Here is a 56,796-nt window from a genome sequence, read left to right as displayed (position 1 = left end):
CAGGCTTCGACAACGTTCTCGGTGACCTGGACGTTGCCTAGATGAAAATCCTGATAGCGCCCCCACAGGCCGACTGCACCGGCGCAATGCACCACGACTTCGACGTCGGCGCACAGCTCACGTGCGAGTTCGGGGTCGCTCAGGTCGCCCTGGACGAATTCGGCGCCACGGCGCACCAAATGCTCCACACCTTCGGCCCGGCGACCGTTGACCCGCACGTCCAGGCCCTGCTCCAGGGCGAAACGCGCAAAGCGCCCGCCGATGAAGCCGCTTGCGCCGGTAACCAGAATTTTCATGAGGTATTCCTTCGGATACAGCTGCAAGCTTCAAGCTTCAAGCTGCAAGTTAAATATGATGCGCAGTTTTTTCTCTTGCCGCTTGCAGCTTGACGCTTAAAGCTGCCCGAAGGGCACGAGGCATTGCTTCGACGCGCGCACCAATTGATCGGTGAGCAAGCCCAGTAACTGGCCGCCATTGCGCCAATGATGCCAGTACAGCGGCACGTCGATCGGCTTATCTGGCAAAAGCTCCAGCAAAGTGCCGCGCTCCAGTTGTTCGCGAACCTGAAGCTCGGGCACCAACCCCCAGCCGAGGCCGGCTTCGGTGAGACGAATGAAGCCTTCGGACGATGGGCACAAGTGGTGTTCGAATCCGCCATCGACACCGAGCGATGCCAGGTAGCGATGCTGCAGGAAGTCATCCGGACCAAAGACCAGTGCCGGGGTGCGGGCCAACTGGTCAGCGCGCACGCCCTGTGGAAAATGCCGGGCGATAAAAGCCGGGCTGGCCAAGGCGCGATAGCGCATCGCCCCGAGCAATACACTGCGGGCACCCGCCACCGGTCGCTCGCTGGCACACAGGCAGGCGGCTACTTCCCCGGCGCGCATGCGTTTCAGGCCGACGGTCTGGTCTTCGACGATCAGGTCCATCAGTAAATGTTGCTCTGCGCAAAAGTCGCCCACGGCCTGTGCCCACCAGGTCGCCAGACTGTCGGCGTTCAACGCGATACGCAGACGCTCCGGCAGCCCCTCTTCGTCCAGCGCCGGTACCAGGCTTTGCAAATCACGCTCAAGCAATCGCACCTGCTGCACATGGTTGAGCAGGCGCCGGCCAATCTCGGTCGGAGATGGCGGCGTCCCTCGCACCAACACCGGTTGGCCCACTCGCGCCTCGAGCAACTTAATGCGCTGGGAGATTGCGGACTGCGATAACCCCAGCACCTGCGCAGCCCGTTCGAAACCTGCCTGCTCGACCACCGCGGCCAGGGCAGAAAGCAATTTATAGTCGAACATCAGTTTTCCTAATGAGCGATCAGCACTATTGGTTTTTCTTATACAGCGTCCTGCCGGAAAATGGCCAGCAAGAACTCTTGAACAGGAAACATCGACATGGCTGGCGAAACATCATTGGCAACGCTGCTGCGCAGCATGAGCCCGCAACTCAACGCCGGCGAATACGTATTCTGTACCTTGCGCGACGGGCAATTACCCACAGGCCTGGACATCATTGGCAGCTTTCGTGAACAGGAAGGCCTGACGGTCATTCTCGAACGCTCCCACGCCGAACGTGCCGGTTTCAGTTTCGATTACGTCGCGGCCTGGATCACCTTGAACGTGCACTCGGCCCTCGAAGCCGTCGGCCTGACGGCCGCATTCGCCACGGCATTGGGCAACGCCGGCATCAGTTGCAACGTGATCGCCGGCTATTACCACGACCATTTGTTCGTCGGCCAGGCCGACGCCGAGCGCGCCCTGCAAGTGCTGCGCGACCTCGCAGCCAACGCGGAGTAACCACCATGTGGCAAAGCTATGTAAATGGCCTGTTGGTGGCCTTCGGACTGATCATGGCGATCGGCACCCAGAACGCTTTCGTCCTGGCCCAGAGTCTGCGACGTGAGCATCACCTGCCAGTAGCGGCGCTCTGCGTGGCGTGCGATGCAATTCTGGTGGCCGCCGGGGTATTCGGTCTGGCAACGGTGCTGGCGCAGAATCCGACCCTGCTGGCGATTGCCCGTTGGGGTGGCGCTGCGTTTTTGGTGTGGTACGGCAGCCAGGCATTGCGCCGGGCCTTTTCAAAGCAAAGTCTGCAACAGGGGGAAAACCAGACCGTTCGTTCGCTGCGGGCAGTGATGCTCAGCGCATTGGCCGTGACCCTGCTTAACCCGCATGTGTATCTGGACACCGTTTTACTGATCGGCTCCCTCGGCGCGCAACAAACCGAACCCGGTGCTTATGTGGTGGGAGCGGCCAGTGCTTCGTTGCTGTGGTTCTTTACCCTGGCCCTGGGTGCTGCGTGGCTGGCGCCATGGCTGGCTCGACCCAGTACCTGGCGCATTCTTGATCTGTTGGTCGCCGTGATGATGTTTGCGGTAGCGCTGCAACTGATCATGGCCAGCTAAGTTATTCCAAACAGCTCTGGAACCTCTATTCCACACAGTTGTTGCGTGGTTATGCCGCACCCCCGGTGCTATGATCCGAGACCTGCGCCGCAAAGAGTACAAAACTCACCGGCGCTTGTCTGGCCGCCCGTGATCGGCCTTGCGCCCACCGCAACTGACCTGATTAGGAGATCCACCATGGCTTTCGAATTGCCGCCACTGCCTTACGCACACGATGCACTGCAGCCGCACATTTCCAAGGAAACTCTGGAATTTCACCACGACAAGCACCACAACACCTATGTCGTGAACCTGAACAACCTGGTGCCAGGCACCGAGTTCGAAGGCAAGACCCTGGAAGAAATCGTCAAGACTTCCTCGGGCGGCATCTTCAACAACGCTGCTCAGGTCTGGAACCACACTTTCTACTGGAACTGCCTGGCGCCAAACGCTGGCGGTCAACCTACCGGCGCACTGGCTGAAGCCATCAACGCGGCTTTCGGTTCGTTCGACAAGTTCAAGGAAGAGTTCAGCAAGACCTCCATCGGCACCTTCGGTTCCGGCTGGGGCTGGCTGGTGAAAAAGGCTGACGGTTCCCTGGCCCTGGCCAGCACCATCGGCGCCGGCAACCCGCTGACCAACGGCGACACTCCGCTGCTGACCTGCGACGTCTGGGAACACGCCTACTACATCGACTACCGCAACCTGCGTCCAAAATACGTCGAAGCATTCTGGAACCTGGTTAACTGGAAATTCGTGGCTGAGCAGTTCGAAGGTAAAACCTTCACCGCTTAAGCTCGATGCCAGTCAAAAAACCCGGCTTTATGCCGGGTTTTTTTATGGAACGATAAACGGCTGCGTCATTGGTCGTCTTCACGAGCTGGCTCGCACACAGTGGATAGCCCAAAATCATGAAACGGGCCAAATTCCCACGATGAAACCTGCCTTAAACCCCTTGCTCCGACGCCATGGCCGTCTAACATCAAACAGACGGAAAATATCTCCACATCCCCCCCTCAAGTTGAAGGACTCGACTACCGACACAGTGCTAATCGGACAATTACTCGGACAACAGCATATCGGCCAAGCTGCAGGCAAAACTCCCCATGGATGATTGTCCCTTTGACTGCCATCACGGGATTGCCAATACTCATGGCAACTTGATGCTACCCGCACGGAACAAGGAATAACCCTTTGAAGCTGGAACTCAAGAACAGCTTGTCGGTGAAGTTGCTCCGGGTCGTGCTCCTGTCGGCATTGATCGTCGGCGTGGTCTTGAGCTGCGCACAGATCGTTTTCGATGCCTATAAAACACGCCAGGCCGTCGCCGGCGATGCCGAACGCATCCTCGACATGTTCCGCGACCCTTCGACCCAAGCCGTCTACAGCCTGGACCGGGAAATGGGCATGCAGGTGATCGAAGGCCTGTTTCAGGACGACGCCGTACGCCAGGCCTCCATCGGCCACCCCAACGAAGCCATGCTCGCGCAAAAATCCCGCGAGTTGCAGCAGTCCAACAGTCGCTGGCTGACCGACCTGATCCTGGGCAAGGAGCGCACGTTCACCACGCAATTGGTGGGACGAGGCCCCTACAGCGAGTATTACGGTGACTTGAGCATCACCCTCGACACAGCGACCTACGGGCAAGGTTTTATCGTCAGTTCGGTGATCATCTTTATTTCCGGCGTGTTGCGTGCCCTGGCCATGGGGCTGGTGTTGTATCTGGTCTACCACTGGCTGCTGACCAAACCGCTGTCGCGGATCATCGAGCATCTGACCGAAATCAATCCGGATCGCCCCAGCGAGCACAAGATTCCCCTGCTCAAGGGCCACGAAAAGAACGAGTTGGGCATCTGGATCAACACGGCCAACCAGTTGCTGGAATCCATCGAGCGCAACACCCATCTGCGCCACGAAGCGGAAAACAGCCTGTTACGCATGGCTCAGTACGATTTCCTCACGGGCTTGCCCAACCGCCAGCAATTGCAATCGCAACTGGACAAGATCCTCGTCGACGCCGGCAAACTGCAGCGGCGGGTCGCGGTGTTGTGTGTCGGTCTTGATGATTTCAAGGGCATCAACGAACAGTTCAGCTACCAGACCGGCGACCAGTTGCTGCTGGCCCTGGCCGATCGCCTGCGGGCACACAGCGGACGCCTGGGTGCCCTCGCCCGTCTCGGCGGCGACCAGTTCGCCCTGGTGCAGGCCGACATCGAACAACCCTACGAAGCCGCGGAACTGGCGCAAAGCATTCTCGATGACCTGGAAGCGGCCTTTGCCCTCGATCATCAGGAAATCCGCCTGCGCGCCACCATCGGCATCACGCTGTTCCCCGAAGACGGCGACAGCACCGAGAAGCTGCTGCAAAAAGCCGAGCAGACCATGACCCTGGCCAAGACTCGCTCGCGCAACCGCTATCAGTTCTACATCGCCAGCGTCGATACCGAGATGCGCCGCCGCCGCGAACTGGAAAAAGACCTGCGCGATGCCCTGGCCCGCGAGCAGTTCTTCCTCGTCTATCAACCGCAGATCAGCTACCGCGATCACCGGGTGGTCGGCGTCGAGGCATTGATTCGCTGGCAACACCCGGAGCACGGGCTGGTTCCGCCGGACCTGTTCATCCCCCTGGCCGAACAGAACGGCACCATCATTGCCATTGGCGAGTGGGTGCTGGATCAGGCCTGCAAGCAATTGCGCGACTGGCATGACCAAGGCTTCAGCGACCTGCGCATGGCGGTGAACCTGTCCACCGTGCAACTGCACCACGCCGAATTGCCGCGGGTGGTCAACAACCTGCTGCAGATGTATCGCCTGCCACCACGCAGCCTGGAGCTGGAGGTCACCGAAACCGGCCTGATGGAAGACATCAGCACCGCCGCACAGCACCTGCTCAGCCTGCGTCGCTCCGGCGCGCTGATCGCGATTGACGACTTCGGTACGGGCTACTCGTCACTGAGCTATCTGAAAAGCCTGCCGCTGGACAAGATCAAGATCGACAAGAGCTTCGTACAGGACCTGCTCGATGACGACGACGATGCGACCATCGTTCGCGCCATCATCCAGCTGGGCAAAAGCCTGGGCATGCAGGTGATCGCCGAGGGCGTGGAAACCGCCGAGCAAGAGGCCTACATCATCTCCGAAGGCTGCCACGAAGGTCAGGGTTATCACTACAGCAAACCGCTGCCGGCCAGGGAGTTGGGGGCTTATTTGAAGCAAGCCCAGCGCAGTAACGCCGCTATTTGGTAATTGCAGCCATCTGATCCCTGTAGGAGCGAGCATGCTCGCGATGAACGCAAGGACACTGCGGGGCTTCAGGTTCCCAGCGTTATCGTTGACCTCCATCGCGAGCATGCTCGCTCCTACAAGCCTGTCTGAATAAGAAATATTTCCAAGCACAACCCTTTACACATAATGCGAAAGATTTGCATTATGTCGCAGTTTTGCGCGCCGGTCGCGCCATACCACCCCCTCTCGAAGCAGGATGTTCGCCATGATTCGTATGCCTCTGGCTACCGCCAGTCTGTTGGCCATCGCTATTTCCCTCGCCGGCTGCGGCGAAGGCAAAGACAAAGAAAAAGCTGCCGCGCCTGCGCCAGCCGCCAGCACTGCTGCTGCCCCGGCTACTCCAGCCGCCGCGCCTGCCGCTGCCGGCAAGGTCGATGAAGCCGCCGCCAAAGCCGTTGTCGCGCACTACGCCGACATCGTTTTCGCGGTCTACAGCGATGCCGAATCCACTGCGAAGACCCTGCAAACCGCCGTCGACGCCTTCCTCGCCAAACCGAACGCCGACACCCTGAAAGCCGCCAAGGCTGCCTGGATCGCGGCCCGTGTTCCTTACCTGCAGAGTGAAGTATTCCGCTTCGGCAACACCATCATCGACGACTGGGAAGGTCAGGTGAACGCCTGGCCACTGGACGAAGGCCTGATCGACTACGTCGACAAATCCTACGAGCACGCGCTGGGTAACCCGGGCGCCACTGCCAACATCATCGCCAATACCCAGATCCAGGTCGGCGAAGACAAGATCGACGTGAAGGAAATCACCCCGGAAAAACTCGCCAGCCTGAACGAGCTGGGCGGTTCCGAGGCCAACGTCGCCACCGGCTACCACGCCATCGAATTCCTGCTCTGGGGCCAGGACCTGAACGGCACCGGCCCTGGCGCCGGCAACCGTCCGGCTTCGGACTACCTGGAAGGCAAAGGCGCAACCGGCGGCCACAACGACCGTCGTCGCGCTTACCTGAAGTCCGTGACCCAACTGCTGGTCAGCGACCTGGAGGAAATGGTCGGTAACTGGAAGCCGAACGTGGCCGACAACTACCGCGCCACCCTGGAAGCCGAGCCGGCTGAAAGCGGCCTGCGCAAAATGCTGTTCGGCATGGGTAGCCTGTCCCTGGGCGAACTGGCGGGCGAGCGCATGAAGGTTTCCCTGGAAGCCAACTCCCCGGAAGACGAACACGACTGCTTCAGCGACAACACCCACAATTCGCAGTTCTACGATGCCAAAGGCGTTCGTAACGTGTACCTGGGCGAATACACCCGTGTAGACGGCACCAAAATGACCGGCGCCAGCCTGTCGTCCCTGGTAGCCAAAATCGACCCGGCCGCCGACACCGCGTTGAAAGCCGACCTGGCTGCGACCGAAGCCAAGATGCAGGTCATCGTCGACCACGCCAACAAGGGTGAGCACTACGACCAACTGATCGCTGCCGGCAACACCGCTGGCAACCAGATCGTCCGTGACGCCATCGCATCCCTGGTCAAGCAGACCGGTTCGATCGAGGCCGCCGCCGGCAAGCTGGGCATCGCCGACCTGAACCCGGACAACGCTGATCACGAATTCTGATCAACGCTGGCTGAATAAAAAGGCGACCTTCGGGTCGCCTTTTTTGTACCTGTCATTCGCTCCCACAGGGGGTTGTGGTGTATTCATGAATAATGCCCCACATCAAGTAAACGATAATTCCTCTTATTCAAAACCCCCTGCCCTGTTAGACTTTGCGCCCTCGTTTTACTCGTCTTGCAGGATGTCTGATGCCCCCGCTGCCTCTTCGCTTGTCCGCACTGTTTCTGGCCCTGGGCCTGAGTGCCTGCGATGACGCCCCGCGTTTTACCCAGGCAGAACCCGGTGAAGCCCGCTCCGGGGGCAGCACGACCGTGCGCAAGACCGATCAAAATGCCTTCTCGCTGCCATCAGCCAACCTGCCACCCTCGCGACGCGTGGACTTCAGCGTCGGCAACAGTTTCTTTCGCAATCCCTGGGTGATCGCCCCGTCGACCACCACCGCCCGCGACGGCCTCGGCCCGTTGTTCAACACCAATGCCTGCCAGGGCTGCCATATCAAGGATGGCCGTGGTCATCCGCCTGCACCCGATGCACAGAATGCCGTGTCGATGCTGGTACGACTGTCGATTCCCGATGCCCCGGCCTACGCCAAAATCATCGAGCAACAAGGCGTGGTGCCGGAGCCGGTCTACGGCGGGCAATTCCAGGACATGGCGGTGCCCGGCGTCGTCCCGGAAGGCAAGGTGCGGGTCGATTACACGCCGGTGCCGGTGCGCTTCAAGGACGGAACGGAAGTCGAACTGCGCAAGCCGACCTTGAACATCACACAGCTGGGCTATGGCGCGATGCATCCCGACACCCGTTTTTCGGCCCGGGTGGCACCGCCGATGATTGGCCTGGGTCTGCTGGAAGCCATTCCGGAAGCGGCCATCCTGGCCAATGCCGAGGCCCAGGCGAAGGAAAACAACGGTATCGCCGGTCGCCCGAACCAGGTCTGGGATGATGCCCGGCAAGAAACCGTCCTCGGGCGATTTGGCTGGAAGGCCGGGCAACCGAACCTCAATCAACAAAATGTGCACGCGTTTTCCGGTGACATGGGCCTCACGACCAGCCTGCGTCCCTTTGATGACTGCACCGATGCGCAAACCGCCTGCAAGCAAGCACCGAATGGCAACGGCGCCGATGGCGAGCCGGAAGTCAGCGACAACATCCTGCGCCTGGTGCTGTTCTATACCCGCAATCTCGCCGTCCCGGCGCGCCGTGATGTCGGCGCGCCTGAAGTGCTGGCCGGCAAGAATCTGTTTTACCAGGCCGGATGCCAGTCCTGTCACACACCGAAATACACCACCACTGCCAACGCCGCCGAACCTGAACTGGCCAATCAGGAAATTCGCCCTTATACCGATCTGCTGCTGCACGACATGGGCGACGGCCTGGCCGACAACCGTTCCGAATTCCAGGCCGGTGGCCGCGACTGGCGCACGCCGCCGTTGTGGGGCATCGGCTTGACCGAAGCGGTCAGTGGCCACACCCAGTATTTGCATGACGGCCGTGCCCGCAACCTGCTCGAAGCCGTGCTCTGGCATGGCGGCGAGGCAAAAGCGGCACAGCAACAGGTTTTGACTTTCAATGCCGAGCAGCGCGCTGCGTTGCTGGCATTTTTGAATTCCCTTTAATACGCATTCCACCCGCGGGAGCCCGACATGTTCCGTCCCAAACTGTTGTTCACCAGCCTTGCTGCGCTAGCCCTGGGCGCCTGTTCGCCGCAGGACCCGCAGGCCGTCACGTCGGCTGCCATCGCCAAGTCGGTGATTCTGCCGACCTATACCCGCTGGGTTGAAGCCGACCGTCAACTGGCCGTCAGCGCCCTCGCCTATTGCGAAGGCAAGGAAACCCTGGAAACCGCCCGTGCCGACTTCCTGCATGCGCAGAAAGCCTGGGCTGAGTTGCAACCGCTGCTGATCGGGCCGCTGGCCGAGGGCAACCGTTCGTGGCAGGTGCAGTTCTGGCCGGACAAGAAGAACCTGGTTGGCCGTCAGGTCGAACAATTGGTCACCGCACAGCCACAGATCGACGCCACCGCACTGGCCAAGTCCAGCGTTGTGGTTCAAGGTCTGTCGGCCTATGAGTACATTCTGTTCGACAGCAAGCCTGACGTGGCCAATGCCGAGCAGAAAGCCAAGTACTGCCCGCTATTGATCGCCATCGGTGAGCGTCAGAAACAGCTGGCCGAAGAGATCCTGAAAACCTGGAACAACACCGACGGCATGCTCGCGCAGATGAGCAAATTCCCCAACCAGCGCTATGCCGACTCCCACGAAGCCATCGCCGATCTGCTGCGCGTGCAAGTCACCGCCCTCGACAGCCTGAAGAAAAAACTCGGCACGCCGATGGGCCGTCAGACCAAGGGCGTGCCGCAACCGTTCCAGGCCGACGCGTGGCGCAGCCAGTCGTCCCTGACGAGCATGGAAGCCAGCCTCGCTGCCGCCAAAACGGTGTGGGAAGGTGTCGACAACAAAGGTATTCGCGGCTTGCTGCCAAGCGATCAGAAGCCATTGGCCGACAAGATCGACGCCGCCTATGCCGCGTCGCTGAAACTGTTCGCCAGCAACCAGCGTTCATTGACCGAAATGCTCAATGACGACGCCGGTCGCCAGCAACTCAACGATATCTACGACAGCCTCAACGTCGTCCACCGCCTGCACGAAGGCGAACTGGCCAAGGCGCTGGGCATCCAACTGGGCTTCAACGCCAACGACGGTGACTGATGAGGGCAAGTGCCATGCTGCGACGCCAGGCTCTGACTTTAGGTAGTTTGCTGCTGGGAGCAGTAACACTGGGCGGCTGGACGCTGTTCAAGCGCAAGGATCAGAGCCCTCTGTTGCTCTCGGCACGGGACGATACCGACGGCAGGCACTATGCCGTCGGATATCGGCTGGATGGTACCCGGGTGTTTGCCACCCGGGTCGGGCAGCGCTGCCATGACATCATCAACCACCCGACGCTGCCGATCGCCCTGTTCGTCGCTCGGCGTCCGGGGACCGAGAGCTACCTGATCGACTTGCGTGACGGGACGCTGCTGCAAACCGTGACGTCGCAGCCGAACCGGCACTTCTATGGTCACGCGGTGATCCACCACAGTGGCGACTGGCTGTATGCCACTGAGAATGACACCACGGATCCGGGTCGCGGCTTGCTCGGCGTGTACAAGTTCGAAGGCGAACGCCTGGTGCACAGCGGCGAGATCCCGACCCATGGCCTGGGCCCGCATCAGGTATCGTGGATGCCCGATGGCGAAACCCTGGTAGTGGCCAATGGCGGGATTCGCACCGAGGCTGAAAGCCGCGTCGACATGAACCTCAACGCCATGGAGCCAAGCCTGGTGCTGATGCAACGCGACGGCACGCTACTGAGCAAGGAAACCCTCGCCCAGCAGATGAACAGCGTGCGCCACCTGGGCATTGCCAGCGATGGCACCATCGTTGCCGGCCAGCAATTCATGGGGGCAGCCCATGAGCAGTCGGAGCTGCTGGCGATCAAGCGTCCCGGCCAACCGTTCGTGGCGTTCCCGGTGCCCGAGCACCAACTGCAGGCCATGGGGCATTACACCGCCAGCGTCGCGGTGCACAGTGACTTGCGCCTGGTGGCGTTGACTGCGCCGCGGGGCAACCGCTTCTTCATCTGGGACCTGGACAGCGGCGAAGTGCGCCTGGACGCGCCACTTCCCGATTGCGCCGGAGTGGGTGCGGTGGCCGATGGTTTTGTCGTGACCTCGGGCCAGGGGCGGTGCCGCTACTACGATTGCCGCCAGACAAATTTGGTTGCAAAACCGCTGGAGCTGCCGGCTGGGCTCTGGGACAACCATCTGCACTTGATGGCGTAGTCACACCCTGTAGGAGCGAGCATGCTCGCGATGGACGTCAACGCTGATGCGGGCTGTCTGAATGCCCGCGCTGTCCTGACGTTCTTCGCGAGCATGCTCGCTCCTACAGGTTTTGCGTTCTGCGCAGGCTGCGATCTTTTCAGGGTTTTCACGTTCCAATTCCTCACAAGCTGTAAAAACTGCCAGTTGGATTCCCCTTCCCACTCGCGGTAATGTGCCCCACTGTCTCGCCTGATTTCTCCAAGGAACTGGAAATATGCTGCGTCGCCGCATGCTGATCATGTTGGGTGTTGTTCTGCTGATCGTGCTGGTGCTGGCCGGGTACAAAGCCTTCTCCATCTACACGATGATCCAGGGCTTTTCCGCGCCGAAACCGCCCATCAGCGTCGCCGTGGCCACTGCGACCGAGCGCCCATGGCAAGCCCGCTTGCCCACCGTCGGGACGCTCAAGGCGCTGCAAGGTGTGGACCTGAGCCTGGAGACGGACGGCACCGTCGTCGATGTGCAGTTCGAATCGGGGCAGAAGGTCAAGGCCGGCCAACCCATCGTCCGCCTCGACAGCGCCGTGGAAAGCGCCTTGCTCGAAACCGCCCTGGCCGACCTCGGCCTGGCCCAGGTGGATTACACCCGCGGCAGTCAACTGGTGGGCAGCCAGGCCATTTCCAAGGGCGAATTCGACCGCCTCTCGGCGGTCCTGAAAAAGAGCAAGGCCACGGTCAACCAGCTCAAGGCTGCGCTCGGCAAAAAGAGCATCCTCGCGCCCTTCAGCGGCACCATCGGCATACGCCAGGTGGACGTCGGCGACTACGTGGCCACCGGCACCATGATTGCCACCCTGCAAGACCTCAGCAGCCTCTACGTCGATTTTTTCGTGCCCGAGCAGTCGGTGCCGAAGATTGCCGTCGGCCAGCCGGTGAAGATCATTGTCGCGGCGTTTCCGACCGAGGAGTTCCCCGGCACCATCAGTGCGATCAACCCGAAAGTCGAAAACAGCACGCGCAACGTGCAGGTCCGCGCCACCCTGGCCAACCCTGACGGCAAACTCCTGCCGGGCATGTTCGCCAGCCTGCAAGTCATTTTGCCCGACCCGCAACCGCGTATCCTCGTGCCTGAAAGCGCGATCACCTACACGCTGTACGGCAACTCGGTCTATGTCGCCGCCCCAAAGAAAGCCGAAGACGGCAGCGTGGAAAAAGACGACAAGGGCCAGCCTGTGCTGATCGCCGAACGGCGCTTCGTTGAAACCGGCGAGCGTCGCGATGGCATGGTGATGATCACCAAAGGCGTGCAAAACGGCGAGACGGTCGTGACCGCCGGCCAGATCAAACTGGACAACGGTGCGCACATCGCCATCAGCGACGACAAAACGCTGACCGAGAAGAACAGCCAGCCTCGTGCTGACTGATCAAGGAACCTCCAATGGCTTTTACTGATCCGTTCATCCGCCGCCCGGTGCTCGCCACCGTGGTCAGCCTGCTGATCGTGCTTCTGGGCTTCCAGGCCTGGAGCAAGTTGCCGCTGCGCCAGTACCCGCAAATGGAAAACGCCCTGATCACGGTGACCACCGCGTACCCCGGGGCCAACGCGGAAACCATCCAGGGCTACATCACCCAACCGATGCAACAGAGCCTGGCCAGCGCCGAAGGCATCGACTACATGACCTCGGTCAGTCGCCAGAACTTCTCGGTGATCTCGATCTATGCGCGCATCGGTGCCAATAGCGACCGTTTGTTCACCGAACTGTTGGCCAAGGCCAACGAGGTCAAGAACCAGCTGCCCCAGGACGCCGAAGACCCGGTCCTGAGCAAGGAAGCCGCCGACGCCTCGGCGCTGATGTACATCAGTTTTTTCAGCAAGGAATTGAGCAACCCGCAGATCACCGACTACCTGTCACGGGTCATCCAGCCGAAACTGGCGACCTTGCCAGGCATGGCCGAAGCCGAGATTCTCGGCAACCAGGTATTCGCGATGCGTCTGTGGCTGGACCCGGTGAAGCTCGCCGGTTTCGGCCTGAGTGCCAGCGACGTGACCAACGCCGTGCGCCAATACAACTTTCTCTCCGCCGCCGGTGAAGTGAAAGGCGAGTACGTGGTCACCAGCATCAACGCCAGCACCGAACTCAAATCCGCCGAGGCCTTCGCGGCGATCCCGCTCAAGGTCGACGGTGACAGCCGCGTGCTGCTGCGCGATGTCGCCCGGGTCGAGATGGGCGCGGAAAACTACGACACCATCAGCTCCTTCGGCGGAACACCCTCGGTGTACATCGGCATCAAGGCCACGCCCGGCGCCAACCCGCTCGACGTGATCAAGGAAGTGCGCAAGATCATGCCGGACCTTGAGGCCCAGCTTCCGCCGAACCTCAAGGGGGAAATCGCCTATGACGCCACGCTGTTCATCCAGGCGTCGATCGATGAAGTGGTGAAAACCCTGTTCGAAGCGGTGCTGATCGTGATTGTGGTGGTGTTCCTGTTTCTGGGAGCGCTGCGCTCTGTGGTGATCCCGGTGGTCACCATCCCACTGTCGATGATCGGTGTGATGTTCTTCATGCAGATGATGGGGTACTCGATCAACCTGCTGACGCTGCTGGCGATGGTATTGGCCATCGGCCTGGTGGTGGACGACGCCATCGTGGTGGTGGAAAACATCCACCGGCACATCGAGGAAGGCAAGACGCCGCTGGATGCTGCCCTCGAAGGCGCCCGGGAAATCGCCATGCCGGTCGTGTCGATGACCATCACACTGGCCGCGGTGTACGCGCCGATCGGTTTCCTGACAGGGCTTACCGGGGCGCTGTTCAAGGAGTTCGCCTTGACCCTGGCCGGTGCCGTGGTGATTTCCGGCATCGTTGCCCTGACGCTGTCACCGATGATGTGCGCTTTCCTGCTGCGTCATGACGAAAACCCGAGCGGACTGGCACATCGCCTCGACCTGATCTTCGAAAACCTCAAGCGCCGCTACCAACACCTGCTGCACGGCACACTCAATACCCGGCCGGTGGTGCTGGTGTTTGCCGTCATCGTGCTGTGCCTGATCCCGGTGCTGCTCAAATTCACCAAGTCGGAACTGGCGCCGGATGAGGACCAGGGCATCATTTTCATGATGGCCAACGCCCCGCAACCGACCAACCTCGACTACCTGAACACCTACACCGACGAGTTCATCTCGATCTTCAAGGCGTTTCCCGAGTACTACTCCTCGTTCCAGATCAACGGCTTCAACGGCGTGCAATCGGGCATTGGCGGTTTCCTGCTCAAACCCTGGAACGAGCGCAGCCGGACCCAGATGCAGATCCTGCCCGAGGTTCAGGCCAAGCTTGAGGGTATTCCGGGGCTGCAGATTTTCGGCTTCAACCTGCCTTCCTTGCCAGGTACTGGCGAAGGACTGCCGTTTCAGTTCGTCATCAACACCGCCAACGACTACGAATTGCTGCTGCAAGTGGTGGACCGGGTGAAAAAACGCGCTCTGGAGTCCGGCAAGTTCGCGTTCGTCGACGTCGATCTGGCGTTCGACAAACCCGAAGTCGTGGTGGATATCGATCGCGCCAAGGCCGCGCAAATGGGCGTGTCGATGCAAGATCTGGGCGGAACACTGGCGACTTTGCTGGGTGAAGCGGAAATCAACCGTTTCACCATCGAAGGTCGCAGTTACAAAGTCATCGCCCAGGTTGAACGCCCCTACCGGGATAACCCTGACTGGCTGAACAATTATTATGTCAGGAACACCCAGGGTGAACTGCTGGCCCTGTCGACCCTGATCACCGTAAAGGACCGGGCGCGACCAAGGCAATTGAACCAGTTCCAGCAACTCAACTCGGCCATTCTTTCCGGCGTACCACTGGTCAGCATGGGCGAAGCCATCGACACCGTTCGCCAGATCGCCCGGGAGGAAGCCCCGGTAGGGTTTGCCATCGACTACGCCGGCGCATCGCGACAATACGTGCAGGAAGGCAGCGCATTGTGGGTCACCTTTGCCCTGGCATTGGCCATCATTTTCCTGGTGCTGGCGGCCCAGTTCGAAAGCTTCCGCGACCCGCTGGTGATTCTGGTGACGGTGCCACTGTCGATCTGCGGCGCGCTGATCCCGCTATTCCTCGGCTGGTCGAGCATGAACATCTACACCCAGGTCGGGCTGGTGACACTGATCGGCCTGATCAGCAAGCACGGGATCCTGATCGTCGAGTTCGCCAACCAGCTGCGCAAGGACAAAGGCCTGACACCCCGCGAGGCCGTTGAGGAAGCTGCGTCCATCCGCCTGCGTCCTGTGCTGATGACGACCGCCGCGATGGTATTCGGCATGGTGCCATTGATCATCGCCACGGGCGCGGGAGCGGTCAGCCGGTTCGATATCGGTACGGTGATCGCGACCGGGATGTCGATTGGTACGCTGTTTACGTTGTTTGTGTTGCCGTGTGTCTACACCTTGCTGGCAAAACCCGATAAATCCCACGAACACCCATAACCCCTGTGGGAGCGAGCCTTTGTGGCGAGGGGATTTATCCCCGTTCGACTGCGCAGCAGTCGTAAAACCGGTGCACTCGGTGTAACTGATACACCGCTGTTGCAGGTTTTGGGTTGGCTTTGCCACCCAACGGGGATAAATCCCCTCGCCACAAAGGCTCCCACAATGGATCTCGAACGATTCGAACTCAACAAAAAAGGCCTCGCATCAGCGAGGCCTTTTATTTGGGCTTCAATCTTTTCAACTTTGCGGCCTCAATCCTTGAGAGAGTCCGAAGATGAACAGCAATAAATCATGATCGGGCTGAGTGGCCACGGATGATTTGGCAACCCGTGGCAGTGGGCAATGCTCACCACTCCCTAAACCAAGAACCTGCGTGCGCGGCTGCTCCCAGGCAGCCACCGCAAGTGAAGCAACTGCCAAGGCTCCTACCAAAAACAAACCTCGCGCAACTTCGAGTTTCATTGCTATAAACCTTTGATAGCGCTGCCAAACGCCGTCTTATAAAAGTAGACGAGTTTTTCCCAATCCGTCGGGGTGAATGACGAGTGGCGACGCAACTGCTTCATGTCATGGAGTGCCGCCTGCCGAGCGCTCAAACGCTGCCGGCATTTTTCCAGATCGATCAGGGCGACCTCGACCTTTGCAGCCTCGCCATCCCCGGTTACGCGTACAAATACATGCTTGATATAGAGGCAACTGTGCTGCCAACGGCCCTTGTGCATGCGGGCCAGGTTCTCGGCCAATGCTTTTAATACTCTGTCGTGAACTGCTTCGCCGTGACGCTCACGCGCGCCAGCGGCGTACCAGTGTTCGAGTTCCAGGAAGCCGTCCAGTGATTTGGTGACCAGCAATGCGCGCCACTTGTGCACCGGATCGCGCTGCGCACCGCAAAAAACGATTTCCGGGACACTGACACCCAGCAGACCAACACCGATCAGTGCATCACGCTCGCGCAATACCGTCGGCCGACCGAACGGGTGCAACAGGCTACGGTAAGTATGTCCGGTCTGGCGCTTGGCGTAGAGCAGTTGGCCATCACTGCCCATGACACGCTCCACGCCACTTTCTCCCCCGCGACGAACATTGGGCGCTTCCACCCATTCGCCCCGCTGATTCCAGAAAAAGTCGAAGCGATCCTGGGAAACAACGTCCGATCCTGCTGCACACTGCACTGCCATCCTGTTACCTCTTGCGTAATACGTAAACTCGCCACATGGCATAGAGCGGTAAAAAGTCCAGACGTTCCTGAATTCGGAAACCCGCTTCCTCAAATTCCTGTTCTACCGTAGCAGCCGGTAACACAAATCGATTTTGGTAACCGACTTGCCCACGCGTTTTTTCAAGGCGTTTGCGCTTCCAGGCCTTGAAATTGCCATCCACCCACAGTGAGAGGATCACACTGTCACGGGTGACGCGCTCGAATTCACGCAAAATGACCCGTCGATGCTCGGCTTCACCGATGTGGTGGAGCAACCGCATGCAGAAAATGCTGTCGACGGCGTTATCAGGCAAGGCGATGTCGAATGCAGAAGTCTGCAAGGGTTGTACCCGTTTCACCACATCGGCCGGTTGCGCGTGCGTGGCGATCTTCAGCATCGACTCGGAGTTGTCGGCGCCGATGATCACCCGGTTGGGTTTTTCCGCCAGCAACGGCCAGAAACGTCCCGCGCCGCATGGCAGATCGAGCACCAGGCCCGGCTCACCGACCAGCGTCAGCGCCTTGCGCGCCAGTTGCTCGTCACGCCAATGGGACAATTTACGACTGACGCCATCCTGATGTTTGAGCAGGTACTGTTGCGCGTGTTGATCGTCGTATTTCTCGGAAAAATCAAGTTTGATCGGGCCGGCCATCATCAAGGTCTCCTGTACTTCTGATGACGACCACCTTAGGCAGCGTCTTGTCAGTGTCAGGTCATGCATTTGTGAAAAATTTGTCATGTAAAACCCTCAATCGTTTCGAGGTTTTACACAGCAGTACTACCCACCAGCATAGCCCTTGTTTCGCCGATCAATCCGCTTTGGACGTATACAGCTCCACTTGAAAACGACAGCCATTGGGCTCCATGTTGGTCAGGCTGACACTCCACCCCTGGTTCTCACAGATCCGTTGTACCAACGACAGCCCCAAGCCCAGGCCCTCCCCGCGTTTCTCGTTGCCTCGCACGAAGGGCTCGAACATCGCTTCACGCTTCTCTTCGGGAATACCCACACCACTGTCCTCGACCACGAAACCACTGGCCGACAGCGTCAGGCGAATGAAGCCTTGCTCGGTGTAGTGCAACGCATTACGCAGCAGGTTACCCATGACCGCATGCAGCAATGTGGCGTTGAAACGCGTGTCCTGTGGCTTGCCTGGCTCGAAAATCAGCACCAGCCCTTTGGCCTGGATCGGAGCGCGCCACAGACTGATCAACCCGTCAGCCACTTCACCCAGCGTTTGCTGTGGTGACATGCTGGCGTCTTCGCGCTGGGCACGAGCGAGCATCAGAAAGGTTTGCACCAGTTCGCGCATTTCTGAACTGGCGCGGGCGATCCGCTCGACCTGAGCGCGACCGCGCCGATCAATTGCAGGGTTTTCCAGCAGCAACTCACAGGAACTGGCCAGCACCATCAACGGTGTGCGCAACTCATGGCTCACGTCACTGGTAAACATGCGCTCCCGGGTCAATGCCTGGCGCAGGCGCCCGAGGGTTGCGTCGAAGGCGACCGCCAGCTCGCCCACCTCATCGGCGGCGTAATCCGGTGCCAGCGGTGGCGCCAAACCCAGCAACTGATCACGATGACGCACCTGACGGGCCAGCCGTACAACCGGCGCCATGACCTTTCGGGCCAGAACCCATCCGAGGAATACCGCCAGCGCCAGACTGAGCACAAAGCCCACCAGCACTACGGCGAACAGGACCCGCTCGCGCTCTTCGAAGTCGCTTTGGTCCTGAAGCAGCACATAGCGCCGTCCGTCTACGACTTCGACCATGGCGTGGTATGACAGCTGCTCACGGAACACCTCGTGAAACCCCGGATCCAGGTGCCGCAGATCCTTGGGCAGCTCGAAATCGCCCGGTCCACCGCTGAAGTAGAACAACTGGTCCGGCTCAGGGCGATGACTCCAGTCAGAGACGCTATCCATCAGCAACAGACGTTGAAGGTCTCCGCCCAGGCCCGCTGAAATCAGTTTTTCCTCCACCAGGTGCACAGTCGCCACGATGCCCATTGCAAAGGCGCCCGCCACCAGTGCGCTCATCAGTGCAAAGGCAATGATGATCCGTTGAGAAAGGCTCTGTTTAAACTCCATCACGCCCCTCGGCCAAGCGGTAACCCACACCGTGTACGGTGTGCAGCAACGGTTTGGCGAACGGCTTGTCGATCACCTGGCGTAACTGATGGACATGGCTGCGCAGACTATCGCTGTCCGGGCAATCATCGCCCCACAACGCCTCTTCGAGAATTTCGCGGCGCAATACGTGAGGACTTTTCTGCATCAGCACCGCCAGCAACTTCAGGCCGACCGGGTTGAGTTTGAGCATCCGGCCTTCGCGGGTGACCTCCAGCGTGTCCAGGTCATAACTGAGATCGCCGACTTGCAAGGTACGGCGCCCGCCACCCTGGGTGCGGCGCATGACCGCTTCGACTCGCGCAGCCAGCTCTGACAGGGCAAAAGGTTTGATCAGGTAATCGTCGGCACCGGACTTAAAGCCTTGCAGCCGGTCATCCAGCTGATCGCGGGCAGTGAGCATGATCACCGGCGTGTCACGGCGGGCATCTTCGCGCAGGCGTTTGCACAGGGTGTAACCGTCGATGCCGGGCAACATGATGTCGAGCACGATCAGATCGTAATGCTCGGTAGCCGCCAGGTGCAAACCCGACAAGCCGTCCTGCGCACAATCCACGGTGTAGCCTTTGAGCCCCAGGTAGTCGGCCAGATTGGCCAGGATATCGCGGTTGTCTTCAACCAATAAAATTCGCATGGGCATCTTCTCCGTACACAGAAACGGCCGTCTTGGCCCGCGCAGCTTAAGGCCAAGTGTGGCTCACGGCTAGGCATTGTGTGCAGTTGCCTATCCAGTGAAAAAACGGTTCAGTACTTCACGATTTTTTCACTATCGGTTCACAGGCTGGCGACAGGCGCGAGCTCAAACTCCGCGCGGTTGCGCTCTTCAGTCACTTCACCGCCCCAGGAACTGCCAATGGTTTCGACCTCCGTCCTCCCCGCCTCCCGCCCACTCAATCCTTGGCTGTGCCTGGGTGTGCCCGCCGTTACGGCAATCATGTTGGTCCTGCTCGAACTGACTTCGCTGGACATGGACCTGGCCAAGCTGTTCTACGACCCGGCCGCAGGGGGCTTTATCGGGCGGCACAGTTACTTCCTCGAAACCATCCTGCATGACCGTGCCAAGCAAGTGGTCATTGCCTTCTCGGTGTTGGCCATCCTCGGTTTTATCGGCTCGTTCTTCATGGCCCGGCTCAAGCCATTCAAACGGGAGTTGGGTTGCCTCGTGCTATCGCTGGGCCTGGCGACGTCCTTTGTCACCCCCATGAAAGCGGTGACGGCGGTACAGTGCCCGTGGAGCCTCGAACAGTTCGGCGGACACGAAACCTACAGTGAATTGCTCAGCCCGCGCCCGCAAACCGATAAACCGGGCCGCTGCTGGCCCGGCGGTCATGCGGCGACCGGTTTCACCCTGTTTGCGCTGTTTTTCGTCTTGCGCGACCGTCGCCCACGACTGGCCCGCGCGGCGTTCGTCTTCGCCTTCGCTCTGGGTTCGGTGTTTTCCATCGGCAGGATGATGCAGGGCGCGCACTTTTTTTCACACAACGTGTGGACGGCGGTGTTCTGCTGGTTAATTTGCCTGGGGGCGTATTACTGGATTTTGTATCGGCCCGCATCGAAATCCGAGCAGGCAACTGAGGCAGAACCTGTCAGTGCCTGAAATGTGATCCATGTGGGAGCAAGCCTGCTCGCGAAGGTGGAGTGTCATCCAACGCCGTTGTTGAATGTAAAACCGCTTTCGCGAGCAGGCTCGCTCCCACACCGGTCCGATGTGAACATCAGAAATCCGGGCAATAAAAAACCCCGCCTGCTTTCGCAGACGGGGTTTTTCGCATCGGGGTAAGGCTGGCTTACATCATGCCGCCCATGCCGCCCATACCGCCCATGTCTGGCATGCCGCCGCCAGCTGGAGCGTCTTTCTTCGGTGCATCAGCTACAGCGGCTTCGGTGGTCAGGATCAGACCGCCGATCGAGGCTGCGGCTTGCAGAGCCGAACGGGTAACCTTGGTTGGGTCCAGGATTCCCATTTCGATCATGTCGCCGTATTCGCCAGTCGCAGCGTTGAAGCCGAAGCTGCCTTTGCCGTTCTTGACCTTGTCGACCACTACGCTTGGCTCGTCGCCGGAGTTGGCAACGATCTGACGCAGTGGCGCTTCAACAGCGCGACGCAGAACAGCGATACCCACGTTCTGATCGGCGTTGTCGCCTTTCAGTTCGGTCAGTGCTTCCAGAGCACGGATCAGGGCCACGCCACCGCCAGGCACCACGCCTTCTTCAACGGCTGCACGGGTAGCGTGCAGGGCGTCTTCAACGCGGGCTTTCTTCTCTTTCATTTCAACTTCGGAGCCAGCGCCAACCTTGATCACTGCAACGCCGCCGGACAGCTTGGCCAGACGCTCTTGCAGTTTTTCACGGTCGTAGTCCGAGGAAGTTTCGGCAACCTGGGCACGGATCTGAGCAACACGGGCTTCGATGTCGGTATGAACGCCAGCACCATCAACGATAGTGGTGTTTTCCTTGGACAGGGTCACGCGCTTGGCGTTGCCCAGGTGCTCCAGGGTGGTGCTTTCCAGGCTCAGGCCGATCTCTTCGGAGATCACGGTACCGCCGGTCAGAACGGCGATGTCCTGCAGCATGGCCTTGCGACGGTCGCCGAAGCCTGGAGCCTTGACGGCTGCGACTTTGACGATGCCACGCATGTTGTTCACAACCAGAGTCGCCAGGGCTTCGCCTTCAACGTCTTCGGCCACGATCAGCAGTGGACGGCCGGCTTTGGCAACGGCTTCCAGTACTGGCAGCATTTCGCGGATGTTCGAGATCTTTTTGTCGACCAGCAGGATCAGCGGGCCATCGAGCTCGGCAACCATGGTGTCCGGCTTGTTGACGAAGTATGGGGACAGGTAGCCACGGTCGAACTGCATGCCTTCTACAACCGACAGTTCGTTTTCCAGGCCCGAGCCTTCTTCAACGGTGATCACGCCTTCTTTACCGACTTTGTCCATGGCTTCGGCAATGATGTCGCCGATGGAGTTGTCGGAGTTGGCGGAGATGGTGCCTACCTGAGCGATGGCCTTGGTGTCAGCGCATGGCTTGGACAGAGCTTTCAGTTCTTTGACGATCGCGATGGTCGCTTTGTCGATACCGCGCTTCAGGTCCATCGGGTTCATGCCGGCAGCGACGGCTTTCAGGCCTTCGTTGACGATCGACTGAGCCAGAACGGTAGCGGTGGTGGTGCCGTCGCCCGCATCATCGTTGGCACGGGAGGCAACGTCTTTAACCAGCTGCGCGCCCATGTTCTCGAAACGGTCTTCCAGTTCGATCTCTTTGGCTACGGAAACGCCGTCCTTGGTGATGGTCGGAGCGCCGAAGCTCTTCTCGAGGATCACGTTACGGCCTTTCGGGCCCAGGGTCGCTTTTACCGCGTCAGCCAGGACGTTGACGCCAACGAGCATTTTCTTGCGGGCGGAATCGCCGAATTTAACTTCTTTAGCAGCCATGATCGATATTCCTTAAATACTTTGTAGTAACGGGAAAATGAGCGGGGAATCAGCCTTCGATAACAGCGAGGATTTCGTTCTCGCTCATTACCAGCAGGTCTTCGCCGTCGACTTTCACAGTGTTGCTGCCGGAGTAAGGACCGAACACAACCTTGTCGCCCACCTTGACGGACAGTGCACGCACTTCACCGTTTTCCAGCACGCGGCCAGTGCCGACAGCCAGAACTTCACCGTGGTTGGCTTTTTCAGCAGCCGAACCTGGCAGGACGATACCGCCAGCGGTTTTCTTTTCTTCTTCGCTGCGACGGATGACGACGCGGTCATGCAGAGGACGAAGCTTCATTGTCGATCTCTCCTAATTGTGGTTTTCATCGGCCGGTGTAGTCCCGGCGGGTTTAACAAAGTCCGGCGGCGCCGGGTGCGGTTCGTCAAGCGAACCGCGGAAGTCTGTCTGGCGTAATCGCCAGAAACCTTGCGGTGACCGTTACATAAGGGCGCATAAGCTTATTACAAGGGTGGGTATCGAAAATTTTTCATGTCGATGCCCCGCAAACGATCACGGCACCCGAAGGTGCCGTGTCGATGCGAGAAGTTACTTGCTGTCGCGGTGTTCGAATTCGCCTTCGATCACGTCGGGCTCGCGGCCCAGTGGCTCGCGTGGCGAAGGGCCGCCTCGGGGCTGAAGGTCATCGGCGAATGCACGTTGGCGAATCGCCTGTTCCTCGGCGCGCTGGCGCATTTTATTGGCCAGCAGACGACGGCTGATCGGCAGCAGCATGATCAGGCCGACCACGTCGCTGATAAAGCCCGGAAGGATCAACAAGCCACCGGCCAGCGCCAGCATCAGGCCTTCGAGCATGGTCTGGGCGGGCAGTTCGCCGCGGTTCAGGCTTTCACGGGCGCGCAGTGCGGTCGCCAGGCCGGCGACCCGCAGCACAAACACACCGAACATCGAGCCAAGAATGATCAGCAACAGGGCCGGGAAAAACCCGATAGCCCCTGCCACTTTGACGAATACGAACAGCTCCAACACCGGGAACAGCAGAAAGAGCAACAAAAAAGGGCGCATCAAATGGTTCCTCAACGCAAGAAAGCCTTGCCAGTTCACCTTAGATGACGTCGCCGTTTCGTGAATTCAAGCGTCGGCCACTTCATTTTTCGGCCAATGTTCGGCGTGAGCCAGGAAAACCAAGGCTTCGCGGACTTGTGTCGGCGTATTACAGGAGGTTTGGAAAGGCAACCAATAGACGCCCTGGCCGATGCGCAGGTGCATACCTTCAGTATCAATACCGACCATTTGCGCCGGTGCGGTTTTCGGCAGCCCCGCCAGATCGACGTAGTGCGCAATGGCCTTGGCGTGATCGGCGTTCATGTGCTCGACCATGCTCACTTCGGCCTTGCCCGCGAAGGGGTTGGCCAGGATCAGGTCGTTAACCCAGTGGATAGCCCCGAAACCGCCGATGTAACGGTGACGCACCGGCTGCAGCACCCAGAAATCGAAATCATGGGCTTTGTGATAATTGCGCGAATCGGGGAAGTAACGGTAGTAGCGCTCCGCAGCGGCTTCTATAGCGGCCTCGTCCTCGATTCGCTGGGCCTCGGCCAGGTAGGTCAGGCGCCCGACGGCCTGCACGTCTTCAGCTTCGCGCTCGCCCACCAGCAGCGAACATTTCGGGTCCTTTTGCAGGTTGTGGGTGTGCTGGGCTATGCGGCTGATCAGGATCAGCGGCCGGCCCTCCCCGTCCAGGCAATAAGGAACCACGGAGCCGAACGGAAAACCGGGCATGGCCTTGGAGAGCGTCGACAGGACTCCGCGGTATTCCTTGAGCAGCAATTCTCGTGCATGCTTGGCAACTTCAATGCTCAATTTATGACTCCTTATATAGAATCCGTCAGAAAAACGGACGGGCGACTGATGAAAGTTCCAGTACGCCATCGGGGCAGTTCTCGTGTGCAGCCAGGCCACGTCAGGCGCAGGTCGAGAGGCTCTCTAGAAGAAAAACAACTCAGATCCGACACCGGGGCACGCGAATGCAACTCACTGACAAAGTAATCATTATCACCGGCGGTTGCCAGGGTTTGGGGCGATCCATGGCCGAGTATTTCGCCGCCAAAGGCGCGAAACTGGCGCTGGTCGACCTCAATCAGGAAAAACTCGACGACGCCGTGGCCGCCTGCAAGGCCCAAGGCGTTGAAGCCCGCGCCTACCTGTGCAACGTGGCCAACGAAGAGCAAGTGACCCACATGGTCACCCAGGTCGCGCAAGACTTCGGTGCGATCCATGGCTTGATCAACAACGCCGGCATCCTGCGCGACGGTCTGCTGCTTAAGGTCAAGGATGGCGAGATGACCAAGATGAGCCTGGCCCAGTGGCAAGCGGTCATCGACGTCAATCTGACTGGCGTGTTCCTGTGCACCCGCGAAGTCGCGGCGAAAATGGTCGAGCTGAACAACAGCGGAGCGATCATCAATATCTCGTCGATTTCCCGTGCCGGCAACGTCGGTCAGACCAACTACTCCGCCGCCAAGGCCGGTGTCGCCGCCGCGACCGTGACCTGGGCCAAGGAGCTGGCGCGCTACGGCATCCGCGTGGCGGGCATTGCACCGGGTTTCATCGAAACCGAAATGACCCTGGGCATGAAGCCCGAAGCACTGGAGAAAATGACGTCCGGTATCCCGCTCAAGCGCATGGGTAAGCCGGAAGAGATCGCCCATTCGGCGGCGTACATTTTCGAGAACGACTACTACACCGGCCGGATTCTTGAGATGGATGGCGGTTTGCGCATCTAAAGACTGCACAAAACCTATGTGGGAGCGAGCCTGCTCGCGAATGCGGTATGCCAGTCAACTAACTTGTTGAATGTTAAACCGCTTTCGCGAGCAGGCTCGCTCCCACAGGGAACAGCTTTTCAGATCATCAATCGTCGCTGATGGTGATGTTCGGCATCGCCGGTGTCGCCGCTTCCTGCAGCACGATCCGCGCGCCGACATGACGCGCCAGCTCCTGGTAAACCATCGCGATCTGGCTGTCCGGCTCGGCGATCACCGTCGGCTTGCCACCATCGGCCTGCTCGCGGATGACCATCGACAGCGGCAACGAAGCCAACAACTCGACCCCGTACTGGTTGGCCAGTTTCACGCCACCGCCCTCACCGAACAGATGCTCGGCATGTCCGCAATTGGAGCAGATGTGCACGGCCATGTTTTCCACCACGCCCAGCACCGGGATGTTGACTTTGCGGAACATCTCCACGCCCTTGCGCGCGTCGAGCAAGGCCAGGTCCTGTGGTGTGGTAACGATGACCGCACCCGCCACCGGGACTTTCTGCGCCAGGGTCAGTTGAATGTCACCGGTGCCTGGCGGCATGTCGATCACCAGGTAATCCAGGTCGCCCCATGCGGTCTGGGTCACCAGTTGCAACAGGGCGCCGGAAACCATCGGTCCGCGCCAGACCATCGGTGTGTTGTCGTCGGTCAGGAATGCCATCGACATCACTTCGACGCCATGGGACTTGAGCGGAACGAACCATTTCTGGTCCTTGACCTCAGGACGGGTGCGCTCCGGAATGCCGAACATGATGCCCTGGCTCGGACCATAGATATCCGCGTCCAGAATCCCGACCTTGGCGCCTTCTCGAGCCAGTGCCAACGCCAGGTTCGCGGCAGTGGTGGATTTGCCCACACCGCCCTTGCCCGAAGCCACGGCGACCACGTTCTTGACGTTGGCCAGGCCCGGAATCTGCGCCTGAGCCTTATGTGCGGCAATCACGCTGGCGACCTCGACGCGGGCCAACATCACGCCGTCCAGACCTTCGATTGCCATTTGCAGCAACTGCGCCCAACCGCTCTTGAACAGACCGGCGGCGTAGCCCAGTTCGAGCTGGACATTGACGCGGTCGCCCTGAATGTCGATGTTGCGCACACACCCGGCGCTGACTGGATCCTGGTTCAAATAAGGGTCGGTGTATTGGCGAAGGACGGCTTCCACCGCTGCGCGATTGACGGCGCTCATGGGCAACTCCGGTAACAAGACTGAGAAAACATGGCGGGTATCCTACGCTGCACGCTCTATTGTGGCGAGGGAGCTTGCTCCCGCTGGGTGGCGCAGCCGCCCCACTTTCCATTCGAAGATTTTGCGACTGCTGCGCAGCTGAGCGGGACGGTGCGACGTTTCGACAAGCTCCCTCACCACAAATCCGGCAACCCTCTCGCAGGGTGAAAAATATGCTCGGGCGCTTTATAGTGGCCGACCTCCGTTTCATCAAGTAGCCGAGTCCCATGTCCGAGCCACGCAAGATTCTCGTCACCAGCGCCCTGCCCTATGCCAATGGTTCGATTCACCTCGGCCATATGCTGGAATACATCCAGACCGATATGTGGGTGCGCTTCCAGAAACACCGCGGCAACCAATGCATTTATGTCTGCGCCGACGACGCCCACGGCTCGGCGATCATGCTGCGCGCGGAGAAGGAAGGCATCACCCCGGAACAACTGATCTCCAATGTCCAGGCTGAACACAGCGCCGACTTTGCCGACTTCCTGGTGGACTTTGATAATTTCCACTCCACTCACGCCGAAGAAAACCGTGAGCTGTCGAGCCAGATCTATCTGAAGCTGCGCGACGCCGGGCACATCGCCACGCGTTCGATCACGCAGTATTTCGACCCGGAAAAGAAAATGTTCCTGGCCGACCGTTTCATCAAGGGCACCTGCCCGAAATGCGGCACGGAAGACCAGTACGGCGACAACTGCGAAAAATGCGGCGCGACCTATGCTCCGACCGACCTGAAAGACCCGAAGTCGGCCATTTCCGGCGCGACGCCGGTGCTCAAGGACTCCCAGCACTTCTTCTTCAAGTTGCCTGACTTCCAGGCAATGCTTCAAACCTGGACCCGCAGCGGCACCCTGCAGGACGCCGTCGCCAACAAGATCGCCGAATGGCTGGATGCCGGCCTGCAACAGTGGGACATCTCCCGCGATGCGCCATACTTCGGCTTTGAAATTCCCGATGAGCCGGGCAAGTACTTCTACGTGTGGCTGGATGCGCCGATCGGCTACATGGCGAGCTTCAAGAACCTGTGCAACCGCACGCCGGAGCTGGACTTCGACGCGTTCTGGGGCAAGGACTCCACCGCCGAGCTGTACCACTTCATCGGCAAGGACATCGTCAATTTCCACGCCCTGTTCTGGCCAGCCATGCTCGAAGGCGCCGGCTACCGCAAGCCGACCGGCATCAACGTACACGGTTACCTGACCGTCAACGGCCAGAAAATGTCCAAGTCCCGTGGCACCTTCATCAAGGCCCGGACCTACCTGGACCACCTGTCGCCGGAATACCTGCGCTACTACTACGCGGCCAAGCTGGGCCGTGGCGTCGACGACCTGGACCTGAACCTCGAAGACTTCGTGCAGAAGGTCAATTCGGACCTGGTCGGCAAAGTCGTCAACATCGCCAGCCGTTGCGCTGGCTTCATCCACAAAGGCAACGCTGGTGTGATGGTCGACACCAACGCCGCGCCAGAACTGACTGAAGCGTTCCTGGCCGCCGCACCAGGCATCGCCGACGCCTATGAAGCCCGCGACTTCGCCCGCGCCATGCGCGAGATCATGGCCTTGGCCGACCGCGCCAATGCCTGGATCGCCGACAAGGCACCGTGGTCGTTGAACAAACAGGAAGGCAAACAGGATGAAGTCCAGGCGATCTGCGCCACCGGCGTCAACCTGTTCCGTCAACTGGTGATCTTCCTCAAGCCTGTGCTGCCGTTGCTGGCCGCCGATGCCGAGGCGTTCCTGAACGTCGCGCCATTGACCTGGAACGACCACGCTATCTGGCTCGCCAACCATCAGTTGAACGAATTCAAGCCGCTGATGACCCGGATCGACCCGGTCAAGGTGCAAGCCATGACCGACGCTTCGAAAGAAGACCTGACCGCCAGCCAGACCGATACTGGCGAAGCGGCACCCGCCGGCAACGGTGAACTGGCCAAGGATCCGCTGTCGCCGGAAATCGAGTTCGACACCTTCGCGGCAGTCGATTTGCGCGTCGCACTGATCGTCAAGGCCGAACACGTTGAAGGCGCCGATAAGCTGTTGCGCCTGACCCTGGACATCGGCGACGAGCAGCGCAACGTGTTCTCCGGGATCAAGAGCGCTTATCCGGACCCGTCCAAACTCAATGGTCGCCTGACCATGATGATCGCCAACCTCAAGCCCCGCAAAATGAAGTTCGGGATTTCCGAGGGCATGGTGATGGCAGCCGGCCCTGGCGGAGAAGAAATCTACCTGCTGAGCCCTGACAGCGGCGCCAAGCCTGGTCAGCGAATCAAGTAAGGTACAGCGGCAAACCGATCCCACAGTCGTGCCTGGCGCAGCTGTGGGATTTTCATGTCTGGCCCACCCGACACCCTTGCCGGATAATGCCTAAGCTTTCTAAACGGCTGCGTTAAAACCCCATTCTTGCCGTAATGCTTTTCACTGTAGGAGCGAGCATGCTCGCTCCTACAGAACAAGCCTTACCGCACCTGTCGGCGCGATCATGACCGAAGCATTTCTTACGCTTATCAGCACAGCCCTGATCAACAACCTCGTGTTGCACTGGCCGCTGGGTGTAGATCCGCTGTTGGGCAGCGAACGTCGGCAAGTCCATGCCTTGGGCATTGCGACAACTTGCCTGATGCTGATTGTGGGCCTGTTCGGTTACGCGCTTTATCATTGGCTGCTCATGCCGCTGGATTTGGCCTCCCTGCGCTTGTTCGTGTTGTTGCCTCTGAGCGTGCTGTTGATCGCCCCTCTGCTTAAAGGACTGTCACGGGTGTGTTCGACGCTGTCGTTTGAAGGGCTTTGGCCACTGTTGCTGGGCAATGCCGGCGTGCTTGGAGTCGCGCTTCTCAATATCCAGGATGACAAGGGATTTCTGGCCGCCATGGCCCTGAGCCTCGGAGCCGGGCTGGGTTTTTGGTTGGTGCTTAGCCTGTTCAATGATTTGCGCCAACGCACACTCGACAACGATGTTCCCCTGCCCTTTCGCGGCTTGCCGATCGATCTTATCGGCGCCGGTCTGATTGCAGTGGCTTTTCTCGGATTCAGCGGACTGATCAAAACATGAGTCTGATTCAACGCATCGACGCCCTCTTGCCGCAGACTCAATGCGGCAAGTGCGGTCATCCCGGATGCAAGCCCTACGCGGAAGGCATCGCCAACGGCGAGCCGATCAACAAATGCCCGCCGGGCGGCAACGAAACCATTCACGCCCTGGCCGAACTGCTGAACGTGCCAGTGCTGGAGCTGGATGTCAGCCGTGGTTCCGCTCCAGCGCAGATCGCCTACATCCGCGAAGCCGAGTGCATCGGTTGCACCAAATGCATCCAGGCCTGCCCGGTAGACGCCATTGTCGGTGCGGCGAAGCTGATGCACACGGTGATCATTGATGAATGCACCGGTTGCGACCTCTGCGTGGCACCTTGCCCTGTGGACTGCATCGAAATGCGCCCCCTGCCGCTGGCCACAGTGTTGCCGATCGTCGGAGGCCTGGCCTTCAGCCTTGAAGAGCAACGTGCCCGCGCGACCAAACGCAACCACGCAAGGTACCGCTTCGAGCAACGCAACGCCCGTCTGCAGCGTGAAGAACGACAAAAAGCTGCCGAACGCCAGGCCCGTGCACAACGTGCTGCCATGACCAACGAAGCGACACTCGATCCGGTGCAGGCCGCACTTGAACGCGTCCGCGCACAGAAAGCCGCCAATGCCGATGCGGCATTAAAAAAAGCCAAGATCGATCTGGCCATGAGTCGGGCGCAGTTGACCAAGTCACTTAAGGCCTTTGGCCATCCGCCGACCTTCGAACAGCAGTCGCAATTGATCGTTCTGCAACAACAGTTTGAAGCCGCCGAGCAGGTCCTGGCGCAGCTGGAAAGCGCTGCACCACCAGCGCCGCCTGCCGCCGCTCCAGCGAAGAATACCGAGCTGAATCGGGCGAAGATCCAGTTGGCCATGCGCCGCGCCGAACTCAAAAAAGCTCAGGCCGCCGAAGCGCCTGCCGAGCAGATCCAAGCCCTGGAGCGCGCCGTCAGCGAAGCCGAACGCCAGGTGGATGCCCATGCCACCGCTTGAGTCGGTCGATTTACGCCTGCAGCAGGCCATGAAACTGGTTCTACTGGCTACGTTGCCCGGGATGCTGATGTTGTTCTGGTTTTATGGCTGGGGAGTGTTGATCAACCTCACGCTGGCGGGGTTCAGTGCGCTGGCCGTTGAAGCGGCGGTGCTGCATTTGCGCAAGCGACCGCTCAAGCCGAGCTTGAGCGACGGCAGTGCACTTGTCAGTGCCACGCTACTGGCCCTGGCCTTACCGCCCTATTGCCCGTGGTGGCTGACAGTCAGTGCTGCCGCGCTTGCCATGGTGTTCGGCAAGCATTTGTATGGCGGTGTCGGCAGCAATCCGTTCAACCCGGCGATGCTCGGTTTCGCTCTGGTCATGGTGGCATTTCCACAACAGATGACCCACTGGCCGGCGTCACACGGCATGGATCTGTGGGGCGGTGTGCAACAGGTGTTCGGTTTTGGTCAGCCCCCGGATGGCTGGGTCCGGGCCACGGCACTGGACAGCCTGCGAATCAATAAAAGCCTGACCATGGATGAACTGTTCTCGACCAATCCAGCGTTCGGTCAATTTGGTGGTCACGGCGTCGAATGGGTGAATCTGGCCTTCCTCGCAGGTGGCCTGTTTCTGCTTCAGCGGCGGGTTTTCAGCTGGCATGCGCCAGTCGGCATGCTCGCCAGCCTGTTCATCATCAGCCTGATGTGCTGGAACGGTTCGGGCTCCGACTCCCATGGTTCACCGCTGTTTCATCTGCTCACCGGCGCCAGCATGCTAGGCGCATTTTTCATCGTCACGGAACCGGTGTCCGGCGCCAGAAGCCCTGGCGCGCGACTGCTGTTCGGCATCGGTGTCGGGCTGCTGACGTATCTGATCCGGACGTGGGGCGGTTATCCGGATGGTGTGGCCTTTGCCGTGCTGTTGATGAATCTCTGTGTACCGGCACTCGAACGGTTTGTTACTGCCCGACAGGAGCGAGTGACACCATGAGCCGAGCGTCGAGCGTTGCCATCCTCACTTTGCTGGCCGCCCTTGGGGTCGGCCTGACCTGGCTAGCGCAGAACAGCAGTGGACCATGGATTTTGGCTGAGCAACGCCTGATCGACAGTCGCAACTTGCTGGATGTGCTCCCGACCAACAGCTATGACAATCAGCCCCTGGAGCAACCACTCGCACTCGAAAATATAACGCTGGGCACCAGCACTCTGCTGGCGGGATACAGGGCCACAAAGGCCGGACAAGCTTATGCCGTCTTGTTGCGCAGCCAGGCCTTGGGATATGCAGGGGCCATCGACTTGCTGATCGCCATCGACACCAACGGCAAGCTGATTGGGGTCAAGACCCTCAAGCAAGCGGAAACACCGGGACTGGGTGCGCGAATAGCCGACTGGCCCAATGCCTGGCTTCAGCTGTTTTCCGGCAAATCCCGGACCGATCCGGAGGACAAAGGCTGGGCCTTGAAAAAGGATCAAGGACAATTCGACCAGATTGCGGGAGCGACCATTACGTCAAGGTCTGTGATCAACGCGACCCATGATGCGCTGCGCTACTTCGATGAACACCGGCAGCAACTGCTTGGGAGCGCTTCCCATGAGTAAATCACCCTTGTTGCAAAATGCCTTGATGCTCGCACCACTCATAGGCGCCACCGGTTCACTGGTCAATGCACTGGGCCTGTGGCTGATGTTTATCGTGGTGATTTGTGTTTTTGGCGTCGGGATGACGGCGGTTCGATCTCGCTTGCTCCCCACAACGCACTTGCTTGCAAGCGTACTGCTCGCCACCACCCTGGTCAGTTGCGCGGAGCTCGGCGCACAAGTCTGGTCACTGCAATGGCATCAACAGGTGGGCATCTATCCAGCCCTGATCGCCCTGCAATGCGTCGTCCTGAATCATGCCGGATTCTTCCAGAGTCCTCGAAGAGACCGACTGCGCCAGTGTGGTCTGTTTGGCGTATTGATGGTTGGCCTGGGCCTGCTGCGAGAACTCATTGGTAACGGGACACTTGGCAATCATCTAGCGTGGCTGGCTGTCGGGACGCAAACGGATTGGCAGGGCTGGGTGCTGACCGCCGATGGAGGCTTGCGCCTGGCTACACTGGCCCCTGGCGGGTTCATTCTACTGGGATTGCTGATCGCTGCATGGCAAGCCTGGCACCGCCAGACACCTTCTCACTGACAGTTTTCGAGGAAACGCCTTACCCATGAATGCCGCAAAACGTCTGGAAATTTTCCGCAGGCTGCACGAAGACAACCCGGAACCAAAGACCGAACTGGCCTATTCCTCACCGTTTGAATTGCTGATCGCCGTGATTCTTTCGGCGCAATCGACTGATGTCGGCGTCAACAAGGCCACGGCAAAACTGTTCCCGATTGCCAATACCCCTGCGGCGATCCATGCCTTGGGCGTCGAGGGATTGTCGGAGTACATCAAGACCATCGGCCTGTTCAACAGCAAAGCCAAAAACGTGATCGAGACCTGTCGCTTGCTGGTGGAGCGTCATGCAGGCGAAGTGCCACAGACCCGCGAAGAATTGGAAGCCTTGCCCGGCGTGGGCCGTAAAACCGCCAACGTGGTACTCAATACTGCATTCCGACAGCTGACGATGGCCGTGGACACCCATATTTTTCGGGTCAGCAATCGCACCGGCATTGCGCCTGGCAAGAATGTGGTCGAAGTCGAGAAAAAGCTGATGAAGTTCGTGCCCAAGGAATATCTGCTCGACTCTCATCACTGGCTGATCCTTCATGGACGCTATGTGTGCCTGGCCCGCAAGCCTCGCTGCGGCAGTTGCCGAATAGAAGATTTGTGCGAATACAAGCACAAGACCTCGGACGATTGAGCCTCTATTGGATTTATTGATTTATCGATTGAAAAAATCTTTTTTACCCGCCGGGAGATTGTCGATATAAGGAGCCCCAAAGGCAGTCTTAGCCTGGAGTAACTCAATGAGCACTGGCAAAGAGCAATTGGATGTAGAGGACGACTTCACCCCCCTTGAGGCCGATGATGCCGAACCTGTGGTTGAAGTAGCGAAAACCAACCTGAGCAAACGCCGTACAATCGATAATTTGCTGGAGGAGCGCCGGCTGCAAAAGCAATTGGCTGATTACGACTTTGACTTATGACATCTGAAAGCCTCCCGAAACGGAGGCTTTTTACTTTGTGCCCAAGCGCGATGGATGCCCGTTCATCGCATATTGTCACCCCTTGTAAAATCACACTAGCCCATTGCGTTGAGCCAGTTCGATCAGATCGACGAGGGAGCGCGCGTTCAGCTTCAGCAAAAGGCGCGTCTTGTAAGTACTGACGGTCTTGTTACTGAGAAACATCCCGTCGGCGATTTCCTTGTTGGTTTTGCCTCTGGCCAATTGTTGCAGGACCATCATTTCCCTCCCTGACAGACGATCCACCATATCCGCTTCACTGGCGTTCCCCAGGCTGGCACGCACGGTATGCAAAGCTTGATTGGGAAAATAGCTATAGCCGGACAAAACCGCCTTGATTGCACTGAGCAACTCGGTGAGATCCTGCTGCTTACAGACATACCCGGCAGCCCCCGACTGCATGCACCGCATAGAGAAATGCCCTGGCGATTGGGAAGTCAATATCAGCACTTTCATGGGCATTGCGGCTGATGTCAGTCGTGCAATAACTTCCAGTCCGTCCAGTTTCGGAATCCCGATATCCAGAATGACAATATCCGGCATATATTCGCGGGCAAGTTGCAATGCATCCACGCCATTATCTGTTTCTGCAACAACTTCGTAGCCATGACGCTCCATCAGCATTCGCACCGCGAGACGAATGACGGGGTGATCATCCACGATCAGCACTTTATTCATGGGCAGGTCCAATTTTCGCTGTTCGATTTTTTAGAGCCCGCACAATAGCCTAGTCGTTTCACCCGTGGCATGCTGCCCCCCCCAACGACCTGCACCGAGAGACATTCCCTACGAGAATCGCGGATTAATCCTACAAATCACCCTCGAACATAACGCTATGAAAACGGTATCCGCAGGGATGCAGTTCAGACTTCATGATTATTTTGTATCCTTCTTGAACTAAAAAACAAAGCTTAAAGTACGAGCAAAGTCGGATATACACTCCATCAAACGTAACCGACACCACCCATAAAACATTAACACCAGAAATATCACACACCGAGCGCACGCTAACTCTTACAGCAAAAAGAACACAAACCAACAATCATTAACAATACAAATATCCAAACGCAAAACGACAGGCACCACAAACAAAAAAAACACAACACCAACAACAAACATCACCCTTCAAACGAGCAAAGACAAAATACAATGAGAAATAAACATGATCAAACTCAAAAAAAGAATCGCCAACCCCATGACAATAATCGCCATATTCGCAACACTGTCTGAAACATCGGCAGCTGTCTCTCTTCCCTTTTTGGAAGATGAGGAGAGAGAAATTTATGTCTGGTTCCTGATCAGCTTTCCTTTTTATTTACTGTTCTTATTCTTCGCCACACTCAACTTTAACTACCGTTCGCTTTACTCGCCTTCTGACTTTGAAAAGGATGAGCATTTCCTGAAAGCCATGGACAATATTGACCCGCAGGGAAACAACGCCCCAGTGGATGAGCCACGACGTGCTTTCTCCCCCGGAAATGCCCAGGCCCCACCAGACGAAACCGGTTTGCAACACTCGCATTCGGATCAGCAGCACATTCAATTGCCCGAATTGATGAAAGACCTGTACATCGTTGATGCACGTCGGATAAAAAATAAATTGGAATTCAGCACTTTGCTGGAAAGGATACAAATCACCCGGGGACAACAAGTGATTCTGTTTCTCACGGGGACGAAATCGGACAATCGACTGAAGGAACGCGTACTCAAATATTCCAGACAGGCAAGAAAATGCGGTGTCGTCAATTTCTGCGTTGCTTACAATTTGAGTTCACGCGGGGTGACGGTCATCGATCAGAGCTGCCAACCATGAGGCAGGCCCTATCCGTGACTCGCAGAAGCAAAGGTATCAAGCAGGTCAGGCGTAAATTGCTGTTTTGCAGTATCAGAAATAACCTTTTTCTGATTTGTGGCCCCGTCAATGACGAGGCCACAAATCCATTACAGGCTCAAAGCACTCAGAACAGCTTGCGGCCTTTGTTCGCGGCAATGCGCATACGCAGGGCATTGAGCTTGATGAAGCCCGCTGCATCGGCCTGGTTGTAGGCGCCGCCATCTTCCTCGAAGGTCGCGATGTTGGCGTCGAACAGCGAATCATCCGACTTGCGGCCCGTCACGATCACGTTGCCCTTGTAAAGCTTCAAGCGTACGACACCGTTCACGTTGACCTGGGAAGCATCGATCATCTGTTGCAGCATCAGACGCTCCGGGCTCCACCAGTAGCCGGTGTAGATCAGGCTGGCGTACTTCGGCATCAGCTCATCCTTGAGGTGAGCGACTTCGCGGTCCAGTGTGATCGATTCGATCGCACGGTGAGCGCGCAGCATGATGGTGCCGCCAGGGGTTTCGTAGCAGCCACGGGACTTCATGCCCACATAACGGTTCTCGACGATGTCCAGACGACCGATACCGTGTTCGCCACCGATACGGTTCAGGGTCGCCAGCACGGTAGCCGGAGTCATTTCGACACCGTCCAGCGCCACGATGTCGCCGTTGCGGTAAGTCAGTTCCAGGTACTGCGGCTTGTCGGGAGCCTTCTCCGGGGAGACGGTCCAGCGCCACATGTCTTCTTCGTGCTCGGTCCAGGTGTCTTCCAGCACGCCGCCTTCATAGGAGATGTGCAGCAGGTTGGCATCCATCGAGTACGGGGATTTTTTCTTGCCGTGACGCTCGATCGGGATCGCATGCTTTTCAGCGTAATCCATCAGTTTCTCACGGGACAGCAGGTCCCATTCGCGCCACGGAGCGATCACCTTCACACCAGGTTTCAAGGCATAGGCGCCCAGTTCGAAACGAACCTGGTCGTTACCCTTGCCGGTAGCGCCGTGGGAAATGGCGTCAGCACCGGTTTCGTTCGCGATTTCGATCAGGCGCTTGGCGATCAACGGACGAGCGATGGACGTACCCAGCAGGTACTCGCCTTCGTAAACGGTGTTGGCGCGGAACATCGGGAACACGAAATCGCGCACGAACTCTTCGCGCAAGTCGTCGATGTAGATCTCTTTCACGCCCATGGCCTGAGCCTTGGCGCGTGCAGGTTCGACCTCTTCGCCCTGACCCAGGTCAGCGGTGAAGGTCACCACTTCACAGTTATAAGTATCCTGCAGCCACTTGAGGATCACCGAAGTGTCCAGGCCGCCGGAATACGCCAGAACGACCTTGTTTACGTCCGCCATGCCATCACTCCACGGGGTTCTACGGAAAGCCGGGAAGTCTACCGCTCATGCAGAATAATTTACAGTGGCGCGACAGCTTATGACGACGAAGCGACAGATTATGTCGAGAGCGCGACGATGACAAAACGGTCAGGAAGTTGTCGAATTAGACGGTTTCGTGGCTTGAGGGGCCACCTGCTCCGGCGGAGCTCCGCGCTCCAATCGAACGGCAACCCGACGGTTTTTCGCGCGGTTGGCGTTATTGGTATTCGGCGCCAACGGATAGCTCTCACCATGGAAACGCAGGGTGATCTGCGACTCCTGAATGCCATTGGCCTTAAAGAACTCCATGACGGCCAAGGCTCGACGACGGGACAGGTCACGGTTGGTCAGACGATTGCCACTGTTATCGGAATGGCCGTCAAGTTCGATGTGATTGACCGTCGGATCAGCCTTCATGTACTCCAGCATCACCTGCAACCTGGCTTTGGCGGCCGCATCCAGATCGATACCGCCACCAGGGAAACCGACCTGAGACTGCTTCACCTGATCGAAATTCTGCGGCAACAGTTTGGCGACACAACCTTGATAATCGGCAAACGCCTTGTTGAACCTGACTGGCAACAGGCGCACTTCCGACACCCGGCCATCCCCCGAGGATTGCCGAACCACCGGACTGCGTCCATCCATCAGGCCACTGATCAATCGCCCGGCCTGAACTTGTGAACTGTTGAACAATACATTGCCGCTGCCGACTCTCACTGTACCGAGATTGATATCGCCTCGCCCCGGCTGCCAGGGCGCAGCCGCGGCCAGCAAGGTGGCCGAACCGCCCCCCATAACGGCGTTGGACGCATTCAGACGAAACGTCGCCTGTTCGCCAGCGCGGCGTACGAATTGCCCCGAGCCGAAATCGGTGATCGGTTGTGTCAGGCGACATTCGAACTTATCGCCTTCGACCGTCCACTCGATGCTCTCCAGACGGGTCTGGAAAGTGAGCGCCATCGCGGGAAGGCTGGCAAACACACTGAGCAAGGCTAAATAACGCTGGCGCACGGGAGGCTCCACTGGCTTCTACAACAAAAAGACGGACACGCAAATGTTCACGGCATACCTGTTGGATATCGGAAGCTTCCTGCAAAACTTGATAGCGAGTGCCTGCAAGAGTCTTTTCCGGTAGCATTCCCTGGAGTTTGACCCGCCTGGAATCCCCTCATGTCCGACCGCCTGACCCTGCTGCGTCCCGACGACTGGCATATTCATCTTCGCGATGGTGCCGTGTTGACCAATACCGTCGCGGATGTTGCGCGCACCTTTGGTCGCGCCATCATTATGCCCAACCTGGTTCCACCGGTCCGCAATGCGACCGAAGCCGATGGCTATCGCCAGCGGATCCTCGCTGCCCGCCCCGCCGGCAGCCGGTTCGAACCGCTGATGGTCCTTTACCTGACCGATCGCACCCAGCCTGAAGAAATTCGCGAGGCCAAGGCCACCGGTTTCATTCACGCCGCCAAGCTCTATCCGGCCGGCGCGACCACCAATTCGGACTCTGGCGTCACCAGCATCGACAAGATCTTCCCCGCACTGGAGGCCATGGCCGAAGTCGGCATGCCCTTGTTGGTCCACGGTGAAGTCACCCGCGGCGAAGTCGATGTCTTCGACCGCGAAAAAATCTTTATCGATGAGCACTTGCGTCGTGTGGTCGAGCGTTTCCCGACCCTCAAAGTGGTGTTCGAGCACATCACCACTGCTGACGCCGTGCAGTTCGTCAAATCGGCTTCGGCCAACGTTGGCGCAACCATCACCGCGCATCACCTGTTGTACAACCGCAACCACATGCTGGTGGGAGGGATTCGGCCGCACTTCTATTGCCTGCCGATTCTCAAGCGCAATACGCATCAGGAAGCCTTGCTCGACGCCGCCACCAGCGGCAGCGAAAAGTTCTTCCTCGGCACCGATTCGGCGCCCCACGCTCAGCACGCCAAGGAAGCCGCCTGCGGCTGTGCAGGTTGCTACACCGCTTATGCGGCGATCGAGATGTATGCCGAAGCCTTCGAACAGCGCAATGCGCTGGACAAGCTCGAAGCCTTCGCCAGCCTCAACGGCCCACGCTTCTATGGCCTGCCGGCAAACACCGATCGCATCACCCTGGTTCGCGAAGAATGGACCGCCCCTGCCAGCCTGCCATTCGGCGAGCTGACCGTCATCCCGCTGCGCGCCGGTGAAAAACTGCGCTGGCGCCTGCTGGAGGAAAACGCGTGAGTGACGACCATTTCGACGATGAACAGGAAGGTAATGGCGGCGGAGGCGGTCCTCGTCATCCAATGGCCGCCAGGTTCCGTGGTTACCTGCCTGTTGTCGTCGACGTAGAAACCGGTGGCTTCAACTCGGCCACCGACGCCCTGCTGGAAATCGCCGCGACCACCATTGCCATGGATGAAAAGGGTTTTGTTTACCCGGATCACACCTACTTCTTCCGGGTCGAGCCTTTTGAAGGCGCGAACATCGAAGCGGCAGCCCTGGAGTTCACCGGGATCAAGCTCGATCATCCACTGCGCATGGCCGTGAGTGAAGAATCAGCCCTGAACGATATCTTCCGTGGCGTGCGCAAGGCGCTCAAGGCCAACGGCTGCAAGCGGGCGATTCTGGTCGGGCACAACAGCAGTTTCGATCTGGGCTTCCTCAACGCTGCGGTCGCGCGCCTGGACATGAAGCGCAACCCGTTCCACCCGTTCTCCAGCTTCGACACGGCCACCCTCGCCGGCCTGGCCTATGGCCAAACGGTACTGGCCAAGGCCTGTCAGGCAGCCGATATCGATTTCGACGGTCGCGAGGCCCACTCGGCTCGCTATGACACCGAGAAAACGGCCGAGCTGTTCTGCGGCATCGTCAATCGCTGGAAACAGATGGGTGGCTGGGAAGATTTCGACGATTGATGGCCTTCTGTAGGAGCGAGCATGCTCGCGATGGTCGTCAACGATGACGCTGGGAGCCTGATGCCCCGCGGTGTTCTTGAGTCCATCGCGAGCATGCTCGCTCCTACAAAGGCTTTCGTTTTCTCCACCCATAAAAAAACCGGCCACGTGGGCCGGTTTTTTTGTATCTGGCGGACGCCTTACAGAGCAGCAGCGTGCTCGGTCAGGTAAGCCGCAACGCCTTCTGGCGAAGCGTTCATGCCCTTGTCGCCTTTTTTCCAGTTGGCAGGGCAAACTTCGCCGTGCTCTTCGTGGAATTGCAGAGCGTCGACCAGACGCAGCAGCTCTTCCATGTTACGACCCAGTGGCAGGTCGTTGATGATCTGCGAACGAACAACGCCTTTGTCGTCGATCAGGAACGCGCCACGGAAAGCTACACCGTCAGCGGACTGAACGTCGTAGGCTTTCATGATTTCCTGCTTGATGTCGGCAGCCATGGTGTAGCGAACTTCACCGATACCGCCGTTGTTGACCGGGGTGTTACGCCAGGCGTTGTGGGTGAAGTGCGAGTCGATCGACACGGCGATCACTTCAACGTTGCGTGCCTTGAATTCAGACATGCGGTTGTCCAGAGCGATCAGCTCCGACGGGCAAACGAAGGTGAAGTCCAGTGGGTAGAAGAACACCAGGCCGTATTTGCCTTTGATGGCCGAGGACAGGGTGAAGCTGTCAACGATTTCGCCATTGCCGAGTACGGCCGGTACGGTGAAGTCAGGGGCTTGTTTGCCTACGAGTACGCTCATTGGATATCTCCTGGTGTAGAAACGTGAAAAACAAGGTTTGCATCAGCCTGTCACCCTCAGGCGACAGCCCTGTGACACAAACCCGGTTCGCAAAGACCGGCCATCATACACTGCGTGTTTGGCCTGTCCTTAACGGTTTTTCCCGCAAGCGTAAAAACGCAGAGCGAAAGCCGTTTCCTGCCTCCTTGCAGAACGCCGTTCGTCAGACCCTGAAAAACCCTCCCCCAAGCACTTTGACAATCATTCTCGTTAACATTAAGATCCAACGCATTCGAGACATAAACGAGCGACGGTCTTCACTTATGTATGTTTGCCTCTGCACTGGCGTTACCGACGGCCAAATCCGCGATGCGATCTATGAAGGATGCTGCAGCTACAAGGAAGTCCGCCAGGCCACCGGCGTTGCCAGTCAATGCGGTAAATGTGCCTGCCTCGCCAAGGAAGTGGTCCGCGAGACCCTGACAAAATTGCAAACGGCGCAGGCTGCGATTCCTTTTCCTGTTGAATTTACAGCAGCCTAAATAACCTTTTTCAAAGAACCGGACTGATGTCCGGTTTTTTTATGCCTGAAAATCAAATGGTTAGGCGCTAGACGCGGAACACAAACATTCTTATTCCGATTAATTTTCACTTAAGTTTCAATAACTTAGGTTTGACACTCTTAATTGTGCGGCTCAAACTCTGTTTTATAGACAGCTAATACAGGGCAGGACCCCACCATGAAAGGCGACGTTAAAGTCATCCAGCATCTCAACAAGATCCTTGCCAATGAGCTGGTCGCAATCAATCAATACTTCCTGCATGCACGCATGTATGAAGATTGGGGCCTGAACAAGCTCGGCAAACACGAATACCACGAATCCATCGACGAGATGAAGCACGCGGACAAGCTGATCAAGCGCATCCTGTTCCTTGAAGGCCTGCCGAACGTCCAGGACCTGGGCAAGCTGCACATCGGCGAACACACCAAGGAAATGCTTGAGTGTGACCTGCGTATCGAGAAAACCGGCCACAAAGACCTGAAAGAAGCTATCGCCTTTTGCGAAAAGGCTGGCGACTTCGGTAGCCGTGAACTGCTTGAGGATATCCTTGAGTCCGAAGAAGAACATATTGACTGGCTGGAAACCCAACTTGGCCTGATCGACAAGATCGGTCTCGAGAACTATCTGCAATCGCAGATGGGTGAAGACGAGTAACTTCTACACAATAAAAAGCCCCGCTCTCTTTTGAAGAGGCGGGGCTTTTTTATTGCGCTGGTTTCCGGACTTACCTGAAACCTTGTAGGAGCGAGCTTGCTCGCGATGATCGTTAACGATAACGCGGGAAGTCTGGCTCCCCGCGGTGTTCTTAAGTCCATCGCGAGCAAGCTCGCTCCTACAGAAGAGAAGCGGGATCAGGCTTCGGTCTTTGCAGCTGCGGCTTTAGCGGCAGCGTCCTTGATCAGCGCCTGCAGCGAACCATCAGCCGACATCTCGGTCATGATGTCGCTACCGCCGACCAGCTCACCGGCGACCCACAGTTGCGGGAAGGTTGGCCAGTTGGCGTATTTTGGCAGGTTGGCGCGGATTTCCGGGTTCTGCAGGATGTCCACGTACGCAAACTTTTCACCACAAGCCATCACAGCCTGCGCGGCTTTCGCGGAGAAGCCACACTGTGGGGCATTCGGCGAGCCTTTCATGTAAAGCAGAATGGTGTTATTGGCAATCTGCTCTTTAATCGTTTCGATGATATCCATGGAGCACCTCGGCTGAACTTTCCGACTCATGGGTCGGCACGGTGGCGCATTGTAACGGAAAGCCGAGGGCCATGCTCGGTCTCTCCGTCAGATACGATCAAGCCGCCGCCACGGTCACCGGAACTCCGTTCAATGCCGCATTCCCCGACAACTCATCGAGTTGGCATTCGTCCGTCAGGTCATTGGCACTGGACCCGGGCTGACCACTGGCGATGGTCATCTGCACACCCGGTCGTGCATGACCCCAACCGTGTGGAAGGCTGACCACTCCTTTCATCATATCCAGACTGCCCAGCACTTCCACTTCGATCACTCCGACCCGCGAACTGACCCGCACAAGCTGCCCATCGCTCAAACCGCGACTGGCCAGATCATCCGGGTGCATCAATAGCTGGTGACGCGGTTTGCCCTTCACCAGACGGTGATAGTTATGCATCCACGAGTTGTTGCTGCGGACATGCCGACGCCCGATCATCAACAACTCATCCGCAGCCGGTGCCTGCAACGTAGCAAAGCGCGCCAGGTCAGCCAGGATCACGGCAGGGGCCGCCTGAATTTTCTGATTGTCGGTTTTCAGACGCAGCGCCAGATTGGGCTTGAGCGGACCCAGATCAATGCCATGGGGATGATCGAACAGGGTCGCCAATGACAGCTTATGCTCCGAAGCATCGCCATACAGGCCCATGCGCAAGCCGCGATCGATCATCTGGGCCGGGGCCATGGTCGGCTTCAAATCCTTGCCGGTCTTGGTCGCAAATGCCTTCGCCAGGCCGACGAAAATTTCCCAGTCATGCAACGCGCCTTCCGGCTTGGCCAGAATCGCCCGATTGAAGCGACTGACATTGCGCACCGCAAACAGGTTGAACGTGGTGTCGTAGTGATCGTTTTCCAGCGCCGAGGTGGACGGCAGGATCAGGTCGGCGTAACGCGTGGTTTCATTGATGTACAAGTCGATACTGACCATGAACTCCAGCCCGTCCAGCGCCTGCTCCAACTGTCGACCATTCGGAGTAGACAACACAGGATTGCCCGCCACGGTGATCAACGCGCGAACCTGCCCTTCCCCTTCGGTCAGCATTTCTTCGGCCAGGGCCGACACTGGCAGCTCGCCAGCGTATTCAGGGCGTCCGGAAACCCGGCTCTGCCACACATTGAAATGTCCACCCGACGTGGAGGCCACCAGATCCACCGCCGGCTCGGTGCACAACGACCCGCCCACGCGATCGAGGTTGCCGGTGACCAGATTGATCAGTTGCACCAGCCAATGGCACAACGTGCCGAACGCCTGGGTCGAGACACCCATGCGGCCATAGCAAACGGCGCTCGGTGCAGCGGCGAAATCCCGCGCCAACTGGCGGATCTGTTCGGCGGGTACAGCACAAAGCGGGCTCATGGTGTCCGCAGTGAAGCTGACGATGGACTCGCGCACCGCGTCCAGGCCGTCCACCGGCAAATGACTGTCGCGGGTCAGGCCCTCAGCGAACATTGTATTGAGCAGGCCGAACAACAACGCCGCATCTCCACCGGGACGTACAAACAGATGCTGATCGGCCATGGCCGCCGTTTCGCTGCGACGCGGGTCGACCACCACGACTTTGCCGCCCCGGGCCTGAATTGCCTTCAAGCGCTTCTCCACATCCGGCACGGTCATGATGCTGCCGTTGGACGCGAGCGGGTTACCGCCCAGGATCAGCATGAAATCGGTATGGTCGATGTCCGGGATCGGCAGCAATAGACCGTGCCCGTACATCAAATGACTGGTCAGGTGATGGGGCAATTGATCGACTGATGTCGCGGAGTATCGGTTACGGGTTTTCAGCAAGCCCAGAAAATAATTGCTGTGGGTCATTAGCCCGTAGTTGTGCACGCTGGGATTGCCTTGATAGACCGCCACCGCGTTTGCCCCGTGACGCTCCTGAATCGCTGCCAGTCGCTCGGCTACAAGGTTGAAGGCGTCTTCCCACTCGATGGGCTGCCATTCGCTGCCCACCCGACGCATGGGCTGATGCAGGCGATCCGGATCATTCTGTATGTCCTGCAGGGCAACAGCCTTGGGACAGATGTGTCCACGGCTGAACGTATCCTGGGGATCACCCTTGATCGAGGTGATCTGTACATTGCCGGGTTCGACTTCGGTGGTTTCGATGGTCAGGCCGCAGATGGCCTCACACAGGTGGCACGCACGGTGATGGAGAGTCTTGGTCATGGCCAGTCTCTGTCTTGTTCTGGGCGGGCAGTTTCAGCCGCGGGAACAAAACTATGGCGCCTGCCCCGATACGGCGCCAGCGATGTTCGTGCTGTGAATTGATGCCCATCAGGCCAACCAATGCCCCCTGACAACCAGCTTGATGGCGACCTGTATGGCATCTGCAAACAGACTTCCTGGATGGTAAACCGAAGACGCTGTTTGCGAACGATGCGAACAACAGGTCAGAAACCGACTACAAGTGCCCGATCAACGCCCCGCTTGATTGCCAACTTGCGCAGGTGCGGTGTACAAATGCTCGGCTGCTGTCATTAATCAGGCCTCAAAAGCGCTACTGCGGACATGCCGTAGCGCCTCTGAAATCCCCTAAAAACCGTAGCCCTATTGGTAAGACGCGACATTTAATTATAAGATCGCGCCTTCCCCTATTTCGTCGCCCCGTGCGGCTTACGCCGCAGGTCTCGCCCGTTGTTCCGTTAAACAAGGCTTTGAGCATCTGCGGTTTGTAGCAAAAAGGTAGTCAATGATGAGCGCAAGGCACTTTCTCTCCCTGATGGATTGCACGCCCGAAGAGCTGGTCAGCGTGATCCGTCGAGGCGTTGAGCTCAAGGACCTGCGTAACCGCGGCGTACTGTTCGAGCCCCTGAAAAACCGCGTGCTCGGGATGATTTTCGAGAAGTCCTCGACCCGCACCCGCATTTCCTTCGAAGCCGGCATGATCCAGCTCGGTGGCCAGGCGATTTTCCTGTCGCCGCGCGACACCCAGCTGGGGCGAGGCGAACCGATCAGCGACTGCGCCATTGTCATGTCGAGCATGCTCGATGCCGTGATGATCCGTACCTTTGCCCATAGCACCCTGACCGAATTCGCCGCCAACTCGCGCGTCCCGGTGATCAACGGCCTGTCCGATGACCTGCACCCGTGCCAATTGCTGGCCGACATGCAGACGTTCCTCGAACACCGCGGTTCCATCCAGGGCAAGACCGTGGCCTGGATCGGCGACGGCAACAACATGTGCAACAGCTATATAGAAGCGGCGATCCAGTTCGACTTCCAGTTGCGCGTTGCCTGCCCTGAGGGTTATGAGCCGAATGCGGAGTTCGTGGCCCAGGCCGGTGATCGGGTGACCATCGTTCGCGATCCGAAGGATGCCGTGCGCGGCGCTCACCTGGTGAGCACCGACGTCTGGACCTCCATGGGTCAGGAAGAAGAAACCGCCAAGCGCCTTGAGCTGTTCGCTCCGTATCAGGTCAACCGCGCCTTGCTCGACCTGGCCGCCCCCGACGTGCTGTTCATGCACTGCCTGCCGGCCCACCGTGGCGAAGAGATCAGCGTCGACCTGCTCGACGACCCGCGCTCGGTGGCCTGGGATCAGGCGGAAAACCGTCTTCATGCACAAAAGGCCCTGCTCGAGTTTCTCGTCGAGCCGGCGTACCACCACGCATGAGTCAGCCATTACTGCTTAACCTGCGCAACCTCGCCTGTGGCTATCAAGACCAGCGCGTGGTGCAGAACCTCAACTTGCATTTGAATGCCGGCGACATCGGTTGCCTGCTGGGCTCCTCCGGCTGCGGCAAGACCACCACACTGCGTGCCATCGCCGGTTTCGAACCGGTACACGAGGGCGATATCCAGCTGGCCGGCGAGACGATTTCCAGCGCCGGGTTCACCCTAGCACCGGAGAAGCGTCGCATTGGCATGGTGTTCCAGGACTACGCACTGTTTCCGCACTTGAGCGTGGCCGACAACATCGCCTTCGGCATACGCAAGCATCCGCAAAAGGATCATGTCGTCGAAGAGCTGCTGGAACTGGTCAACCTGAAAAACCTTGGCAAGCGCTTTCCCCATGAGCTTTCCGGTGGCCAGCAGCAACGTGTCGCCCTGGCCCGCGCCCTGGCCCCGGAACCGCAACTGTTGCTGCTCGACGAACCCTTCTCCAATCTCGATGGCGAACTGCGCCGAAAACTCAGCCATGAGGTGCGCGACATTCTCAAGGCCCGTGGCACCAGCGCGATCCTGGTCACCCACGACCAGGAAGAAGCCTTCGCCGTCAGCGATCACGTCGGCGTGTTCAAGGAAGGTCGGCTGGAACAGTGGGACACACCCTACAACCTGTACCACGAACCGCTGACACCTTATGTGGCCAGCTTCATCGGCCAGGGTTACTTCATTCGCGGTCAGTTGAGCAGCCCGGAATCGGTACAGACCGAATTGGGAGAGTTGCGTGGCAACCGTGCTTATACCTGGCCGGTCGGTGGTGCAGTGGATGTGTTGTTGCGTCCGGACGATATCGTTTACGCACCAGACAGCGCATTGAAGGCGAAGATCACTGGCAAGTCATTCCAGGGTGCATCGACGCTGTATCGCCTGCAGATGCCGACCGGTGCGCAATTGGAATCGATCTTCCCGAGTCATGTCGATCATCAGATTGGCGCAGAGGTTGGCATTCGTGTCGCGGCGGAGCATCTGGTGCTCTTCCAGGCCACCAGCAGCATGGCGGCGCAGATTCCGGTCGTTGAATCCGGTGTACGGCGCTACAGCACCGCCAGCTGACACCACGCCCCTGTAGGAGCGAGCCTGCTCGCGATGGACTCAAGAACACCGCGGGGAATCAGAATACCCGCGTTATCGTTAACGACCATCGCGAGCAAGCTCGCTCCTACAGTTTTTTTGCGTCAACCCAGCATCAGCGTTCCGCTGGCCACCAGCGTCGCATTCCCGCCGATTTTCACCCGGTCGCCCTCCAACCGGCAGAACAATTCTCCGCCTCGTGTCGAACACTGGTAAGCCGTCAGACTCGACTTGCCCAGGCGTTTCGACCAATAAGGAATCAGGCTGCAATGGGTCGATCCGGTTACCGGGTCTTCATTGATGCCAATGGCCGGCGCGAAGTAGCGCGACACGAAATCGTGCTTGCTGCCTCGGGCAGTCACAATGGCGCCCAACCAGGGCAGCTTCGCCAGGGCAACCATGTCCGGCTGACAGTCGAGCACAGCCTGCTCGGACTCCAATACCACGAACAGCTCATTCGATCCCAGCACGTCCACAGCTTCGACACCGAGCGCGCGCTCAACATCCAGGGTGACGCCCACTTCCGACGGTACGATCGCCGGAAAATCCAGCCACAAACGCCCACCCTCACGGCTGACGCTCAGCGGGCCCGATTTGCAGGTGAAGTCCAGGCGTTCAACCGACTCTTTGTAGATTTCAAACAGGACATAAGCACTGGCCAGGGTTGCATGGCCGCACAAGGGCACTTCGGTGGTCGGGGTAAACCAGCGAATGTGCCAGCCCTGCCCTTCGCGCACGACAAAAGCGGTCTCGGCCAGGTTGTGCTCGGCGGCGATCTTTTGCATCAACTCATCGGCGAGCCAGGCGTCCAACCGATAGACCATGGCCGGGTTACCGCTGAAGGGACGATCGCTGAACGCGTCGACCTGATGAAACTCAAGCTGCATAACATTCTCCCTTTGTCAGGCTACCAGATGAAATTGTCGTAATGTTTTTTTAGGAGCGAGCCCGCTCGCGAAGAACCAGAGAGCGCTGAGTGCAATCAGACAGCACGCGTTATCGTTAACGACCATCGCGAGCAGGCTCGCTCCCACAGGGGATCATCAGTCTTCAGGCACGACCGATATCGGCGAACTTCGCCTGGGTGTGTTCGGCCAGCACGGTGGGTGCCAATTCGACTTCCAGGCCGCGACGCCCCGCGCTGACAAAAATGCTCGCAAAGGGCTGGGCCGAATTGTCGATGAAGGTGCGCAGACGCTTCTTCTGCCCCAACGGACTGATCCCACCCAGCAGATATCCCGTTGAGCGTTGTGCAGCGGCAGGGTCGGCCATTTCGACCTTCTTCACCCCGGCCGCGTGGGCCAGGGCTTTCAAATCCAGGCTTCCACCCACCGGCACCACCGCCACCAGCAGTTCGCCTTTTTCACTGGCCGCCAGCAGGGTCTTGAACACCTGCGCCGGGTCCAGCCCGAGCTTTTCCGCGGCCTCCAGCCCATAGGACGCTGCCTTCGGGTCATGTTCATAACTGTGCACTCGGTGTTCGGCCCGAACCTTTTTCAGCAAATCCAATGCGGGTGTCATGACAGCTCCAGACTTGGCGGCAGTAAAAATACTGCGCCGGATTCTAGGACATTGATTCGCAAAAGGCTCTATCGCGGCACCGACCCAACAGCACGTCCGTATCGAATTTACCTGCGTCCCGAGAAGATCATTCACAAGACTAATAGTTTCTTTGTGACTGACGGTTCACTTTCGACCTTTGACAGCAGTGTTTCTTGTCTATATTTTTTCGTTTATGAAACTGTACGAACAGTCTTACGGCAGTGCCCAGCTGTAAACCGGAAACGGAACCGGGATTCCGCCTCGGTGAAAAACGCGCTTCGAACCTATTGATGCAAGCGCCAGACAAGAAAAAGAATGAGGTTTCAATGACAACCGCTTTACAACAACCGTCGCTCTCGAGCCAATGCATGGCCGAGTTCCTGGGTACTGCACTGCTGATCTTCTTTGGTACGGGGTGTGTTGCCGCGCTCAAGGTCGCGGGTGCCAGCTTTGGCTTGTGGGAAATCAGCATCATCTGGGGTGTCGGTGTCAGCATGGCGATCTACCTGACCGCCGGGGTTTCCGGCGCTCATCTCAATCCGGCCGTCAGCATCGCGCTGAGCATTTTTGCCGACTTCGAAAAGCGTAAACTGCCGTTCTATATTTTCGCCCAGGTGGCTGGCGCCTTTTGCGGTGCCTTGCTGGTGTACACGCTGTACAGCAGTCTCTTCTTCGATTTCGAACACACTCACCATATGGTTCGCGGCACTGAAGCCAGCCTTGAACTGGCGTCTGTGTTTTCCACCTTCCCCAATCCGAGCCTCTCCACCTCACAAGCCTTTCTGGTTGAAGTCATCATCACCGCCGTCCTGATGGGCGTAATCATGTCCCTGACCGACGATAACAATGGCCTGCCCAATGGTCCGCTGGCGCCCCTGTTGATCGGTTTGTTGATTGCGGTGATTGGCAGCTCGATGGGACCGCTCACCGGTTTTGCGATGAATCCGGCCCGTGACTTCGGCCCTAAACTGATGACTTTTTTCGCGGGTTGGGGTGACATTTCCTTCACGGGCGGGCGCGATATCCCGTACTTCCTGATCCCGGTATTTGCGCCGATTGTCGGTGCATGCCTCGGCGCCGCGGCTTATCGCGGGGTCATCGCCCGCCACCTGCCGAGCACCGAACCCGCTGCACGGGACACAACTGCGACCATTGACGGCAAACCACGAATTTCTTGATACCGTTGGCGCATGATCCTGCCCATTAGATCGCGCGCCAGACCCCAGCCCTTTTTTCGCCCAAGGCAATCGACATGACCGACACTCAGAATAAGAACTACATCATTGCCCTCGATCAGGGTACGACCAGCTCCCGCGCGATCATTTTCGACCGCGACGCAAACGTGGTCTGCACCGCACAGCGCGAATTCGCACAGCATTACCCGCAAGCCGGGTGGGTCGAACATGACCCGATGGAAATCTTCGCCACGCAAAGCGCCGTGATGGTCGAGGCCCTGGCGCAAGCCGGCCTGCATCACGATCAGGTCGCAGCCATCGGCATCACCAACCAGCGTGAAACCACCGTGGTCTGGGACAAGAACACCGGACGGCCGATCTACAACGCAATCGTCTGGCAGTGCCGCCGCAGTACCGAGATCTGCCAGCAGCTCAAACGCGATGGCTACGAGCAATACATCAGCGAAACCACCGGCCTGGTCACCGACCCTTACTTCTCCGGCACCAAGCTCAAGTGGATCCTCGATAACGTCGAAGGCAGCCGTGAGCGTGCACGTAACGGCGAACTGCTATTCGGCACCGTCGATAGCTGGCTGATCTGGAAATTTACCGGCGGCAAGGTGCATGTCACCGACTACACCAATGCCTCGCGCACCATGCTCTTCAACATCCACACCCTGGAGTGGGACGCGAAGATGCTGGAGGTGCTGGATATCCCACGGGAAATGTTGCCCGAGGTGAAATCGTCTTCCGAAATCTACGGCCACACCAAAAGCGGCATCGCCATCGGAGGGATCGCCGGCGACCAGCAGGCGGCGCTGTTCGGCCAGATGTGCGTCGAGGCCGGCCAGGCCAAAAACACCTACGGCACCGGTTGCTTCCTGCTGATGAACACGGGCGACAAAGCCGTGAAATCGAGCCACGGCATGCTCACCACCATCGCCTGTGGCCCTCGTGGTGAAGTGGCGTATGCGCTGGAAGGCGCGGTGTTCAACGGCGGCTCCACCGTGCAGTGGCTGCGTGACGAGTTGAAAATCATCAACGACGCCCACGACACCGAGTACTTCGCCAACAAGGTCAAGGACAGCAATGGCGTGTACCTGGTCCCCGCCTTCACCGGCCTCGGCGCGCCGTACTGGGACCCTTACGCCCGTGGTGCGCTGTTCGGGCTGACCCGCGGCGTGCGCGTGGATCACATCATTCGCGCAACGCTGGAATCAATTGCCTACCAGACCCGCGACGTACTCGACGCCATGCAACAGGACGCCGGCGAACGCCTCAAAGCCCTGCGCGTGGATGGTGGCGCAGTGGCCAACAACTTCCTGATGCAGTTCCAGGCCGACATCCTCGGCACCCAGGTCGAACGCCCGCAAATGCGCGAGACCACGGCACTGGGTGCAGCTTACCTGGCGGGTCTGGCCTGCGGTTTCTGGGGCAGCCTGGAAGAGTTGCGCGGCAAGGCGGTGATCGAGCGCAGGTTCGAACCGACACTGGACGAAGAAGCGAAGGAAAAACTCTACGCTGGCTGGAAAAAAGCCGTCAGCCGTACCCGTGATTGGGAGCCTCAGGAAGGCGCTGAATAATGCATATCCGTATGTAACTGGTCGGGAGCTGATTCCTGCGGCATCATGGGCAAATTTTGCACGGCAGCCCAAAGGACGCCCCATGAATCTGCCTCCCCGTCAGCAGCAAATCCTCGAACTGGTCCGCGAGCGCGGCTATGTCAGCATCGAGGAAATGGCCACCCTGTTCGTTGTTACCCCGCAGACCATCCGCCGTGATATCAATCAGCTGGCCGAATCCAACCTGCTGCGTCGCTACCACGGTGGCGCGGCTTACGATTCCAGCGTGGAAAACACCGCCTACGCCATGCGCGCCGACCAGATGCGCGATGAAAAGCAGCGCATCGGTGAAGCGATTGCGGCGCAGATCCCGGATCACGCCTCGCTGTTCATCAACATTGGCACCACCACCGAATCCATCGCCCGCGCGCTACTCAATCACAGCCACCTGAAGATCATCACCAACAACTTGCATGTAGCCTCGATGCTCAGCGCCAAGGACGATTTCGATGTGCTGCTGACGGGCGGCAATGTGCGGCGCGACGGTGGTGTGGTCGGCCAAGCCAGCGTCGACTTTATCAATCAGTTCAAGGTCGACTTCGCCCTGGTCGGTATCAGCGGCATCGATGAGGACGGCAGCCTGCTGGATTTCGATTACCAGGAAGTGCGGGTGTCCCAGGCGATCATCGCCAACGCCCGGCAGGTGATCCTCGCGGCAGACTCCAGCAAGTTCGGGCGCAATGCCATGATTCGACTGGGACCGATCAGCCTGATCGATTGCCTGGTGACTGATCAGCAACCTGTGCCGGCGCTCACCCAACTGTTGAATCAACACAAGATTCGACTGGAAGTCGTATAACCCCTTAGATCTTCGTCGTCTGTCCTGACGCCTTCGCGAGCAGGCTCGCTCCCACAGGTACATTGCGGCCCTTGTGGGAGCGAGCCTGCTCGCGAAGACAATGTTCTCTACACCGCCTCTATCGCGCTCTTGCGCGCACTCAATGTTCGAATATTTTCCTTTAACCACCCTTCGATGAGTTTTTTCAATCGAAGCCGGCTGGCTGTGCGCGTCTTTATGGGCTAGTATTTTCGCAAATGAACATTAATGTTCGAATTCAAATACAGAAAATCCAAGAATTCCGAGACCTTAGCCAATGCCCACTTCTACCTTGCCTGCGCCCCCTCTTGCCGAGGTCTACGATATCGCCGTCATTGGTGGTGGCATCAATGGCGTAGGAATCGCAGCGGATGCCGCCGGCCGTGGCCTCTCGGTGTTCCTTTGCGAAAAGGACGATCTGGCCAGCCACACGTCCTCAGCCAGTAGCAAGCTGATCCACGGTGGCCTGCGCTACCTCGAACATTACGAGTTCCGCCTGGTGCGCGAAGCGTTGGCCGAACGCGAAGTGCTGCTGGCCAAGGCGCCGCACATCGTCAAGCAAATGCGCTTTGTGCTGCCGCACCGCCCGCACCTGCGCCCGGCGTGGATGATCCGCGCCGGCCTGTTCCTGTATGACAATCTCGGCAAACGGGAACAGCTTCAAGGCTCGAAAAGCCTGAAATTCGGCCCGGACAGCGCACTGAAAAGCGAAATCACCAAAGGTTTCGAATACTCCGACTGCTGGGTCGACGATGCGCGCCTGGTGGTATTGAACGCCATGGCGGCCCGGGAAAAAGGCGCACATATCCACACCCAGACCCGTTGTGTCAGTGCACGCCGCACCAAAGGCCTGTGGCACCTGCACCTGGAGCGCGCCGATGGCAGCCTGTTTTCGATTAGCGCCAAGGCGTTGGTGAACGCAGCCGGCCCGTGGGTGGCCAAGTTCATTCGTGACGACCTGAAAATGGAGTCGCCATATGGCATCCGCCTGATCCAGGGCAGCCACCTGATCGTGCCGAAACTGTACGAAGGTGAACACGCGCACATTCTGCAAAACGAAGATCAGCGCATCGTGTTCACCATTCCGTACCTGAACCACTTCACCCTGATCGGCACCACCGACCGCGAATACACCGGCGATCCGGCCAAAGTGGCGATTACTGAAGGCGAAACCGATTACCTGCTGAACGTGGTCAACGCCCACTTCAAGAAGCAGATCGGCCGCGATGACATCCTGCACAGCTATTCCGGTGTGCGTCCGCTGTGCAACGACGAATCCGACAACCCGTCGGCCGTCACCCGCGATTACACCCTGGCGCTGTCGGGCAGCGGCGAAGAGGCGCCGCTGCTGTCGGTGTTCGGCGGCAAACTGACGACTTACCGCAAGCTGGCGGAGTCGGCGCTGGCGCAACTGGCGCCATACTTTCCGCGAATGACGCCGAGCTGGACCGCCCATGAAGCCCTGCCGGGCGGCGAAGGAATGACCACCCCGCAAGCCCTGAGCTCGCTAATCCGCGACAAATACGATTGGGTGCCCACTGAAATTTCCCGTCGCTGGGCCACCACCTACGGCAGCCGGACCTGGCGCATGCTTGAAGGGGTGCAAAACCTGAACGATCTGGGTGAACACATTGGCGGCGGACTCTACACCCGCGAAGTCGATTACCTGTGCAGTGAAGAGTGGGCTACCACCGCCCAGGACATCCTGTGGCGTCGCAGTAAGCTCGGCCTGTTCACCACCGCTGCAGAACAGGAAAAGCTCAAGGACTACCTGAACAAGGTCGAACACAACCGCAGCAAGATTGAAGCGGCCTGATTCCACCTGCGAAAAAAAGCCCTTGAACCTGGCGGTTCAGGGGCTTTTTCATGGCACCGATACTGTAGGAGCGAGCTTGCTCGCGATGGACGAAAGGACACCGCAGGGCATCAGGTTCCCAGCGTTACCGTTCACGACCATCGCGAGCAGAGCTCGCTCCTACAGGGTCAATCGCGGCGTTCAGTCGCGCAGATCCGATTCATGGATGGGCTGATCACGGTGCGTCGCCCGTTGATACTGCGCTGGCCAGACGGCCTTGCGGCCACCGAGGTCGTCATCCGCATGCAGCGGCCAATACGGGTCACGCAACAGTTCGCGAGCCAGGAAGATGATGTCCGCCTGACAGGTGCGCAGGATGTGTTCGGCCTGCGCCGGCTCGGTAATCATGCCAACGGTACCGGTGGCGATACCTGACTCCTTGCGTACGCGTTCGGCAAAGCGAGTCTGGTAACCGGGCCCGGTGGGAATTTCCGCGTTGACCGCGGTACCGCCCGACGAGACATCGATCAGGTCGACGCCCAAGGCTTTCAGCCGTCGCGCCAGCTCGACGGTTTCATCAGGATTCCAGCCGTCCTCCACCCAATCGGTGGCCGACACCCGGACAAACAGCGGCAACTCTTGCGGCCACACCGCGCGCACCGCTTCGCAGACCTGCAACACCAGGCGGATGCGATTTTCGAATGAACCACCGTACTGGTCACGCCGCTGATTACTCAGGGGCGAAAGAAACTGATGTAGCAGATAGCCATGGGCGGCGTGCACTTCCACCACTTTGAAACCGGCGGTCAACGCACGTTTGGCCGCATCGACGAAGGCCTGAATGATGCCGGCTATTTCGCCCTCTTCGAGTTGTTTGGGTTTTGTGTGTTCAGGGTCGAAAGCGATCGGTGACGGGCCGACCGGAAGCCAGCCGCCGTCTGCGGGTTTCACGCTGCCATGCTTGCCCAGCCATGGCCGCCAGGTACTGGCCTTGCGCCCCGCATGGGCCAGTTGGATACCGGCAACGCCGCCCTGAGCGGTAATGAAGCGGGTGATGCGTTGCAGGGGTTCGATTTGTTCATCGTTCCACAGGCCAAGGTCTTGCGCAGTGATACGGCCATCAGCGGTGACTGCCGTGGCTTCGGTAAATACCAGCCCGGCCCCGCCGATGGCACGGCTGCCCAGGTGGACCAGGTGCCAGTCATTGGCCAGGCCATCGACACTGGAATACTGGCACATTGGCGATACCGCGATGCGGTTGAGCAGGGTCAATTGGCGAAGGGTATAGGGTTCAAGCAGCAGACTCATGGGGCACCTCTCTAATCAGTGGTCAGGCTCCAGGGTTCTGTTTGAAAGTCGACGAGTGACTGGAAAAAGGAACGGCACCCGCCCCCGCGGGCAAAAAATTGACGAGACGTCACAAGGAAAATCAAGCAGTGATTAGAGCCTAGTCGACATCAGGGAATGTCGCCCCCTCTGTAGGAGCGAGCTTGCTCGCGATGGACGACAGAACACCGCGGGGTGTCAGGTGACGAGCGTTATCGTTGACGTCCATCGCGAGCAAGCTCGCTCCTACAAGGGCTTAACGCGGTTCGATGTGGGCAATCATCAGCTGAACGGTCTCGTTCCCACGGAATTCGTTGACATCGAGCTTGTAGGCCAATTCGACCCACTTGATGGTCGGGTTCGGCCAGATGTCACGGTCGATACCGAAGGCAATGCCATCGAGCTTGACCGAGCCGCACTCACTCCTGAGCACTACTTTCAAATGTCGTTCGCCGACCACCCGTTGTTCGACCAGTTGGAACACCCCATGAAACAGCGGCTCCGGGAAGTGCTGGCCCCAGGGGCCGGCATGACGCAGCGCGCGAGCCAGCTCCAGATGAAACTCCTCGACCGCCAGGGTCCCGTCCGACAACAGGCGCCCGGTCAGGTCTTCTTCGCGCAGTTGGCGACGCACTTCGGCATCAAAGGCTTCGGCAAACAGCGGGAAATTCGCCTCCGGCAGCGTCAGGCCGGCGGCCATGGCATGGCCACCGTACTTGGTGATCAGGTTCGGATGCTGCGCGGCCACCACGCTCAACGCATCACGAATATGAAAGCCCTGCACCGAGCGCCCCGAGCCCTTGAGCAAGCCGTCGCCGGCATCGGCAAAGGCAATGGTCGGACGGAAATAGCGTTCTTTCATGCGCGAAGCCAGGATACCGATGACACCCTGGTGCCATTCGGGATCGAACAGGCACAAACCGAACGGCATCGACTCCACCGGCAGATCCTTGAGCTGGGCCATCGCTTCACGCTGCATGCCCTGCTCGATGGATTTGCGGTCCTGGTTCATGCCGTCCAGTTGCGCAGCCATTTCCCTCGCCAGGGCGACATCTTCGGTGAGCAGGCACTCGATGCCCAGGCTCATGTCATCCAGGCGCCCCGCCGCGTTCAGGCGCGGGCCGACGATAAACCCCAGATCGGTCGAGGTGATGCGCGCATGGTCACGCTTGGCCACTTCCAGAATGGCCTTGATCCCCGGACGCGCACGTCCGGCACGTATCCGCTCCAGACCTTGATGCACCAGAATCCGGTTATTGGCATCCAGGGGTACCACGTCGGCCACGCTGCCCAGCGCCACCAGATCCAGCAACTCGCCGATGTTCGGCTGCGGCCGGGTTTCGTACCAGCCCAGGCTGCGCAAGCGCGCGCGCAAAGCCATCAGCACATAGAAAATCACCCCGACACCGGCCAGCGCCTTGCTCGGAAAACCGCAGCCAGGCTGGTTCGGATTGACGATCGCATCGGCCAGCGGCAATTCATCGCCGGGCAAGTGGTGATCGGTGACCAATACGTTGAGCCCAGCCTTCTTCGCCGCCGCCACGCCTTCGACGCTGGAGATGCCGTTGTCCACGGTGATCAACAGCTGTGGCTGGCGCTCCAG

53 protein-coding genes (2 of these 53 only partly in view) are annotated in these 56,796 nt (G+C 58.7%); 31 read left to right on the top strand and 22 right to left on the bottom strand.

Annotated elements, in window-relative coordinates:
- Together ACSFE6_RS03555 and ACSFE6_RS03550 are read right to left on the bottom strand one after the other, a co-directional pair.
- A protein-coding gene (locus ACSFE6_RS03555) for an NAD-dependent epimerase/dehydratase family protein (RefSeq protein WP_435426296.1) crosses the window boundary here: on the bottom strand, positions 1–296 show its start. Its footprint begins 697 nt before the window's first position; only the first 296 of its 993 coding nucleotides appear in the window; its start codon is at positions 294–296; its stop codon lies off the left edge, out of view.
- Between the two features lie 96 nt (positions 297–392).
- Positions 393–1,292: a LysR family transcriptional regulator ArgP gene (locus ACSFE6_RS03550; protein ID WP_435426295.1), complete on the bottom strand. Its 900-nt coding sequence runs from the start codon at positions 1,290–1,292 to the stop codon at positions 393–395.
- A gap of 96 nt (positions 1,293–1,388) precedes the next feature.
- Between ACSFE6_RS03550 and ACSFE6_RS03545 the strand changes: the two genes are divergently transcribed.
- The 10 genes from ACSFE6_RS03545 to ACSFE6_RS03500 all read left to right on the top strand — a co-directional run bounded on the left by ACSFE6_RS03545 (position 1,389) and on the right by ACSFE6_RS03500 (position 15,504).
- Positions 1,389–1,790 carry an ACT domain-containing protein gene (locus ACSFE6_RS03545; protein WP_435426294.1) on the top strand — a complete coding sequence of 134 codons (402 nt, stop codon included), beginning with the start codon at positions 1,389–1,391 and terminating at the stop codon, positions 1,788–1,790.
- A 5-nt stretch (positions 1,791–1,795) separates the two neighbouring features.
- A complete protein-coding gene (locus ACSFE6_RS03540; RefSeq protein ID WP_435426293.1) occupies positions 1,796–2,398 on the top strand; it encodes a LysE/ArgO family amino acid transporter in 603 nt (200 codons plus the stop codon).
- A gap of 177 nt (positions 2,399–2,575) precedes the next feature.
- The gene (locus ACSFE6_RS03535) at positions 2,576–3,172 is read left to right on the top strand and encodes a superoxide dismutase (RefSeq protein WP_008022038.1); all 597 of its coding nucleotides are present in this window, start codon (positions 2,576–2,578) and stop codon (positions 3,170–3,172) included.
- 399 nt (positions 3,173–3,571) lie between these two features.
- The gene (locus ACSFE6_RS03530) at positions 3,572–5,623 is read left to right on the top strand and encodes a putative bifunctional diguanylate cyclase/phosphodiesterase (protein WP_435426292.1); all 2,052 of its coding nucleotides are present in this window, start codon (positions 3,572–3,574) and stop codon (positions 5,621–5,623) included.
- A gap of 244 nt (positions 5,624–5,867) precedes the next feature.
- Positions 5,868–7,223 (top strand): imelysin family protein, encoded by a 1,356-nt coding sequence (locus ACSFE6_RS03525; protein ID WP_435426291.1) that lies wholly within the window; start codon positions 5,868–5,870, stop codon positions 7,221–7,223.
- 188 nt (positions 7,224–7,411) lie between these two features.
- A complete protein-coding gene (locus tag ACSFE6_RS03520) occupies positions 7,412–8,839 on the top strand; it encodes a di-heme oxidoredictase family protein (protein ID WP_435426290.1) in 1,428 nt (475 codons plus the stop codon).
- A 27-nt stretch (positions 8,840–8,866) separates the two neighbouring features.
- On the top strand, positions 8,867–9,931 hold the full coding sequence (locus ACSFE6_RS03515; protein WP_435426289.1) for an imelysin family protein: 1,065 nt from the start codon (positions 8,867–8,869) through the stop codon (positions 9,929–9,931).
- Between the two features lie 14 nt (positions 9,932–9,945).
- Positions 9,946–11,046, top strand: coding sequence for a DUF1513 domain-containing protein (locus ACSFE6_RS03510; RefSeq protein WP_435426288.1), 1,101 nt, complete (start codon positions 9,946–9,948; stop codon positions 11,044–11,046).
- A 256-nt stretch (positions 11,047–11,302) separates the two neighbouring features.
- Positions 11,303–12,451: an efflux RND transporter periplasmic adaptor subunit gene (locus ACSFE6_RS03505; RefSeq protein ID WP_435426287.1), complete on the top strand. Its 1,149-nt coding sequence runs from the start codon at positions 11,303–11,305 to the stop codon at positions 12,449–12,451.
- Positions 12,452–12,465: 14 nt separating this feature from the next.
- Positions 12,466–15,504, top strand: coding sequence for a multidrug efflux RND transporter permease subunit (locus tag ACSFE6_RS03500; protein WP_435426286.1), 3,039 nt, complete (start codon positions 12,466–12,468; stop codon positions 15,502–15,504).
- Positions 15,505–15,744: 240 nt separating this feature from the next.
- On the opposite strand, the gene ACSFE6_RS03495 is transcribed toward ACSFE6_RS03500, so the two are convergent.
- The 5 genes from ACSFE6_RS03495 to colR form a co-directional block, all read right to left on the bottom strand.
- Positions 15,745–15,969 (bottom strand): hypothetical protein, encoded by a 225-nt coding sequence (locus tag ACSFE6_RS03495; RefSeq protein ID WP_435426285.1) that lies wholly within the window; start codon positions 15,967–15,969, stop codon positions 15,745–15,747.
- Positions 15,970–15,971: 2 nt separating this feature from the next.
- Complete coding sequence (locus ACSFE6_RS03490; RefSeq protein WP_435426284.1) at positions 15,972–16,685, bottom strand: lipopolysaccharide kinase InaA family protein; 714 nt, start codon at positions 16,683–16,685, stop codon at positions 15,972–15,974.
- Positions 16,686–16,689: 4 nt separating this feature from the next.
- The gene (locus ACSFE6_RS03485) at positions 16,690–17,358 is read right to left on the bottom strand and encodes a class I SAM-dependent methyltransferase (protein WP_435426305.1); all 669 of its coding nucleotides are present in this window, start codon (positions 17,356–17,358) and stop codon (positions 16,690–16,692) included.
- 157 nt (positions 17,359–17,515) lie between these two features.
- A complete protein-coding gene (locus tag ACSFE6_RS03480; protein ID WP_435426283.1) occupies positions 17,516–18,799 on the bottom strand; it encodes a sensor histidine kinase in 1,284 nt (427 codons plus the stop codon).
- Positions 18,789–19,472, bottom strand: coding sequence for a two-component system response regulator ColR (colR, locus tag ACSFE6_RS03475; RefSeq protein WP_435426282.1), 684 nt, complete (start codon positions 19,470–19,472; stop codon positions 18,789–18,791). The genes ACSFE6_RS03480 and colR overlap by 11 nt, the downstream gene beginning before the upstream one ends.
- 219 nt (positions 19,473–19,691) lie before the next feature.
- Here colR and ACSFE6_RS03470 point away from each other — a divergent pair, with 219 nt between their 5' ends.
- Complete coding sequence (locus ACSFE6_RS03470) at positions 19,692–20,435, top strand: phosphatase PAP2 family protein (protein WP_435426281.1); 744 nt, start codon at positions 19,692–19,694, stop codon at positions 20,433–20,435.
- Between the two features lie 190 nt (positions 20,436–20,625).
- On the opposite strand, the gene groL is transcribed toward ACSFE6_RS03470, so the two are convergent.
- The 4 genes from groL to ACSFE6_RS03450 all read right to left on the bottom strand — a co-directional run bounded on the left by groL (position 20,626) and on the right by ACSFE6_RS03450 (position 24,139).
- Complete coding sequence (groL, locus tag ACSFE6_RS03465; protein WP_435426280.1) at positions 20,626–22,272, bottom strand: chaperonin GroEL; 1,647 nt, start codon at positions 22,270–22,272, stop codon at positions 20,626–20,628.
- 49 nt (positions 22,273–22,321) lie between these two features.
- Positions 22,322–22,615, bottom strand: coding sequence for a co-chaperone GroES (locus ACSFE6_RS03460; RefSeq protein WP_427577009.1), 294 nt, complete (start codon positions 22,613–22,615; stop codon positions 22,322–22,324).
- Positions 22,616–22,864: 249 nt separating this feature from the next.
- Positions 22,865–23,341, bottom strand: coding sequence for an FxsA family protein (locus ACSFE6_RS03455; RefSeq protein ID WP_435426279.1), 477 nt, complete (start codon positions 23,339–23,341; stop codon positions 22,865–22,867).
- A 66-nt stretch (positions 23,342–23,407) separates the two neighbouring features.
- The gene (locus tag ACSFE6_RS03450; protein ID WP_435426278.1) at positions 23,408–24,139 is read right to left on the bottom strand and encodes a HugZ family protein; all 732 of its coding nucleotides are present in this window, start codon (positions 24,137–24,139) and stop codon (positions 23,408–23,410) included.
- A 164-nt stretch (positions 24,140–24,303) separates the two neighbouring features.
- Between ACSFE6_RS03450 and ACSFE6_RS03445 the strand changes: the two genes are divergently transcribed.
- On the top strand, positions 24,304–25,062 hold the full coding sequence (locus ACSFE6_RS03445) for an SDR family oxidoreductase (protein WP_435426277.1): 759 nt from the start codon (positions 24,304–24,306) through the stop codon (positions 25,060–25,062).
- A gap of 127 nt (positions 25,063–25,189) precedes the next feature.
- On the opposite strand, the gene apbC is transcribed toward ACSFE6_RS03445, so the two are convergent.
- Entirely contained in the window at positions 25,190–26,284 is a 1,095-nt protein-coding gene (gene apbC, locus ACSFE6_RS03440) for an iron-sulfur cluster carrier protein ApbC (RefSeq protein WP_435426276.1), read from the bottom strand.
- Positions 26,285–26,550: 266 nt separating this feature from the next.
- Here apbC and metG point away from each other — a divergent pair, with 266 nt between their 5' ends.
- The 8 genes from metG to ACSFE6_RS03400 all read left to right on the top strand — a co-directional run bounded on the left by metG (position 26,551) and on the right by ACSFE6_RS03400 (position 33,492).
- Positions 26,551–28,602 carry a methionine--tRNA ligase gene (gene metG, locus ACSFE6_RS03435; RefSeq protein WP_435426275.1) on the top strand — a complete coding sequence of 684 codons (2,052 nt, stop codon included), beginning with the start codon at positions 26,551–26,553 and terminating at the stop codon, positions 28,600–28,602.
- 205 nt (positions 28,603–28,807) lie between these two features.
- Positions 28,808–29,377: an electron transport complex protein RnfA gene (locus tag ACSFE6_RS03430; RefSeq protein ID WP_435426274.1), complete on the top strand. Its 570-nt coding sequence runs from the start codon at positions 28,808–28,810 to the stop codon at positions 29,375–29,377.
- Positions 29,374–30,381 carry an electron transport complex subunit RsxB gene (gene rsxB, locus ACSFE6_RS03425; protein WP_435426273.1) on the top strand — a complete coding sequence of 336 codons (1,008 nt, stop codon included), beginning with the start codon at positions 29,374–29,376 and terminating at the stop codon, positions 30,379–30,381. Before ACSFE6_RS03430 ends, rsxB begins: the two co-directional genes overlap by 4 nt.
- The gene (locus ACSFE6_RS03420; RefSeq protein WP_435426272.1) at positions 30,368–31,354 is read left to right on the top strand and encodes an RnfABCDGE type electron transport complex subunit D; all 987 of its coding nucleotides are present in this window, start codon (positions 30,368–30,370) and stop codon (positions 31,352–31,354) included. Before rsxB ends, ACSFE6_RS03420 begins: the two co-directional genes overlap by 14 nt.
- Complete coding sequence (locus ACSFE6_RS03415; protein WP_435426271.1) at positions 31,351–31,962, top strand: RnfABCDGE type electron transport complex subunit G; 612 nt, start codon at positions 31,351–31,353, stop codon at positions 31,960–31,962. Before ACSFE6_RS03420 ends, ACSFE6_RS03415 begins: the two co-directional genes overlap by 4 nt.
- The gene (locus ACSFE6_RS03410; RefSeq protein WP_435426270.1) at positions 31,955–32,542 is read left to right on the top strand and encodes an Rnf-Nqr domain containing protein; all 588 of its coding nucleotides are present in this window, start codon (positions 31,955–31,957) and stop codon (positions 32,540–32,542) included. Before ACSFE6_RS03415 ends, ACSFE6_RS03410 begins: the two co-directional genes overlap by 8 nt.
- A 25-nt stretch (positions 32,543–32,567) precedes the next feature.
- Positions 32,568–33,206, top strand: coding sequence for an endonuclease III (gene nth, locus ACSFE6_RS03405; RefSeq protein WP_095193084.1), 639 nt, complete (start codon positions 32,568–32,570; stop codon positions 33,204–33,206).
- Positions 33,207–33,312: 106 nt separating this feature from the next.
- Entirely contained in the window at positions 33,313–33,492 is a 180-nt protein-coding gene (locus ACSFE6_RS03400) for a PA3496 family putative envelope integrity protein (protein WP_435426269.1), read from the top strand.
- A gap of 90 nt (positions 33,493–33,582) precedes the next feature.
- Here ACSFE6_RS03400 and ACSFE6_RS03395 read toward each other — a convergent pair whose 3' ends face one another.
- Positions 33,583–34,209, bottom strand: a complete 627-nt coding sequence (locus ACSFE6_RS03395; RefSeq protein ID WP_435426268.1) for a response regulator — start codon at positions 34,207–34,209, stop codon at positions 33,583–33,585.
- A 484-nt stretch (positions 34,210–34,693) separates the two neighbouring features.
- Here ACSFE6_RS03395 and ACSFE6_RS03390 point away from each other — a divergent pair, with 484 nt between their 5' ends.
- The gene (locus tag ACSFE6_RS03390; protein ID WP_435426267.1) at positions 34,694–35,344 is read left to right on the top strand and encodes a hypothetical protein; all 651 of its coding nucleotides are present in this window, start codon (positions 34,694–34,696) and stop codon (positions 35,342–35,344) included.
- 145 nt (positions 35,345–35,489) lie between these two features.
- On the opposite strand, the gene ACSFE6_RS03385 is transcribed toward ACSFE6_RS03390, so the two are convergent.
- The gene (locus tag ACSFE6_RS03385) at positions 35,490–36,707 is read right to left on the bottom strand and encodes an argininosuccinate synthase (protein ID WP_110964710.1); all 1,218 of its coding nucleotides are present in this window, start codon (positions 36,705–36,707) and stop codon (positions 35,490–35,492) included.
- A 129-nt stretch (positions 36,708–36,836) separates the two neighbouring features.
- Positions 36,837–37,742 (bottom strand): flagellar protein MotY, encoded by a 906-nt coding sequence (locus ACSFE6_RS03380; RefSeq protein ID WP_435426266.1) that lies wholly within the window; start codon positions 37,740–37,742, stop codon positions 36,837–36,839.
- 159 nt (positions 37,743–37,901) lie between these two features.
- Here ACSFE6_RS03380 and pyrC point away from each other — a divergent pair, with 159 nt between their 5' ends.
- Together pyrC and rnt are read left to right on the top strand one after the other, a co-directional pair.
- Positions 37,902–38,948, top strand: coding sequence for a dihydroorotase (gene pyrC / locus ACSFE6_RS03375; RefSeq protein ID WP_435426265.1), 1,047 nt, complete (start codon positions 37,902–37,904; stop codon positions 38,946–38,948).
- Positions 38,945–39,622, top strand: a complete 678-nt coding sequence (gene rnt / locus ACSFE6_RS03370; protein WP_435426264.1) for a ribonuclease T — start codon at positions 38,945–38,947, stop codon at positions 39,620–39,622. The genes pyrC and rnt overlap by 4 nt, the downstream gene beginning before the upstream one ends.
- Before the next feature lie 179 nt (positions 39,623–39,801).
- Here rnt and ACSFE6_RS03365 read toward each other — a convergent pair whose 3' ends face one another.
- Positions 39,802–40,404 (bottom strand): peroxiredoxin, encoded by a 603-nt coding sequence (locus tag ACSFE6_RS03365; RefSeq protein ID WP_175377857.1) that lies wholly within the window; start codon positions 40,402–40,404, stop codon positions 39,802–39,804.
- 302 nt (positions 40,405–40,706) lie between these two features.
- On the opposite strand from ACSFE6_RS03365, the gene ACSFE6_RS03360 reads away from it, so the two are divergent.
- Together ACSFE6_RS03360 and bfr are read left to right on the top strand one after the other, a co-directional pair.
- Entirely contained in the window at positions 40,707–40,925 is a 219-nt protein-coding gene (locus ACSFE6_RS03360; RefSeq protein WP_008057530.1) for a bacterioferritin-associated ferredoxin, read from the top strand.
- A 198-nt stretch (positions 40,926–41,123) separates the two neighbouring features.
- On the top strand, positions 41,124–41,600 hold the full coding sequence (bfr, locus tag ACSFE6_RS03355) for a bacterioferritin (protein WP_435426263.1): 477 nt from the start codon (positions 41,124–41,126) through the stop codon (positions 41,598–41,600).
- 197 nt (positions 41,601–41,797) lie between these two features.
- Here the strand turns inward: bfr and grxD are convergent, their stop codons facing one another.
- Together grxD and ACSFE6_RS03345 are read right to left on the bottom strand one after the other, a co-directional pair.
- Positions 41,798–42,139 carry a Grx4 family monothiol glutaredoxin gene (gene grxD, locus ACSFE6_RS03350; protein WP_007938922.1) on the bottom strand — a complete coding sequence of 114 codons (342 nt, stop codon included), beginning with the start codon at positions 42,137–42,139 and terminating at the stop codon, positions 41,798–41,800.
- Positions 42,140–42,236: 97 nt separating this feature from the next.
- Entirely contained in the window at positions 42,237–44,345 is a 2,109-nt protein-coding gene (locus tag ACSFE6_RS03345; RefSeq protein WP_435426262.1) for a molybdopterin oxidoreductase family protein, read from the bottom strand.
- A 526-nt stretch (positions 44,346–44,871) separates the two neighbouring features.
- Between ACSFE6_RS03345 and argF the strand changes: the two genes are divergently transcribed.
- Together argF and ACSFE6_RS03335 are read left to right on the top strand one after the other, a co-directional pair.
- A complete protein-coding gene (gene argF, locus ACSFE6_RS03340; protein ID WP_435426261.1) occupies positions 44,872–45,792 on the top strand; it encodes an ornithine carbamoyltransferase in 921 nt (306 codons plus the stop codon).
- Complete coding sequence (locus tag ACSFE6_RS03335; protein WP_435426260.1) at positions 45,789–46,898, top strand: ABC transporter ATP-binding protein; 1,110 nt, start codon at positions 45,789–45,791, stop codon at positions 46,896–46,898. Before argF ends, ACSFE6_RS03335 begins: the two co-directional genes overlap by 4 nt.
- A 122-nt stretch (positions 46,899–47,020) precedes the next feature.
- On the opposite strand, the gene ACSFE6_RS03330 is transcribed toward ACSFE6_RS03335, so the two are convergent.
- Entirely contained in the window at positions 47,021–47,803 is a 783-nt protein-coding gene (locus tag ACSFE6_RS03330; protein ID WP_435426259.1) for a PhzF family phenazine biosynthesis protein, read from the bottom strand.
- Positions 47,804–47,966: 163 nt separating this feature from the next.
- Positions 47,967–48,437: a Cys-tRNA(Pro) deacylase gene (gene ybaK / locus ACSFE6_RS03325; protein ID WP_435426258.1), complete on the bottom strand. Its 471-nt coding sequence runs from the start codon at positions 48,435–48,437 to the stop codon at positions 47,967–47,969.
- Between the two features lie 347 nt (positions 48,438–48,784).
- Here ybaK and ACSFE6_RS03320 point away from each other — a divergent pair, with 347 nt between their 5' ends.
- The 4 genes from ACSFE6_RS03320 (at position 48,785) to glpD (ending at position 53,888) form a co-directional block, all read left to right on the top strand.
- Positions 48,785–49,636: an MIP/aquaporin family protein gene (locus ACSFE6_RS03320; protein WP_435426257.1), complete on the top strand. Its 852-nt coding sequence runs from the start codon at positions 48,785–48,787 to the stop codon at positions 49,634–49,636.
- A gap of 74 nt (positions 49,637–49,710) precedes the next feature.
- Complete coding sequence (gene glpK, locus ACSFE6_RS03315; protein WP_435426256.1) at positions 49,711–51,216, top strand: glycerol kinase GlpK; 1,506 nt, start codon at positions 49,711–49,713, stop codon at positions 51,214–51,216.
- A gap of 82 nt (positions 51,217–51,298) precedes the next feature.
- A complete protein-coding gene (locus ACSFE6_RS03310) occupies positions 51,299–52,054 on the top strand; it encodes a DeoR/GlpR family transcriptional regulator (RefSeq protein WP_433736965.1) in 756 nt (251 codons plus the stop codon).
- Positions 52,055–52,349: 295 nt separating this feature from the next.
- The gene (gene glpD, locus ACSFE6_RS03305; protein ID WP_435426255.1) at positions 52,350–53,888 is read left to right on the top strand and encodes a glycerol-3-phosphate dehydrogenase; all 1,539 of its coding nucleotides are present in this window, start codon (positions 52,350–52,352) and stop codon (positions 53,886–53,888) included.
- A gap of 180 nt (positions 53,889–54,068) precedes the next feature.
- On the opposite strand, the gene ACSFE6_RS03300 is transcribed toward glpD, so the two are convergent.
- Together ACSFE6_RS03300 and recJ are read right to left on the bottom strand one after the other, a co-directional pair.
- The gene (locus ACSFE6_RS03300) at positions 54,069–55,175 is read right to left on the bottom strand and encodes an NADH:flavin oxidoreductase/NADH oxidase (protein ID WP_435426254.1); all 1,107 of its coding nucleotides are present in this window, start codon (positions 55,173–55,175) and stop codon (positions 54,069–54,071) included.
- 274 nt (positions 55,176–55,449) lie between these two features.
- Positions 55,450–56,796: the 3' portion of a single-stranded-DNA-specific exonuclease RecJ gene (gene recJ / locus ACSFE6_RS03295; protein ID WP_435426253.1), read on the bottom strand. The gene runs 363 nt beyond the window's last position; only the last 1,347 of its 1,710 coding nucleotides appear in the window; its start codon lies off the right edge, out of view; it ends in the stop codon at positions 55,450–55,452.

The organism is Pseudomonas baetica (genome assembly GCF_051216495.1).
GTDB classification, from domain to species: domain Bacteria; phylum Pseudomonadota; class Gammaproteobacteria; order Pseudomonadales; family Pseudomonadaceae; genus Aquipseudomonas; species Aquipseudomonas baetica_B.
Note: the sequence above shows the minus strand (reverse complement) of the source record. Positions and strands in the feature narration are given on the sequence as shown.

Bases quoted from the DNA above. Each gene is read 5' to 3' on its own strand.
- ACSFE6_RS03460 (WP_427577009.1), bottom strand. From the start codon at position 22,615: ATGAAGCTTCGTCCTCTGCATGACCGCGTCGTCATCCGTCGCAGCGAA.
- ACSFE6_RS03505 (WP_435426287.1), top strand. From the start codon at position 11,303: ATGCTGCGTCGCCGCATGCTGATCATGTTGGGTGTTGTTCTGCTGATC.
- ACSFE6_RS03400 (WP_435426269.1), top strand. From the start codon at position 33,313: ATGAGCACTGGCAAAGAGCAATTGGATGTAGAGGACGACTTCACCCCC.
- ACSFE6_RS03455 (WP_435426279.1), bottom strand. From the start codon at position 23,341: ATGCGCCCTTTTTTGTTGCTCTTTCTGCTGTTCCCGGTGTTGGAGCTG.
- ACSFE6_RS03385 (WP_110964710.1), bottom strand. From the start codon at position 36,707: ATGGCGGACGTAAACAAGGTCGTTCTGGCGTATTCCGGCGGCCTGGAC.
- ACSFE6_RS03510 (WP_435426288.1), top strand. From the start codon at position 9,946: ATGCTGCGACGCCAGGCTCTGACTTTAGGTAGTTTGCTGCTGGGAGCA.
- ACSFE6_RS03330 (WP_435426259.1), bottom strand. From the start codon at position 47,803: ATGCAGCTTGAGTTTCATCAGGTCGACGCGTTCAGCGATCGTCCCTTC.
- ACSFE6_RS03525 (WP_435426291.1), top strand. From the start codon at position 5,868: ATGATTCGTATGCCTCTGGCTACCGCCAGTCTGTTGGCCATCGCTATT.
- groL (WP_435426280.1), bottom strand. From the start codon at position 22,272: ATGGCTGCTAAAGAAGTTAAATTCGGCGATTCCGCCCGCAAGAAAATG.
- ACSFE6_RS03490 (WP_435426284.1), bottom strand. From the start codon at position 16,685: ATGGCAGTGCAGTGTGCAGCAGGATCGGACGTTGTTTCCCAGGATCGC.
- ACSFE6_RS03495 (WP_435426285.1), bottom strand. From the start codon at position 15,969: ATGAAACTCGAAGTTGCGCGAGGTTTGTTTTTGGTAGGAGCCTTGGCA.
- ACSFE6_RS03480 (WP_435426283.1), bottom strand. From the start codon at position 18,799: ATGGAGTTTAAACAGAGCCTTTCTCAACGGATCATCATTGCCTTTGCA.
- ybaK (WP_435426258.1), bottom strand. From the start codon at position 48,437: ATGACACCCGCATTGGATTTGCTGAAAAAGGTTCGGGCCGAACACCGA.
- ACSFE6_RS03540 (WP_435426293.1), top strand. From the start codon at position 1,796: ATGTGGCAAAGCTATGTAAATGGCCTGTTGGTGGCCTTCGGACTGATC.
- ACSFE6_RS03345 (WP_435426262.1), bottom strand. From the start codon at position 44,345: ATGACCAAGACTCTCCATCACCGTGCGTGCCACCTGTGTGAGGCCATC.
- argF (WP_435426261.1), top strand. From the start codon at position 44,872: ATGAGCGCAAGGCACTTTCTCTCCCTGATGGATTGCACGCCCGAAGAG.
- ACSFE6_RS03535 (WP_008022038.1), top strand. From the start codon at position 2,576: ATGGCTTTCGAATTGCCGCCACTGCCTTACGCACACGATGCACTGCAG.
- pyrC (WP_435426265.1), top strand. From the start codon at position 37,902: ATGTCCGACCGCCTGACCCTGCTGCGTCCCGACGACTGGCATATTCAT.
- colR (WP_435426282.1), bottom strand. From the start codon at position 19,472: ATGCGAATTTTATTGGTTGAAGACAACCGCGATATCCTGGCCAATCTG.
- grxD (WP_007938922.1), bottom strand. From the start codon at position 42,139: ATGGATATCATCGAAACGATTAAAGAGCAGATTGCCAATAACACCATT.
- ACSFE6_RS03515 (WP_435426289.1), top strand. From the start codon at position 8,867: ATGTTCCGTCCCAAACTGTTGTTCACCAGCCTTGCTGCGCTAGCCCTG.
- ACSFE6_RS03500 (WP_435426286.1), top strand. From the start codon at position 12,466: ATGGCTTTTACTGATCCGTTCATCCGCCGCCCGGTGCTCGCCACCGTG.
- ACSFE6_RS03420 (WP_435426272.1), top strand. From the start codon at position 30,368: ATGCCACCGCTTGAGTCGGTCGATTTACGCCTGCAGCAGGCCATGAAA.
- ACSFE6_RS03445 (WP_435426277.1), top strand. From the start codon at position 24,304: ATGCAACTCACTGACAAAGTAATCATTATCACCGGCGGTTGCCAGGGT.
- nth (WP_095193084.1), top strand. From the start codon at position 32,568: ATGAATGCCGCAAAACGTCTGGAAATTTTCCGCAGGCTGCACGAAGAC.
- ACSFE6_RS03410 (WP_435426270.1), top strand. From the start codon at position 31,955: ATGAGTAAATCACCCTTGTTGCAAAATGCCTTGATGCTCGCACCACTC.
- ACSFE6_RS03320 (WP_435426257.1), top strand. From the start codon at position 48,785: ATGACAACCGCTTTACAACAACCGTCGCTCTCGAGCCAATGCATGGCC.
- rsxB (WP_435426273.1), top strand. From the start codon at position 29,374: ATGAGTCTGATTCAACGCATCGACGCCCTCTTGCCGCAGACTCAATGC.
- ACSFE6_RS03395 (WP_435426268.1), bottom strand. From the start codon at position 34,209: ATGAATAAAGTGCTGATCGTGGATGATCACCCCGTCATTCGTCTCGCG.
- ACSFE6_RS03390 (WP_435426267.1), top strand. From the start codon at position 34,694: ATGATCAAACTCAAAAAAAGAATCGCCAACCCCATGACAATAATCGCC.
- ACSFE6_RS03360 (WP_008057530.1), top strand. From the start codon at position 40,707: ATGTATGTTTGCCTCTGCACTGGCGTTACCGACGGCCAAATCCGCGAT.
- glpD (WP_435426255.1), top strand. From the start codon at position 52,350: ATGCCCACTTCTACCTTGCCTGCGCCCCCTCTTGCCGAGGTCTACGAT.
- ACSFE6_RS03545 (WP_435426294.1), top strand. From the start codon at position 1,389: ATGGCTGGCGAAACATCATTGGCAACGCTGCTGCGCAGCATGAGCCCG.
- ACSFE6_RS03310 (WP_433736965.1), top strand. From the start codon at position 51,299: ATGAATCTGCCTCCCCGTCAGCAGCAAATCCTCGAACTGGTCCGCGAG.
- ACSFE6_RS03365 (WP_175377857.1), bottom strand. From the start codon at position 40,404: ATGAGCGTACTCGTAGGCAAACAAGCCCCTGACTTCACCGTACCGGCC.
- bfr (WP_435426263.1), top strand. From the start codon at position 41,124: ATGAAAGGCGACGTTAAAGTCATCCAGCATCTCAACAAGATCCTTGCC.
- ACSFE6_RS03550 (WP_435426295.1), bottom strand. From the start codon at position 1,292: ATGTTCGACTATAAATTGCTTTCTGCCCTGGCCGCGGTGGTCGAGCAG.
- glpK (WP_435426256.1), top strand. From the start codon at position 49,711: ATGACCGACACTCAGAATAAGAACTACATCATTGCCCTCGATCAGGGT.
- ACSFE6_RS03300 (WP_435426254.1), bottom strand. From the start codon at position 55,175: ATGAGTCTGCTGCTTGAACCCTATACCCTTCGCCAATTGACCCTGCTC.
- apbC (WP_435426276.1), bottom strand. From the start codon at position 26,284: ATGAGCGCCGTCAATCGCGCAGCGGTGGAAGCCGTCCTTCGCCAATAC.
- ACSFE6_RS03470 (WP_435426281.1), top strand. From the start codon at position 19,692: ATGGTTTCGACCTCCGTCCTCCCCGCCTCCCGCCCACTCAATCCTTGG.
- ACSFE6_RS03485 (WP_435426305.1), bottom strand. From the start codon at position 17,358: ATGGCCGGCCCGATCAAACTTGATTTTTCCGAGAAATACGACGATCAA.
- ACSFE6_RS03520 (WP_435426290.1), top strand. From the start codon at position 7,412: ATGCCCCCGCTGCCTCTTCGCTTGTCCGCACTGTTTCTGGCCCTGGGC.
- ACSFE6_RS03415 (WP_435426271.1), top strand. From the start codon at position 31,351: ATGAGCCGAGCGTCGAGCGTTGCCATCCTCACTTTGCTGGCCGCCCTT.
- metG (WP_435426275.1), top strand. From the start codon at position 26,551: ATGTCCGAGCCACGCAAGATTCTCGTCACCAGCGCCCTGCCCTATGCC.
- ACSFE6_RS03430 (WP_435426274.1), top strand. From the start codon at position 28,808: ATGACCGAAGCATTTCTTACGCTTATCAGCACAGCCCTGATCAACAAC.
- ACSFE6_RS03335 (WP_435426260.1), top strand. From the start codon at position 45,789: ATGAGTCAGCCATTACTGCTTAACCTGCGCAACCTCGCCTGTGGCTAT.